General features: G+C 66.6%; 58 protein-coding genes (1 of these 58 cut by a window edge). 32 read left to right on the forward strand and 26 right to left on the reverse strand.

Annotated features, from left to right (window positions below):
• Window positions 1-679 precede the first annotated feature (679 nt).
• Window positions 680-2,701, forward strand: coding sequence for a peptidoglycan DD-metalloendopeptidase family protein (locus AC1DE3_RS26465; RefSeq protein ID WP_476852935.1), 2,022 nt, complete (start codon window positions 680-682; stop codon window positions 2,699-2,701).
• 114 nt (window positions 2,702-2,815) lie between these two features.
• The gene (locus AC1DE3_RS26470; RefSeq protein ID WP_476781023.1) at window positions 2,816-3,733 is read left to right on the forward strand and encodes an AEC family transporter; all 918 of its coding nucleotides are present in this window, start codon (window positions 2,816-2,818) and stop codon (window positions 3,731-3,733) included.
• Between the two features lie 3 nt (window positions 3,734-3,736).
• On the opposite strand, the gene gluQRS is transcribed toward AC1DE3_RS26470, so the two are convergent.
• Window positions 3,737-4,633: a tRNA glutamyl-Q(34) synthetase GluQRS gene (gene gluQRS / locus AC1DE3_RS26475; RefSeq protein ID WP_476781024.1), complete on the reverse strand. Its 897-nt coding sequence runs from the start codon at window positions 4,631-4,633 to the stop codon at window positions 3,737-3,739.
• A gap of 90 nt (window positions 4,634-4,723) precedes the next feature.
• On the opposite strand from gluQRS, the gene AC1DE3_RS26480 reads away from it, so the two are divergent.
• Complete coding sequence (locus AC1DE3_RS26480; protein ID WP_476781051.1) at window positions 4,724-5,368, forward strand: DNA-3-methyladenine glycosylase family protein; 645 nt, start codon at window positions 4,724-4,726, stop codon at window positions 5,366-5,368.
• A gap of 99 nt (window positions 5,369-5,467) precedes the next feature.
• Here the strand turns inward: AC1DE3_RS26480 and AC1DE3_RS26485 are convergent, their stop codons facing one another.
• The gene (locus tag AC1DE3_RS26485; protein WP_441514302.1) at window positions 5,468-6,247 is read right to left on the reverse strand and encodes an HpcH/HpaI aldolase family protein; all 780 of its coding nucleotides are present in this window, start codon (window positions 6,245-6,247) and stop codon (window positions 5,468-5,470) included.
• 133 nt (window positions 6,248-6,380) lie between these two features.
• Window positions 6,381-6,704: a DUF1476 domain-containing protein gene (locus AC1DE3_RS26490; RefSeq protein WP_441514301.1), complete on the reverse strand. Its 324-nt coding sequence runs from the start codon at window positions 6,702-6,704 to the stop codon at window positions 6,381-6,383.
• 318 nt (window positions 6,705-7,022) lie between these two features.
• On the opposite strand from AC1DE3_RS26490, the gene purC reads away from it, so the two are divergent.
• The 4 genes from purC (at window position 7,023) to purQ (ending at window position 9,578) form a co-directional block, all read left to right on the forward strand.
• Window positions 7,023-7,817 carry a phosphoribosylaminoimidazolesuccinocarboxamide synthase gene (gene purC, locus AC1DE3_RS26495; RefSeq protein WP_265056972.1) on the forward strand — a complete coding sequence of 265 codons (795 nt, stop codon included), beginning with the start codon at window positions 7,023-7,025 and terminating at the stop codon, window positions 7,815-7,817.
• Between the two features lie 41 nt (window positions 7,818-7,858).
• A complete protein-coding gene (locus AC1DE3_RS26500; protein ID WP_441514300.1) occupies window positions 7,859-8,443 on the forward strand; it encodes a hypothetical protein in 585 nt (194 codons plus the stop codon).
• Between the two features lie 193 nt (window positions 8,444-8,636).
• The gene (purS, locus tag AC1DE3_RS26505) at window positions 8,637-8,879 is read left to right on the forward strand and encodes a phosphoribosylformylglycinamidine synthase subunit PurS (RefSeq protein WP_441514299.1); all 243 of its coding nucleotides are present in this window, start codon (window positions 8,637-8,639) and stop codon (window positions 8,877-8,879) included.
• A gap of 3 nt (window positions 8,880-8,882) precedes the next feature.
• On the forward strand, window positions 8,883-9,578 hold the full coding sequence (purQ, locus tag AC1DE3_RS26510; protein WP_476781025.1) for a phosphoribosylformylglycinamidine synthase subunit PurQ: 696 nt from the start codon (window positions 8,883-8,885) through the stop codon (window positions 9,576-9,578).
• An 85-nt stretch (window positions 9,579-9,663) separates the two neighbouring features.
• Here the strand turns inward: purQ and AC1DE3_RS26515 are convergent, their stop codons facing one another.
• Genes AC1DE3_RS26515 through AC1DE3_RS26525 form a run of 3 tightly spaced genes read right to left on the reverse strand, consistent with a single transcriptional unit; the run spans window position 9,664 to window position 11,194 of the window.
• Window positions 9,664-10,257, reverse strand: a complete 594-nt coding sequence (locus AC1DE3_RS26515; RefSeq protein WP_441514297.1) for a DsbE family thiol:disulfide interchange protein — start codon at window positions 10,255-10,257, stop codon at window positions 9,664-9,666.
• Window positions 10,254-10,439 carry a heme exporter protein CcmD gene (ccmD, locus tag AC1DE3_RS26520; protein WP_441514296.1) on the reverse strand — a complete coding sequence of 62 codons (186 nt, stop codon included), beginning with the start codon at window positions 10,437-10,439 and terminating at the stop codon, window positions 10,254-10,256. The genes AC1DE3_RS26515 and ccmD overlap by 4 nt, the downstream gene beginning before the upstream one ends.
• Window positions 10,436-11,194 (reverse strand): heme ABC transporter permease, encoded by a 759-nt coding sequence (locus AC1DE3_RS26525; protein ID WP_441514295.1) that lies wholly within the window; start codon window positions 11,192-11,194, stop codon window positions 10,436-10,438. Before AC1DE3_RS26525 ends, ccmD begins: the two co-directional genes overlap by 4 nt.
• Window positions 11,195-11,500: 306 nt before the next feature.
• Here AC1DE3_RS26525 and AC1DE3_RS26530 point away from each other — a divergent pair, with 306 nt between their 5' ends.
• Window positions 11,501-11,743, forward strand: a complete 243-nt coding sequence (locus AC1DE3_RS26530; RefSeq protein WP_441514294.1) for a hypothetical protein — start codon at window positions 11,501-11,503, stop codon at window positions 11,741-11,743.
• Here AC1DE3_RS26530 and ccmB read toward each other — a convergent pair.
• Together ccmB and ccmA are read right to left on the reverse strand one after the other, a co-directional pair.
• Window positions 11,731-12,399, reverse strand: a complete 669-nt coding sequence (gene ccmB, locus AC1DE3_RS26535; protein ID WP_476781026.1) for a heme exporter protein CcmB — start codon at window positions 12,397-12,399, stop codon at window positions 11,731-11,733. The two genes, AC1DE3_RS26530 and ccmB, sit on opposite strands and share 13 nt — an antisense overlap.
• Entirely contained in the window at window positions 12,396-13,019 is a 624-nt protein-coding gene (gene ccmA / locus AC1DE3_RS26540; protein ID WP_476852936.1) for a heme ABC exporter ATP-binding protein CcmA, read from the reverse strand. The genes ccmB and ccmA overlap by 4 nt, the downstream gene beginning before the upstream one ends.
• 236 nt (window positions 13,020-13,255) lie before the next feature.
• Between ccmA and acnA the strand changes: the two genes are divergently transcribed.
• The 11 genes from acnA (at window position 13,256) to AC1DE3_RS26595 (ending at window position 23,896) form a co-directional block, all read left to right on the forward strand.
• Complete coding sequence (gene acnA / locus AC1DE3_RS26545) at window positions 13,256-15,955, forward strand: aconitate hydratase AcnA (protein ID WP_476781028.1); 2,700 nt, start codon at window positions 13,256-13,258, stop codon at window positions 15,953-15,955.
• Between the two features lie 204 nt (window positions 15,956-16,159).
• Window positions 16,160-16,441 carry an acyl carrier protein gene (locus AC1DE3_RS26550; RefSeq protein ID WP_047580420.1) on the forward strand — a complete coding sequence of 94 codons (282 nt, stop codon included), beginning with the start codon at window positions 16,160-16,162 and terminating at the stop codon, window positions 16,439-16,441.
• A 153-nt stretch (window positions 16,442-16,594) separates the two neighbouring features.
• A complete protein-coding gene (locus tag AC1DE3_RS26555) occupies window positions 16,595-17,059 on the forward strand; it encodes a 3-hydroxyacyl-ACP dehydratase FabZ family protein (RefSeq protein ID WP_441514310.1) in 465 nt (154 codons plus the stop codon).
• Window positions 17,056-18,189: a beta-ketoacyl-ACP synthase gene (locus AC1DE3_RS26560; protein ID WP_476781030.1), complete on the forward strand. Its 1,134-nt coding sequence runs from the start codon at window positions 17,056-17,058 to the stop codon at window positions 18,187-18,189. Before AC1DE3_RS26555 ends, AC1DE3_RS26560 begins: the two co-directional genes overlap by 4 nt.
• Before the next feature lie 12 nt (window positions 18,190-18,201).
• Complete coding sequence (locus AC1DE3_RS26565) at window positions 18,202-19,482, forward strand: beta-ketoacyl-ACP synthase (RefSeq protein ID WP_476781031.1); 1,281 nt, start codon at window positions 18,202-18,204, stop codon at window positions 19,480-19,482.
• A 13-nt stretch (window positions 19,483-19,495) separates the two neighbouring features.
• Window positions 19,496-20,242, forward strand: coding sequence for an SDR family oxidoreductase (locus tag AC1DE3_RS26570; protein ID WP_476781032.1), 747 nt, complete (start codon window positions 19,496-19,498; stop codon window positions 20,240-20,242).
• Between the two features lie 55 nt (window positions 20,243-20,297).
• Window positions 20,298-20,549: a CopG family ribbon-helix-helix protein gene (locus AC1DE3_RS26575; protein WP_441514287.1), complete on the forward strand. Its 252-nt coding sequence runs from the start codon at window positions 20,298-20,300 to the stop codon at window positions 20,547-20,549.
• Window positions 20,546-20,830, forward strand: coding sequence for a type II toxin-antitoxin system RelE/ParE family toxin (locus AC1DE3_RS26580; RefSeq protein WP_441514286.1), 285 nt, complete (start codon window positions 20,546-20,548; stop codon window positions 20,828-20,830). Before AC1DE3_RS26575 ends, AC1DE3_RS26580 begins: the two co-directional genes overlap by 4 nt.
• A gap of 13 nt (window positions 20,831-20,843) precedes the next feature.
• Window positions 20,844-21,866, forward strand: coding sequence for a zinc-binding dehydrogenase (locus tag AC1DE3_RS26585; RefSeq protein WP_476781033.1), 1,023 nt, complete (start codon window positions 20,844-20,846; stop codon window positions 21,864-21,866).
• A 258-nt stretch (window positions 21,867-22,124) separates the two neighbouring features.
• Window positions 22,125-23,060, forward strand: a complete 936-nt coding sequence (locus AC1DE3_RS26590; protein ID WP_476781052.1) for a lipid A biosynthesis lauroyl acyltransferase — start codon at window positions 22,125-22,127, stop codon at window positions 23,058-23,060.
• A 95-nt stretch (window positions 23,061-23,155) separates the two neighbouring features.
• The gene (locus AC1DE3_RS26595; protein ID WP_476781034.1) at window positions 23,156-23,896 is read left to right on the forward strand and encodes a DUF1223 domain-containing protein; all 741 of its coding nucleotides are present in this window, start codon (window positions 23,156-23,158) and stop codon (window positions 23,894-23,896) included.
• 21 nt (window positions 23,897-23,917) lie between these two features.
• Here AC1DE3_RS26595 and AC1DE3_RS26600 read toward each other — a convergent pair whose 3' ends face one another.
• The 3 genes from AC1DE3_RS26600 to AC1DE3_RS26610 all read right to left on the reverse strand — a co-directional run bounded on the left by AC1DE3_RS26600 (window position 23,918) and on the right by AC1DE3_RS26610 (window position 26,029).
• A complete protein-coding gene (locus AC1DE3_RS26600) occupies window positions 23,918-24,523 on the reverse strand; it encodes a TPM domain-containing protein (RefSeq protein ID WP_476781035.1) in 606 nt (201 codons plus the stop codon).
• A complete protein-coding gene (locus AC1DE3_RS26605) occupies window positions 24,523-25,320 on the reverse strand; it encodes a TPM domain-containing protein (RefSeq protein ID WP_476781036.1) in 798 nt (265 codons plus the stop codon). Before AC1DE3_RS26605 ends, AC1DE3_RS26600 begins: the two co-directional genes overlap by 1 nt.
• Before the next feature lie 106 nt (window positions 25,321-25,426).
• A complete protein-coding gene (locus AC1DE3_RS26610) occupies window positions 25,427-26,029 on the reverse strand; it encodes a LemA family protein (RefSeq protein ID WP_441514281.1) in 603 nt (200 codons plus the stop codon).
• Window positions 26,030-26,156: 127 nt separating this feature from the next.
• On the opposite strand from AC1DE3_RS26610, the gene ggt reads away from it, so the two are divergent.
• Both ggt and AC1DE3_RS26620 read left to right on the forward strand, forming a co-directional pair.
• On the forward strand, window positions 26,157-27,893 hold the full coding sequence (gene ggt, locus AC1DE3_RS26615) for a gamma-glutamyltransferase (protein WP_476781037.1): 1,737 nt from the start codon (window positions 26,157-26,159) through the stop codon (window positions 27,891-27,893).
• Window positions 27,894-27,959: 66 nt separating this feature from the next.
• The gene (locus AC1DE3_RS26620; protein WP_476781038.1) at window positions 27,960-28,652 is read left to right on the forward strand and encodes an acid phosphatase; all 693 of its coding nucleotides are present in this window, start codon (window positions 27,960-27,962) and stop codon (window positions 28,650-28,652) included.
• Window positions 28,653-28,659: 7 nt separating this feature from the next.
• Here the strand turns inward: AC1DE3_RS26620 and AC1DE3_RS26625 are convergent, their stop codons facing one another.
• The 3 genes from AC1DE3_RS26625 to AC1DE3_RS26635 all read right to left on the reverse strand — a co-directional run bounded on the left by AC1DE3_RS26625 (window position 28,660) and on the right by AC1DE3_RS26635 (window position 31,220).
• The gene (locus tag AC1DE3_RS26625; protein ID WP_441514278.1) at window positions 28,660-29,151 is read right to left on the reverse strand and encodes a hypothetical protein; all 492 of its coding nucleotides are present in this window, start codon (window positions 29,149-29,151) and stop codon (window positions 28,660-28,662) included.
• A 3-nt stretch (window positions 29,152-29,154) separates the two neighbouring features.
• Window positions 29,155-30,384 (reverse strand): dual-specificity RNA methyltransferase RlmN, encoded by a 1,230-nt coding sequence (rlmN, locus tag AC1DE3_RS26630; protein ID WP_441514277.1) that lies wholly within the window; start codon window positions 30,382-30,384, stop codon window positions 29,155-29,157.
• Window positions 30,385-30,608: 224 nt separating this feature from the next.
• A complete protein-coding gene (locus AC1DE3_RS26635) occupies window positions 30,609-31,220 on the reverse strand; it encodes an invasion associated locus B family protein (RefSeq protein WP_441514276.1) in 612 nt (203 codons plus the stop codon).
• 188 nt (window positions 31,221-31,408) lie between these two features.
• On the opposite strand from AC1DE3_RS26635, the gene AC1DE3_RS26640 reads away from it, so the two are divergent.
• The gene (locus tag AC1DE3_RS26640; RefSeq protein WP_476852940.1) at window positions 31,409-32,383 is read left to right on the forward strand and encodes an NADPH:quinone oxidoreductase family protein; all 975 of its coding nucleotides are present in this window, start codon (window positions 31,409-31,411) and stop codon (window positions 32,381-32,383) included.
• 111 nt (window positions 32,384-32,494) lie between these two features.
• Here AC1DE3_RS26640 and AC1DE3_RS26645 read toward each other — a convergent pair whose 3' ends face one another.
• Window positions 32,495-32,830 (reverse strand): YkvA family protein, encoded by a 336-nt coding sequence (locus AC1DE3_RS26645; RefSeq protein ID WP_441514275.1) that lies wholly within the window; start codon window positions 32,828-32,830, stop codon window positions 32,495-32,497.
• Between the two features lie 218 nt (window positions 32,831-33,048).
• On the opposite strand from AC1DE3_RS26645, the gene AC1DE3_RS26650 reads away from it, so the two are divergent.
• Both AC1DE3_RS26650 and AC1DE3_RS26655 read left to right on the forward strand, forming a co-directional pair.
• Window positions 33,049-33,834 carry an SDR family NAD(P)-dependent oxidoreductase gene (locus tag AC1DE3_RS26650; protein WP_476781039.1) on the forward strand — a complete coding sequence of 262 codons (786 nt, stop codon included), beginning with the start codon at window positions 33,049-33,051 and terminating at the stop codon, window positions 33,832-33,834.
• Between the two features lie 44 nt (window positions 33,835-33,878).
• A complete protein-coding gene (locus tag AC1DE3_RS26655) occupies window positions 33,879-34,103 on the forward strand; it encodes a toxin-antitoxin system YwqK family antitoxin (RefSeq protein ID WP_476781040.1) in 225 nt (74 codons plus the stop codon).
• A gap of 19 nt (window positions 34,104-34,122) precedes the next feature.
• On the opposite strand, the gene AC1DE3_RS26660 is transcribed toward AC1DE3_RS26655, so the two are convergent.
• Genes AC1DE3_RS26660 through ftsY form a run of 4 tightly spaced genes read right to left on the reverse strand, consistent with a single transcriptional unit; the run spans window position 34,123 to window position 37,216 of the window.
• Entirely contained in the window at window positions 34,123-34,839 is a 717-nt protein-coding gene (locus AC1DE3_RS26660; protein WP_476781053.1) for an RES family NAD+ phosphorylase, read from the reverse strand.
• Entirely contained in the window at window positions 34,833-35,246 is a 414-nt protein-coding gene (locus AC1DE3_RS26665; RefSeq protein ID WP_476781041.1) for an MbcA/ParS/Xre antitoxin family protein, read from the reverse strand. Before AC1DE3_RS26665 ends, AC1DE3_RS26660 begins: the two co-directional genes overlap by 7 nt.
• A gap of 57 nt (window positions 35,247-35,303) precedes the next feature.
• Window positions 35,304-35,918, reverse strand: a complete 615-nt coding sequence (locus AC1DE3_RS26670; protein WP_476781054.1) for a septation protein A — start codon at window positions 35,916-35,918, stop codon at window positions 35,304-35,306.
• 29 nt (window positions 35,919-35,947) lie between these two features.
• Window positions 35,948-37,216, reverse strand: coding sequence for a signal recognition particle-docking protein FtsY (gene ftsY / locus AC1DE3_RS26675; protein ID WP_441514270.1), 1,269 nt, complete (start codon window positions 37,214-37,216; stop codon window positions 35,948-35,950).
• A 70-nt stretch (window positions 37,217-37,286) separates the two neighbouring features.
• Between ftsY and AC1DE3_RS26680 the strand changes: the two genes are divergently transcribed.
• On the forward strand, window positions 37,287-38,042 hold the full coding sequence (locus AC1DE3_RS26680; RefSeq protein ID WP_476781042.1) for an RluA family pseudouridine synthase: 756 nt from the start codon (window positions 37,287-37,289) through the stop codon (window positions 38,040-38,042).
• A gap of 6 nt (window positions 38,043-38,048) precedes the next feature.
• On the opposite strand, the gene AC1DE3_RS26685 is transcribed toward AC1DE3_RS26680, so the two are convergent.
• The 4 genes from AC1DE3_RS26685 to AC1DE3_RS26700 form a co-directional block, all read right to left on the reverse strand.
• Window positions 38,049-38,345, reverse strand: a complete 297-nt coding sequence (locus tag AC1DE3_RS26685) for a 4a-hydroxytetrahydrobiopterin dehydratase (RefSeq protein ID WP_441514268.1) — start codon at window positions 38,343-38,345, stop codon at window positions 38,049-38,051.
• Entirely contained in the window at window positions 38,342-38,914 is a 573-nt protein-coding gene (gene thpR, locus AC1DE3_RS26690; RefSeq protein ID WP_441514267.1) for an RNA 2',3'-cyclic phosphodiesterase, read from the reverse strand. Before thpR ends, AC1DE3_RS26685 begins: the two co-directional genes overlap by 4 nt.
• A 184-nt stretch (window positions 38,915-39,098) precedes the next feature.
• Window positions 39,099-40,154 (reverse strand): aldo/keto reductase, encoded by a 1,056-nt coding sequence (locus tag AC1DE3_RS26695; RefSeq protein ID WP_476781043.1) that lies wholly within the window; start codon window positions 40,152-40,154, stop codon window positions 39,099-39,101.
• Window positions 40,155-40,233: 79 nt separating this feature from the next.
• On the reverse strand, window positions 40,234-40,842 hold the full coding sequence (locus AC1DE3_RS26700; protein ID WP_441514265.1) for an arylesterase: 609 nt from the start codon (window positions 40,840-40,842) through the stop codon (window positions 40,234-40,236).
• 180 nt (window positions 40,843-41,022) lie between these two features.
• Here AC1DE3_RS26700 and AC1DE3_RS26705 point away from each other — a divergent pair, with 180 nt between their 5' ends.
• The 4 genes from AC1DE3_RS26705 (at window position 41,023) to AC1DE3_RS26720 (ending at window position 45,933) form a co-directional block, all read left to right on the forward strand.
• Window positions 41,023-41,724, forward strand: a complete 702-nt coding sequence (locus tag AC1DE3_RS26705) for an ABC transporter ATP-binding protein (RefSeq protein ID WP_476852937.1) — start codon at window positions 41,023-41,025, stop codon at window positions 41,722-41,724.
• A gap of 2 nt (window positions 41,725-41,726) precedes the next feature.
• Complete coding sequence (locus tag AC1DE3_RS26710; RefSeq protein ID WP_476852938.1) at window positions 41,727-44,312, forward strand: ABC transporter permease; 2,586 nt, start codon at window positions 41,727-41,729, stop codon at window positions 44,310-44,312.
• Window positions 44,313-44,531: 219 nt separating this feature from the next.
• Window positions 44,532-45,305 carry a Bax inhibitor-1/YccA family protein gene (locus tag AC1DE3_RS26715; RefSeq protein WP_441514262.1) on the forward strand — a complete coding sequence of 258 codons (774 nt, stop codon included), beginning with the start codon at window positions 44,532-44,534 and terminating at the stop codon, window positions 45,303-45,305.
• 91 nt (window positions 45,306-45,396) lie between these two features.
• Window positions 45,397-45,933, forward strand: a complete 537-nt coding sequence (locus AC1DE3_RS26720) for an N-acetyltransferase family protein (RefSeq protein ID WP_476781045.1) — start codon at window positions 45,397-45,399, stop codon at window positions 45,931-45,933.
• 20 nt (window positions 45,934-45,953) lie between these two features.
• On the opposite strand, the gene AC1DE3_RS26725 is transcribed toward AC1DE3_RS26720, so the two are convergent.
• Entirely contained in the window at window positions 45,954-46,322 is a 369-nt protein-coding gene (locus AC1DE3_RS26725) for a DUF2794 domain-containing protein (RefSeq protein ID WP_441514260.1), read from the reverse strand.
• 355 nt (window positions 46,323-46,677) lie between these two features.
• A complete protein-coding gene (locus tag AC1DE3_RS26730) occupies window positions 46,678-47,226 on the reverse strand; it encodes a peroxidase-related enzyme (RefSeq protein WP_476781055.1) in 549 nt (182 codons plus the stop codon).
• A 192-nt stretch (window positions 47,227-47,418) separates the two neighbouring features.
• On the opposite strand from AC1DE3_RS26730, the gene AC1DE3_RS26735 reads away from it, so the two are divergent.
• Both AC1DE3_RS26735 and AC1DE3_RS26740 read left to right on the forward strand, forming a co-directional pair.
• Window positions 47,419-52,242 (forward strand): NAD-glutamate dehydrogenase, encoded by a 4,824-nt coding sequence (locus tag AC1DE3_RS26735; RefSeq protein ID WP_476781046.1) that lies wholly within the window; start codon window positions 47,419-47,421, stop codon window positions 52,240-52,242.
• A gap of 14 nt (window positions 52,243-52,256) precedes the next feature.
• Complete coding sequence (locus AC1DE3_RS26740) at window positions 52,257-52,451, forward strand: Trm112 family protein (protein ID WP_441514258.1); 195 nt, start codon at window positions 52,257-52,259, stop codon at window positions 52,449-52,451.
• A gap of 106 nt (window positions 52,452-52,557) precedes the next feature.
• Here AC1DE3_RS26740 and AC1DE3_RS26745 read toward each other — a convergent pair whose 3' ends face one another.
• Entirely contained in the window at window positions 52,558-53,805 is a 1,248-nt protein-coding gene (locus AC1DE3_RS26745) for a ubiquinone biosynthesis hydroxylase (RefSeq protein ID WP_476781047.1), read from the reverse strand.
• 122 nt (window positions 53,806-53,927) lie between these two features.
• Here AC1DE3_RS26745 and tesB point away from each other — a divergent pair, with 122 nt between their 5' ends.
• Window positions 53,928-54,406, forward strand: the 5' portion of a protein-coding gene (gene tesB / locus AC1DE3_RS26750; protein WP_476781048.1) for an acyl-CoA thioesterase II. It continues 388 nt past the right edge of the window; 479 of the gene's 867 nt are visible here — the first part of the coding sequence; the start codon lies at window positions 53,928-53,930; the stop codon falls past the right edge of the window.

A 54,406-nucleotide genomic window follows, 5' to 3' on the forward strand; every position in this document is an offset into this window, starting at 1 on the left:
CTCTTTCTGTCTTCAATTTTCAATTCAAACAGCAGGGCTTCAACAAAACCGACAGAACTTCACCCGGCGAACCGGCCTCAGCCCCAGCGTCCTTAGGAAGCGCAGAAGAGGCGCCGCTCAGCGGCGGCGCCGTCTCGATGGGTGGCTTATAGGCCACCCCCAGAACGCATGTCAACACGCTCATGAAGTTTTTTTGACGGAGCGCATTTCTTTTTCCGAGCCCGCAAGACGAACCATTTTCGCGGCCTTTCGGACACCTGGCCGGGGCTCGCCACCGTGCCCTGTTTCGGTGTCGCGAGCATCGGGCTTTCGGCCTCGGTCCGGATCGACAACGAGAGCGCCTCCCGCCGCCAGGTGAAAGTCGGACCGGCCCATGCGGCCACAACCAGCAGGCGTGTCCTGAGGCCGCCTATCGTGACAAGGCATCGCGAATGCGCTTGCTTGCGCTCACGCGCGAGCTGTGTCGCACCATATTCGCTGCGCTTCCCAAAACAGCCGCAATCTCTCCGCACAGGAGGCAGCCCATGGCTGGACGGATTGATTCCCGCTTCCGGCACGGGCATGGTCTTGCGCGCTTTCGTCAGATTGCGCTCAAGGCTTCTTCGCCGCGGCGGAGCACGCCACCGAGGTATCCAGCACCCCGCACGCAGAACCGCCCGCAAGAAGCAGCCCGCACGATATGAACGCCCATCCCGAGTTCGCTCAGCCAGTCGAACCGCTTGCCCCCGAGGCTGCGGCTCTGCTGGTCGATCTCGGGATCGAGCCGCCGATCCAGCCCGCCGAATCCCGTCAGCAGCCGCTCGATCGGCGCGGTGTCTCGCTGCGATGGCTTTTCGCCTGCGCGCTCGTCGGCTCTTGCGGCGCGGCGCTGCTTGGTGCCGCGATACTCGTCGCGATGCGTGGCGACACCAGCTACCCGGAGCAGCCCGAAACCGTGGCCGTGCGTAGCTCGTCGGCCGCGGGTGAAGGCGGCGGGGCCCGCAAGGCCGACAAGCTCGTCGCCGACCAGCCGATCATGTCGGCGCGCCATACGCTGAGGGCGCCGATGTCGCAGAAGGTCGGGAACCGCGAAGTCATCCGCGTCCGCCCCTTCGTGCGGCTGGCATCCGACCTCTCCCTCACCACCGGCGTCTACGCGAGCAATATCCCGCCCTTCAATCCGCTGCGGCTTTTCGCGGAAGGCGGCCAGCCGGAAGAGCGCTATGCCGAGCCGGCCCAGGACATGCCTGACGCCGACGTCACCATCGTCAAACGCGACCTCGGCGACATCGTCACCCCCGCCGGCAAGCCGCAGCTGAGCGACAACGACATCATCTCCCAGGTCGAAGAGGAGCGTGCCAATCTGGCAAACTCCGGCCGCCAGCGCGCCCTGCCGATTCCGCCACAGCTGATGCTCAGCCGCACCCTGACCGGCGCGACCGCCGGCAGCGGCGACATCCTTGCCTATGCGCCGGCAACAGATACGCGCTTCTCCGGCATCGAGGTTCGCGTCGTCCCGGAGAACGTGACCAACGCACCGAAGACGCCGATCCCTGCCTCCCGCGAGCCGCTTGTCGAGGACAAGCTGGTGATGGCCAAGCGCGGCGAGAATTTCGAGCAGGCACTGCGCGGCGCCGGCGCGACGCCAGATCAGGTCCGGGCGATGATGACGGCCTTTGGCGGCAAGGTTCGGACGACAGCCCTTCCCGACGGCCAGGTTCTGCAGGTGCTCTACGCACCAGGCCCCCGTCCGGGCGACGGCCGCCAGATCATGCGAGTCTCGCTGCTGAGCAACGGACAGCCGGACGGCACGATCGCGATGAACGACAAGGGCGCCTACGTCACGGTCGATCTGCCCCGTCAGAATCTTGCCCTCCAGCGGCCGCAACGGCAGGAGACGGAGGAGGAGGACGAAGATGAGGGCACCGGCGGCGCCCGCCTCTATGAAAGCCTCTACGAGACCGGGGCGCGGCACGACCTGCCGCGCCCGCTGATCGACGAGCTCGTGCGGATTTTCTCTTATGATCTCGACTTCCAGCAGCGCGTCCATGCCGGCGACAATCTGGAAGTGATCTTCACTGAGGATGACGAGGGCGAGCGCGGCGAGATTCTCTCCGCAACCCTGACCGTGAACGGTGAAAGCCGCCGGGTCTTCCGCTACCAGTCCCCCGAAGATGGGCTGATCGAATATTTTGACGAAGAAGGGAAGTCGCTGAAGAAGTTCCTGCTGCGCAAGCCGATTGCCGACGGCGAGCTGCGCTCCGGCTTCGGCATGCGCTACCACCCGATCATGCGCTATTCGAAGATGCATACCGGCATCGACTGGGCCAATCGGATCGGCACCCCGATCCTTGCCGCCGGCAATGGCGTCGTCACCAAGGCCGGCTGGTCTTCCGGCTACGGCAAGCACACCGAGATCCAGCACGCCAACGGATACGTCACCACCTATTCGCACCAATCGAACTTCGCTTCCGGCATTGTACCGGGCGCCAAGGTCCGCCAGGGCCAGGTCATCGGTTATCTCGGCTCGACCGGCCTCTCCACAGGACCGCATTTGCACTACGAGGTGCTGGTCAACGGAAACTTCGTCAATCCGTTGAAGATTCGCGTGCCGCGCGGGCGCGAATTGCAGGGGCCGATGCTCGCCGAATTCAAACGTCAGCGCGATGAAATTCGCGGGCTGATCGAGAAGGCGGGCGGAGCGATCGCTCAATTGCGCTGAACGCATGACGGCTCGGCGATTGGGGCGCCGATAGGCATCTGACGCTTGACAGAGCTGCCCCGAGGCGACACCGCCTGAACAGGCGCTTTCTCTCGTCACGCGGGTCCCCGGCCGATGCTCGCCTCTTTCCTCGTCGTCCTGCCCGTCTTCGGGCTGATCGGCCTCGGCTATTTCGCGCGCTGGTCGAGGCTGCTGCGTGAGACGACCGGCGAAGGCCTGTCGGATTTCGTCTTCGTGCTGGCGGTTCCCTGCCTGCTGTTCCGCACGCTCGCCAAGGCCGACATCCCCGCGACCCAGCCCTGGGGCTACTGGATCGCCTATTTCGCGGGGCTCGCCGTGGTCTGGGCCTTGGCCATGCTCATCGCGAGCAAGTTCTTCGCCCGGAAAGGGCCGGAGCTGGTGGTTTCAGGCTTCGCCGCCGCCCAGTCGAACACGGTCTTCGTCGGCGTACCGATGATCCTGAAGGCTTACGGCGACGCCGGCGCCGTTCCGCTGGGTCTGCTGCTCGCCATTCACCTGCCCGTCACGATGACCGTGGCGACGCTCCTGGCCGAAGGCCGTTCCGCCTCGATTCCGCAATTGATCAAGCGGCTCTTCACCCATCCGATCATCGTCGGCATCCTGCTCGGCTCGGCCGTGCGCCCCTTCGTCTGCCAGATTCCGGAGCCGGCCTGGACACTGGTCGATCTGCTCGCCGGTGCTGCCGTACCCTGCGCGTTGATCAGCCTCGGCATCGCCATGCGTCGCTACGGGCTGGAATCGGGGCTTGCCCTGCCGACCGTGCTGAGCGGATTGAAGCTCGGGCTGCACCCGCTCCTGGTCTACTGGCTCGCGACGAAAATCTTCGACATGCCCCCCCATTGGTCGGGCGTCGCGGTGCTGTTTGCGGCGTGCCCCTGCGGGATCAATGCCTATCTCTTCGCCGAACGCTACCGGCAGGGCGTGGCCGACGCCTCGAGCGCAATCACGCTCTCGACCTTGCTCTCGCTGTTCACGACCGCTGCCTGGTTGACGTTCCTCGGCGTTGGCTAGGGCTCAAGCGAAGCCCAGTTGCCGGCGAATATCGGCCGGGCGGGCCCCCTTCGCCCTGAGTTCCGCCAGGCTCTCCGAGAGCCGGCTCTTGGCGAGCTTGCGTCCGTCCTCGTCGAGCACCAGGCGATGGAAATGATAGAGCGGCGTCGGCAGCCCGAGCAGGTGCTGGAGCACGACATGGATATCGGTCGCTGCTTCGAGGTCGTGGCCGCGCACGACATGCGTCACGTCCTGCAAGGCATCGTCGACGACAACGGCGAGATGATAGCTCGTCGGCACGTCCTTGCGGGCAAGCACGACGTCGCCCCAGCGTTCGGGCCGGGCCGAGACGATCCGGATACCGCCTTCGCCGTCGAAAACCGTATAGCTCAGCTCGTTGCCGGTGATCGCCAGAGCCTTGGCCATATCGAGACGCAGCACATGCGGCTCGCCGGCCGTGATGCGCCGCGTCGCCTCATCCGGTTCAAGCGTCCTGCAGTGACCGGGATAGAGCGGTGCCCCATCGGGATCCACTGGCCAGGGCCGCCCCGTTTCGACCTCGCGCTGAGCCACCTCGGCGCGAATGTCCTGCCGCGAGCAGAAGCAGGGATAGACCAGCCCGCGTTCCTGCAAGGCACCGAGAGCCGCCGCGTAATCGTTGAAATGCTCGGACTGCCTGCGGATATCCGGTTCGAACGGGATTCCGAGCCAATCGAGATCCGCGACGATCCCCGTGACGAACTCCGGCCGCGAGCGGGTGAGGTCGATATCCTCGATCCGCAGAAGAAGGCGCCCACCGATCCTTTCGGCCAGTGACTCGTTGGCCAAGGCCGAGAGCGCATGGCCGAGATGCAGCCGCCCGTTCGGACTTGGCGCGAAACGGAAGACCGGCTTGCGGGAATCGGGTGGTATGAACGCCATCGTTCTTGTCTAGGAGGCCTGGTGCTGCCCGCCAAGCAGCAAGCACTGCTGCTGACGCAGGCGGGCTCCTGCTTCATCAATGCTCATGCGATGACCGAACGAATCACCTGCGACAGCGATCTCGAAGAAGGTATGGCTGCGCTGGCTGCCCTGCATCCGCATTGGCAAGCCATCGTCGAGCGCACCGGACTGCCGCCACTGAGGCTGCGCGAAGGCGGTTTCGTTGGCCTCGCCTCGATCATCGTCTCACAGCAATTGTCGGTCGCCAGCGCGCGCGCGGTCTGGAATCGCTTCGAGAGCGTCTTCGTCCCGCTGACGCCGGAGCGCATGCTCGCCGCCACCGACGACGACATGCGCCTTTCCGGTCTATCGCGGCCGAAGCAGCGCACCTTGCTGGCGCTTTCCGCGGCGCTCGTCGAGAAACGTTTCGTTTTCGAGGCCCTCGAACAGGCGACGCCTGAGGGGGTCCACACGCAGATGACCGCGATCTCCGGCATCGGCCCCTGGACGGCCGATGTCTATCTGCTGTTCTGCCTTGGCCATCGCGACGGCTTCGCCGCCGGCGATCTCGCGATCCAGGAAGCCGCCCGGCACGCTTTCGGCCTCACCGAGCGGCCGAAAGCGGCAGAGCTGCAGGTTATGGCCGAGGCTTGGCGGCCATGGCGCGGCGTCGCCGCGCGGCTGCTCTGGGCCTACTACGCCATCCTGAAGCGCCGCGAGGGCATCAACGCCTGAACTGGCCAAGAAGCCGTTTGGCAGCTCCGCGAGCCCCATCCTTCGAGACGGCCCTCGCGGGCCTCCTCAGCATGAGGGCCGGGAGCTTTCAGACGGGCTCTAGCTGCGCACGATCTTGAGCGCCGTCTGCGCCGCCGCCCGCAGCAGCGTCGAATCGCTCATCACCGTCACCATGCGCGCGCCCATGGCGAGACCTTGCCTGGCCCGCTCGGCCGTCGCCGCATAGAGCGCGACCGGCTTGTTCACGGCGGAAGCGCGCGCCACGACATGCTTCAGCGCCTCGTCGACTTCGCGGGCGGTGGCATCGACCTGCGCGCCGCCGGACAGCGCGATCGACAGGTCGGAGGGACCGACGAACAGCGCATCGATGCCGTCCAGCGCCAGGATATCGTCGACGATCGCCATCGCCTCACGCGTCTCGATCATCGCGAATGTCAGTGAGAACCCGTTGGCGGCCTTGAGATAGCTGTTCTGGTCGAGACCGGAGGCGCCGAGGCCGCCATAGCTGCCCCAGCTGCGCTCGCCCATCGGCGGATATTTGGCGTAGGCCGCAAAGCGCCGCGCGTCTTCCATGGTGTTGATCATCGGCGCGATGACGCCGGAGACGCCGGAATCGAACAGCTTCGAGACGTTCTGGAATTCGCCGACCGGAATGCGCGCGATCGCCGGCTTGCCCGCGGCATTGATCAGCGGGATCGCGCGGATGACCTCGCCCAGCGTGATCGGCCCATGCTGCATGTCGAGCGTGATCGCGTCGAAATCCTCCTGCGCCAGAATCGCCGAAATCGAGGGATCGGGCAGCCCGCACCAGGCCGAGACGATGCTGTCGCCCTTGGCGAAACGATCGGCGAGGGAGGAGAGGACGGTGGGCTTGGCCATGGTGCGTTCATCCGTTTCAAGGCCCGCACTTTGGACGGCGCGAGGCTTCCGCACGTTGGACCCGGCCGGCCCGGAAATGCAAACGGGCGCCCATGCGCCCGTTTCAGAGACGTCCTGCGTCTGCCGGGATGCGTCAGCGCCCGGCCTGGATATCCTCGGCGGCCTTCAGGAACAGCTCGGTCATCACGCGGCGGATCTCGGCGTCGGACGCATTGATGTTGGCGAGCGCGAAATCGTTCTTGACCTTGCGAACCACATCCTCGTCGCCGGCTTCCTCGAAATCGGCGACGACGACGGACTTGGCATAGGCCTCGGCGTCCGCGCCGCTCTTGCCGAGCTTCTCCGCCGCCCAGAACCCGAGCAGCTTGTTGCGCCGGGCAGTTGCCTTGAAGCGCAGCTCCTCGTCATGGGCGAACTTGTTCTCGAAGGCGTCCTTGCGCTGATCGAAGGTCGTCATGCGGCGTCCATGTCCTCTCGCGGGCGGGAATTAGCACTGCTGGATCATATAGGATGTCGGGGCGCCGAGAGCCAGCCTGATCGCTCCGATTCAGCCTCGCTTAAGCCTTCTTGCGCGGCCGAAAGGCGTTTTGTTGCGTTTACGGCCGGGAGGCTCCATATAGCAGGCGCATGGGTGCCCTCGGGCATCCCGTGCACTACTGGCGCCTGCGCCGGCTCGAAGATCGATCCCGACCGGATCGCCGGGCTGTGGCAGGACCGACAAGATCAGGGGCCAAGATCCCGCCGCGACCTCATCGCGTCCAGAGAAGGGCAACCTTTGGATTTCCTCAAGCCACGGTACATCCCCATGAATCGCCGCCGTCGCATTTACGAAGGCAAGGCGAAGGTCCTCTATGAAGGACCCGAGCCCGGTACGCTCATCCAGCATTTCAAGGACGACGCCACCGCCTTCAATGCCAAGAAGCATGAAGTGATCGACGGCAAGGGCGTGCTCAACAACCGTATTTCCGAGCACATCTTCTCCAACCTGAACGACATCGGCGTGCCCACGCATTTCATCCGCCGGCTGAACATGCGCGAGCAGCTGATCCGCGAGGTCGAGATCATCCCGCTCGAAGTCGTCGTGCGCAATATCGCCGCCGGCTCGCTCGCGACCCGCCTGGGTCTCGAGGAAGGCACGCAGCTGCCGCGCTCGATCATCGAGTTCTATTACAAGAACGATGCGCTCAGTGACCCGATGGTCTCCGAAGAGCACATCACCGCCTTCGGCTGGGCGACTCCGCAGGAGATCGACGACATCATGGCGCTGGCCATCCGCGTCAATGACTTCCTCTCCGGCCTCTTCCTCGGCGCCGGCATCCGCCTCGTCGATTTCAAGATGGAGACCGGCCGCCTCTGGGAAGGCGAGATGATGCGCATCGTCGTCGCCGACGAGATCAGCCCGGATTCCTGCCGGCTCTGGGACATCAAGTCCAAGGACAAGATGGACAAGGACCGCTTCCGCCGTGACATGGGCGGCCTGATCGAGGCCTATTCGGAGGTCGCCCGCCGCCTCGGCATTTTGGGCGAGAACGAGAATCCCGGCCCGACCGGCCCGCGCCTGGTGCAGTGAGCGCCATCGCTCCGCCATTATCGCCTACGAAACGGGAGCGCATGCGCTCCCGTTTTCATGTCACGGCCCTTTTCGCCGCCGGCGCTCTCCTGCTCGCCGGCTGTGCAAACCAGTTCGGCGCCGGGATCGCCGAGCTGCCCGCATCGGCGGGCTGGCACCGGCTGCCGATCGGCTCCTGGGTGCTGAACGAGGGCCTCGAAGCCCGCGCCATGGTCTTCTGTCCGCGCGAATCCTGCGTCCAGCAGGGTTTTGCCGCGGTCATTGCGCTGGAAGGTGAGCAGGCCCGCGACATGGAACGGGCTCTCTCTGAAAGCCCCGCACGCCTCGGAGAAGCTTTCGCCCGGCAGGCGGCGGCGAAGGCCGCCGAACGCCGCAAGGCACAGCGGAACCCGAAAAAGAATGCCGAGCCGAAGGCGCCCCGCAGCGCGACCGATGTCGCACGTTTCGATTCGGCCGAGGCACGCGGCATCCTCGTCACGATCCGCTCGCTGGATACGCCGGGGCGCCAGGCCGTCACCGCCATTCTCTACGGCCGGGAAGCGAACCGACTCGTGGTGGCCCTTGGCGTCAGCGACACGGCCGAAGCCGCGCGGCGGGACGCCGAGGCCGCCTGGCGCAGCCGCTGATTCACGTGAAACGGCGGGAAATGGTTGAGCCGGCCGCGATTCTTCCGCGCGCTTTCCGTTCGGCTGGTATCAGCCGAACGAAGGCAATTCGCGCAAAACCAATAGGCTGAGCATGTCCTGATCGCAAAAGTGGTTTCCACTTTTGCGGAACATGCTCTAAGGCACCCGCAACAAATCTCGTCCGGAGAACCTCATGAAAGCCCGCGTCACCGTCACCCTGAAGAACGGCGTGCTCGATCCGCAGGGCAAGGCGATCGAAGGCGCCCTGAAGTCGCTCGGCATCGACGGCGTCGGCTCCGTGCGCCAGGGCAAGGTTTTCGACATCGAGCTCGCCGGCTCCGACAAGGCGGCGGCCGAAGCGTCGCTCAAAGCCGCCTGCGAGAAGCTGCTCGCCAATACGGTGATCGAGAACTACCGCGTCGAGATCGGAGCCTGACCCATGAAGGCCGCCGTCATCACCTTTCCGGGCTCCAACCGTGACGGCGACGTCGCCAAGGCGCTGAAGCAGGCCGGCGCCGAAGTCACCCATGTCTGGCATGGCGATACCGAGCTGCCTGAGGGTATCGATCTCGTCGTGCTGCCGGGCGGCTTCTCCTATGGTGACTATCTGCGCACCGGCGCCATCGCCGGCCGCGCCCACATCATGGACGCAACTCGCGCGCATGCCGCCCGCGGCGGCTATGTCCTCGGCATCTGCAACGGCTTCCAGATCGCCTGCGAAGCCGGGCTCCTGCCCGGCATCCTCGTGCGCAACGCCAATCTGAAGTTCGTCTGCAAGCGCCAGCACCTCAAGGTCGAGCGCAGCGACACGCCCTACACTCGCGCCTATGCGCAGGGGCAGGCGATCGACGTCTGCATTGCTCATGGCGAGGGCAACTATATCGCCGACGCGCAGACGCTGGCCCGCCTCGAAGGCGAAGGCCTCGTCGCCTTCCGCTATGCGGATGCGCAGGGAAATGTCACGCCCGAAGCCAATCCGAACGGCTCGCTCAACAACATCGCGGGCATCTATTCGCCCGGCTTCAACGTTCTCGGCCTGATGCCGCATCCGGAGAACCTGATCGATTCGCTGGTCGGCGGCACCGATGGACGCGGCCTGTTCGAAAGCCTCGTCGGTTCCAAGCGCGCGGCCTGAAGCGCGTCATTCTCGGGCGAAGCGCAGCGCAGACCCGAGAATCTCTTTCAGGATAGAACGCCCTTGTCGGCAGCAGACGCTCGGGTCACCGCGCCTTCAGCGCCCGCTGCAGCAGCTTGGCTGCGGCCTGCTGATCGAGCGGGCCGACATGTTTCTCAAGGATGTGCCCGTCCGGCCCGATGACGAAGGTCTCGGGCACGCCATAGACGCCCCACTCGATCGCCGACCGACCGGCGCGATCGACACCGACGGCGGAGAACGGATTGCCGAGCGCGCCGAGGAACCGGCGAGCATTCTCGGCCTCGTCCTTGTAGTTCATCCCGACCAGCGCGACCTTGCCCTGCTTCACCGCATCGGTCTCGGCAAGGCCCATCAGCACGGGATGCTCGACCCGGCAGGGCGCACACCAGCTCGCAAAGACATTGACCAGCGTCGTCCGTCCGCCAGCGAGATCGGCATTGCCGAAAGCCGGAACCGGCTGGCCGTCGCGCTGCAGCCCTTCCAGCGGCGCGAGCGTGATCGCCGGCGCGAGGCGGCCTATCAGCGCCGACGGCACCTTGCTCGTATCGCCCGAAAACAGCCCGATGCCGAAGATGATGGCGAGCGCGCCAAAGATCATCAGCGGCACCAGGAAAAGCAGCGGTGAACGCCGCCGCGGCGCGGTTTCGATCTGGCTCATGACGTCTCCCGGCCAGAGCGGCGGCCGGCGCCGCGACGCTCCAGCGCATCGAGCGCCTGCTTCTGGGCGCGGTGATCGCGCAGGGTCGCGAGCGTCAGCCCGATCAGGATGAGCGCAGCCGCCGCGTAAGCGGCGAGGATGAAGCCGGCATGCGGGCCGATGCTTTCGACAAGCACGTTCATGCCGGCAATCCCTGCACCGCGAGTCTGTCGAGCCGCTCTGCTTCCAGGATCGTCAGCGTCCGCACCCGCCGGCGCATGATCTCGGCCCGCATCGCCAGCATATGTAGCGCGAGGGCGAAGAGCGTGAATCCAACGGCCAGGATCAGCAGCGGCCAGAGCATGGATGGGTGGATCGTCGGCCCCCCCATGCGGAGCACCGAAGCCGGTTGGTGCAGCGTGTTCCACCAGTCGACCGAGAACTTGATGATCGGCACGTTGACGAAGCCGACGAGGGTGAGGATCGCCACGGCACGCGCCGCCCGCGACGGCTCGTCCAGCACGCGCCAGAGCGCGATGATGCCGAGATAGATCAGCAGCAGCACCAGCACCGAGGTCAGCCGCGCGTCCCACACCCAGTAGGTGCCCCACATCGGCTTGCCCCAGAGCGCGCCGGTGATCAGGCAGACCAGCGCGAAGCAGGCCCCGACCGGTGCCGCCGCCTTCTGGGCGACATCGGCCAGAGGATGGCGCCAGACCAATGTGCCAAGCGCCGAGAGCGCCATCATCGAGTAGAACATCATGGCGAGCCAGGCGGCCGGGACATGGATGAACATGATCCGGATCGTCTCGCCTTGCTGGTAATCTGCCGGTGCCTGCCAGGCGAGATAGAGGCCGGCGACGATGAGCAGCGCGGCCGCGGCCGCCAGCCAGGGCAGCAGCACGGCCGAAAAGCGCATGAAGCGCGTCGGATTGGCGAGGTCGATCAGGCTGGCCATCGTTCTGGCGGGGTCATCCGGGGCGCAGGTGCCATGATCGGAGCTTTTAGCAATCTCGACCCGTTCCAAGCAATGCGCCCGAGCCCGGCTGCGACATCACGAAGCTGCGCGTGTGAGCGGTGGCGCCCCTCGATCCAAACCCTTGTCGAACCGGCGGAATTCCGATCGTGCCCAGAATTGTGCCTTGAGAGGTGCCCGTTGACCGATGCCGGCTAATAGTTATCGCATTGAAGCGGTTGCAGTTTTTGCCCTCGCTGCTTGCAAGCCCCAGACCGATCCTCTAGCCTGCCTTTCTGGATGCGGGGGATGAAGATGCGGCTTCAGCTATCCGACGAGGTCCAGCGCGAAGTCGAGCAGGCGATCCGCTCGAAAGCCAGCCAGTCCCTCGTCATCGATCTATACGCCACAGCCGAAGAGATTCGCAGCCGGCACGACACCGGCGAGGTCGATCTCGACGCTATTGTCGCCACGGTCGCGCGCCTCGCCGCGCAATGCGGCTGTGCGGTCGAGCTCGGCGGAGCCAGAGGCGGCAGCATTCAATCGGCCTGACGCAGGGCCGCGGCCGCGGCGATCGTCCCCACGACGATGGCTGCCAGCGAGATCGCACACAGAATCAGGAACGGTGTCAGGAACGGCACCGTGCCGCCAACGGCCGCATTGGCGGCCGAAACCCCGAAAATCAACACCGGCACCGTCAGCGGCGCGACCAGCACCGGCACGATCAGCCCACCGCGCTTGATGCTCGCCGCCAGAGCCGCTCCGCCCGCCCCGATAAAGCTGAGCGCCGGCGTGCCGACCAGCAGCGTCGCGACCAGTGGCAGCACGCCCTCGCCCGGCAACGCCACCAGCAGGCCGAGCAGCGGCGAAACCAGCGCCAGCGGCAGGCCGGTCGTCAGCCAATGCGCCAGCCCCTTGGCCAGCACGGCGAGTTCGAGCGGCAGGCGCGAAGCCCGGATCAGATCGAGCGAGCCGTCCTCCTCATCGCTCTGGAACAACCGGTCGAGCCCTATCAGCACCGAAAGGAGCGCGCCGAGCCACAGGATTGCGGGGCCGATCCGCGAGAGCAGGTTGAGATCCGGCCCGAGCGCGAACGGCACGAGCACGACGAGCGTGAGGAAGAAGACGAGCGCCAATTCTCCTCCGCCACCGGCGCGCGACGCCAGGGCGAGATCCCGCTTCAGGATCGCGATGAAAGCCCGGCTCATGGCCCGATCCTGAGTTCGCGTGCCCCACCGAGACCGAGAGGGCCATGCGTCGCAGCGAGGATCGCGCCGCCCGCCACTAGATGATCGCGCATCAGCCCGGCGAGCATGGCCTGGGAGGCGGTATCGAGCGCCGACATCGGCTCGTCGAGCAGCCAATAGGGACGGCGCGAAACCAGGAGGCGCGCCAGCGCCACCCGCCGCCTCTGCCCGGCCGAGAGGTAGCCCACCGGCAGTTCCGCTGCATGGGCAAGCCCGACCACAGCCAGCGCGCCTTCCGGTGAGAGAGCGGCATCACCGAGGATGGACTGCGCAAAGGTAAGATTTTCCCGCGCTGTCAGCGCCGTCTTCAGCCCGTCGCGATGACCGACCAGATGCGAAACCTCGGCAAGATGGGCGTCATCCTCGCCCCCTCCGAGCCGGATCACGCCGCCATCCGGCTGCAGCCGGCCGCACAGCATGGCGAGGAGGCTCGACTTGCCGGCGCCGTTGCGACCGGTCAGGGCGATCGCCTCGCCGGATCCGAGGTCGAAGCTCAGCGCTTCGAAGATCAGCCTGCCACCGCGGCGGCAGGCGAGATTCTCGGCGAAGAGGCGCGTCGGCGGGAATGAAATTTGAGTCAAGGCAGCGCTGCCGACGATAGGTTCGACCACATCTCGTTCATCTAGCGCGCTTCTTGGAATTGCTCTATAGAACCCGCGGCTACGCCGCACGCCGATCCGGCGCGGGGCTCGGGCACTCCCGAGGCGGCGCGCGCGTCATGCGCATTAGGCCTTCGAACGGCGCCGTCCGCAAGGGCAGAAACCCTTGAAGACTTGCCGGTCGTGACCGCAACCCCTTGATCAGGATCAAGCCCGACATGGCCTCGCTCGACTCCTTCAAAGCCCGCAAGACGCTCACCGCCGGCGGCAAGACCTACACCTATTATTCCCTCCCCGATGCCGAGAAAAACGGCCTGCCCGGCATTTCGAAGCTGCCCTTCTCGATGAAGGTGCTGCTCGAGAACCTGCTGCGCTTCGAGGACGGCCGCTCGGTCACCAAGACCGACATCGAGAATTTCGTCGGCTGGCTCGACGACAAGGGCAAGGCCGGCAAGGAGATCGGCTTCCGCCCGGCCCGCGTGCTGATGCAGGACTTCACCGGCGTTCCGGCGGTCGTCGACCTCGCCGCGATGCGCGATGGCGTCAAGGCGCTCGGCGGCGATGCGCAGAAGATCAATCCGCTGGTTCCGGTCGATCTGGTCATCGACCACTCCGTCATCGTCGACGAGTTCGGTTCGCCCAAGGCCTTCGCCAAGAACGTCGAGCTGGAATATGAGCGCAACGCCGAGCGCTACAAGTTCCTGAAATGGGGCCAGGGCGCCTTCGACAATTTCCGCGTCGTGCCGCCYGGCACCGGCATCTGCCACCAGGTCAATCTCGAATACCTCGCCCAGACCGTCTGGACCTGTAACGAGACGATCGACGGCGTCGAGGTCGAGGTCGCCTATCCCGACACGCTCGTCGGCACCGATTCGCACACCACCATGGTCAACGGCCTCGCCGTGCTCGGCTGGGGCGTCGGCGGCATCGAGGCGGAAGCCGCGATGCTCGGCCAGCCGCAGTCGATGCTGCTGCCGGAGGTGATCGGCTTCAAGCTGACCGGCGCACTCAAGGAAGGCATCACCGCCACCGACCTCGTGCTGACCGTCACCCAGATGCTGCGCAAGAAGGGCGTCGTCGGCAAGTTCGTCGAGTTCTTCGGCCCCGGCCTCTACAACCTGACGCTGGCCGACCGCGCGACCATCGCGAATATGGGCCCGGAATATGGCGCGACCTGCGGCTTCTTCCCGGTCGATGCAGAGACGCTGGACTATCTCACCACCACCGGCCGCAAGTCGGAGCGCATCGCGCTGGTCGAGGCCTACAGCAAGGCGCAAGGCCTCTTCGCTACCCGCGAAACCGCCGATCCGGTCTTCACCGACACGCTCGAGCTCGATCTTTCGACGGTCCAGCCCTCGATGGCCGGTCCGAAGCGCCCCGAAGGGCGCGTCGATCTCTCCGCCGTCAAGGCCGGCTTCGCCGCCGCGATGGAGACCGACTACAAGAAGGGCGGCGAACTCTCGCGCCGCGTCGAGGTCGAGGGTGAGGACTTCGATCTCGGCCATGGCGACGTCGTCATCGCAGCCATCACCTCCTGCACCAACACCTCGAACCCCTCGGTGCTGATGGCGGCCGGCCTGCTCGCCCGCAATGCGGTCGCCAAGGGCCTCAAGGTCAAGCCCTGGGTGAAGACCTCGCTGGCGCCGGGATCGCAGGTCGTGGCGGAGTATCTGGCCAAGGCCGGCCTGCAAGGCGATCTCGACGCGCTCGGCTTCAATCTGGTCGGCTTCGGCTGCACCACCTGCATCGGCAATTCCGGCCCGCTGCCGGCGCCGATCTCCAAGACGATCAACGAGAAGGGCCTGATTGCCGGCGCCGTCATCTCCGGCAACCGCAACTTTGAGGGCCGCGTCTCGCCGGACGTGCAGGCGAACTACCTGGCATCGCCGCCGCTGGTCGTCGCCTACGCGCTCGCCGGTTCGGTCCAGATGGACCTGACGACGCAGCCGCTGGGACAGGGCTCGGACGGCAAGGACGTCTATCTGAAGGACATCTGGCCCTCCAACAAGGAGATCCAGGACTTCATCCAGCAGAACGTCACCCGCGCGATCTTCGAGGCCAAATACGCCGACGTCTTCAAGGGCGATGCCCATTGGCAGGCGGTCGACGCGCCCAAGAGCGAGACCTATGCCTGGGACGATGATTCGACCTATGTGCAGAACCCGCCCTATTTCCAGGGCATGCACCAGAAGCCGGACCCCGTCACCGACATCGCCGGTGCCCGCATACTCGGCCTGTTCGGCGACAAGATCACCACCGACCACATCTCCCCGGCCGGTTCGATCAAGGCTGCTTCGCCCGCCGGTCAGTATCTGACGGAGAACGGCGTCGCGGTCGCCGACTTCAACCAGTACGGCACGCGCCGCGGCAACCATGAGGTGATGATGCGGGGCACCTTCGCCAACATCCGCATCCGCAACCACATGCTCGGCCCGAACGGCCGCGAGGGCGGCTACACCATCCACTACCCGTCGAAGGAAGAGCTGCCGATCTATGACGCGGCAATGAAGTACAAGCAGGAGAACGTCCCGCTCGTCATCTTCGCCGGCGTCGAATACGGCAACGGCTCCTCGCGCGACTGGGCCGCGAAGGGCACGAACCTGCTCGGCGTCAAGGCGGTGATCGCCCAGAGCTTCGAGCGCATCCACCGCTCGAATCTGGTCGGCATGGGCGTCGTGCCCTTCACACTGGCGGAAGGCACCAGCTGGGCCTCGCTCGACCTCAAGGGCGATGAGCTCGTCAGCATCAAGGGCCTGGCCAACGTCAAGCCGCGCCAGATGATGGAAGCCGAGATCACCTATGCCGACGGCACGGTGAAGAAGGTGCCGATCCTCTGCCGCATCGATACGCTGGACGAGATCGACTACTTCAAGAACGCCGGCATCCTGCACTACGTCCTGCGCGGCCTCGCCGCCTGAGCTGGATAGCAGCACCGAAGCAGGTCATGGCCGGCGCAAGCCGGCCATGATGCATTGAGGGCCGGCCCCGGTTGTCCTCGCGCCCGCCGCAGTGTAAGGGGGCATTTCAGTCATCCTCGGTGGCGACTAGGGGCAAGCGCAGGCGACAATCCCGCGCTCGGATGTCGTCCGCCATCACCGACAACAGACGGGAGCACCCGCAGCATGTCCGCCACGTTCGAGACGGTCGCCGGCATCATTTCCGAAACCTGCGATATTCCGCGCGAGAAGATTACACCGCAGAGCCACGCGATCGAAGACCTCGGCATCGATTCCCTCGCCTTCCTCGACATCGCCTTCGCGATCGACAAGGCGTTCGGCATCAAACTGCCGCTCGAACAGTGGACGCAGGAAGTCAACGAGGGCAAAGCCCCGGCCGAGCAGTATTTCGTGCTGGAGAACCTCTGCAAGCGCATCGACGACCTCGTCGCCGCCAAGAAGGCGTGACGACGAAAGCGTGAAAGCCTCGGTCGGAGCCAGCAGGCTTGCCGGGCTTGAGCCGAAGCGTCGCTCCCGATAGAGCATAGGGGCCGTCGCGCGGATCAGCTGATCCGTGCTGCGGCCTTGCGCCGTTCTGGCGCCCAGCAGACCAAGGATCGCATGCGCCTCGAATATTTCGACATGATCGACCGGGTCGTGACCTTCGATCCGTCGCAGAAGCGCATCGTCACGCGCTCCACCGTCCCCGCGGAAAGCCCGGTCTTCGAGGGCCACTTTCCGGGCCACCCGCTGGTGCCCGGCGTCCTGCTGACGGAAACCATGGCGCAGGCCTCGGGCTATCTGCTGCTTGGCCTCAACGGGCTCAGCCAGATGCCGTTCCTGATGACGGTCGACAAGGCGCGCTTCCGCACCTTCGTCGAGCCGAACACGGAGCTGGAAGCCAGCGCCGAACTCATCATCGAAGGCTCGGGCTATGCGGCAACCAAAGCGAAGCTGACCAGCGGCGGCAAGCCGATCTGCGATGCCGAGCTCCGCTTCCGCCTGATGCCCTTTCCCGCCGATATGCGCACGCTGATGCTTAGCCGCATCGAAGCCATCGGCCTGACGCCGGAGCCTGCCCCATGAACCGCCGCGACGTGGTCATCACCGGCATCGGCATCGCCTCCAGCCTGGGCGAAGGCGTCGAAGCTCATGCTGCAGCGCTCGCAGCCGGCGGTCCGCCGGTCGTCGACACCGAGACTTTCAAACCTTATCCGGTCCACCCGCTGATGGCGCTGGAGCTGGACAAGCAGATCCCGAAGAAATCCGACCAGCGCCAGATGGAGCCCTGGCAGCGCCTCGGCGTCTATGCCGCCGGGCTCGCCCTCGACTCGGCGGGGCTGAAGGAGGATGCCGAGGCCAAGAGCGCCCTGCAGGTCATCGTCGCGGCCGGCGGCGGCGAGCGCGACCACGCCGTCGATTCCGCCATCCTCAGCGGTCTGCGCGGCGCGAACGAGCCGGGCGCCTATCTCAACGAGCACCTGATGAGCGATCTCAGGCCCACGCTCTTCCTGGCCCAGCTCTCCAACCTGCTCGCCGGCAACATCGGCATCGTCCATGGCATCACCGGTCCGTCGCGCACGTTCATGGGCGAGGAACAGGCCGGCGTCGACGCGATCCGCACGGCGCATGCCCGCATCGCCTCCGGCCAGTCCGACCTGATGCTCGTCGGCGGCGCCTACAATGCCGAGCGCCGTGACATGCTGCTGCTCTTCGAACTCGGTGGCTATCTCCGCCGCAACAACTTCGCGCCCGTGTTCGAGCGCGAGGAGGCGCCGGGCCTGATCACCGGCAGCGCCGGCGCCTTCCTCGTGCTGGAATCGGCCGAGCGCGCCGCCGCGCGGGACGCCAAGATACACGCCCGGCTCGGCCATGCCGGCGCCGCCCGCAGCCGCCGCGCGCCGGGCACCGTCGAATCCGCCTTGACGAAGCTCGTAAGTGCCTTCGGCGCGATCGGCCCGGACAGCCTCGCCATCTCCGCCGCGACCGGCTGCGCCGGCATCACCGCCGAGGAGGCCGCTGCCTTGCAGGCGGCCGCCCCTTCCGCCAAGCGCATCGCCGTCGGCGATCTCGTCGGCCATGGCGTCGAGGCCGCCTTCCCTGTTTCCGTGGCGTTGGCGGCAATCGCCCTGTCGGCGGGGCAGGCGAAAGAGGCGATCGTCACCGGCGCCGGCCACTGGCGTGGCGAAGGCGCCGCGCATCTGGTCCAAGCGTGAGAGATTGAAGCCATGACCACGCATCGTGATGCCAAGGGCCGCCCGCTCGTCGCCGTCACCGGCCTCGGTGTCGTGACGTCACTGGGCCAGGGCAAGGACGCCAACTGGCAGGCTCTGACCGCCGGCAAATCCGGCATCCACCGCATCGAGCGCTTCCCGACCGAAGGGCTGCGCACCACCATCGGCGGCACCGTCGATTTCCTGTTCGACGGTCCCTTCACCGCGCCGCAACTCTCCGAGAAGCTTGCGACGCTGGCTGCCGAGGAAGCTGTCGGCCAGAGCGGCCTCGGCCAGGACGGCGAATTTCCCGGCGAGCTGTTCATGGCGGTCCCACCCGTCGAGATGGAATGGCCGCAGAAGCAGGAACTCGCCGAGACCGTCGATGGCGAGGTCGACTATGACGCCCTGCTGCGTGCTGCCGCGACCCGCAAATTCGCGCCCATGCACGAACTCTTCGTCTTCGGTGGTGTCGCCGACCATATCGCCGACCGCTTCGGCACCAAGGGTTCGCCGATCTCGCTCTCGACGGCCTGCTCCTCTGGGGCGACCGCGATTCAGATGGGCGTCGAGGCCATCCGCCGCGGCGAGACTGAAACTGCGCTCTGCATCGGCACCGACGGCTCGATCCATGCGGAAGCGCTGATCCGCTTCTCGCTGCTCTCGGCCCTTTCGACCCAGAATGACCCGCCGGAAGGCGCCGCCAAGCCCTTCTCGAAGAACCGCGACGGCTTCGTCATGGGCGAGGGCGCCGGTGCACTGGTGCTGGAGGATTACGACCATGCTCTGGCGCGCGGCGCCACCATCCTCGGCATCGTCGCCGGTTGCGGCGAGCGCGGCGACGGCTTCCATCGCACCCGCTCCAGCCCGGACGGCAAGCCCGCCATCCTCGCCATGCGGGATGCGCTGGCCGATGCCGGGCTGACGCCCGATGACGTCGATTACATCAACGCCCACGGCACCTCGACGCCCGAAAACGACAAGATGGAGGCGATGAGCTGCGCCGCCGTCTTCGGCGAGCGCATGGCCGAGCTGCCGATCTCCTCGAACAAGTCCATGATCGGCCACACGCTGACGGCGGCTGGCGCGGTCGAGGCGGTGATCTCGTTCCTGACCATCGCCAATGGCACGATCCCGCCGACGATCAACTACGCGAACCCCGACCCCGCCATCGCGCTGGATGTCGTGCCCAACGAGGCCCGCAAGGCCAAGGTGAAGACGGTTCTCTCCAACTCCTTCGGCTTCGGCGGCCAGAACACCTGCCTCGTGCTTACGGCGCCTCCGGAGGCGGCATGACCCAGGCTCTCTCATGACAAAAGTTCTCGTCACCGGCGGCGCCAAGGGCGTCGGCGCCGCGATCGTGCGCGCGCTCGCCGCGGCCGGCCACGATGTCGATTTCACCTTCCGCTCCTCGGCCGAGCAGGCGAAGGCGCTGGCGGAGGAGATCGCCGCCGCCCATCCCGGCCGAGCCGTGAAGGCGCTGCCGCTCGACCTCTCCGACAAGGCCGCACTCGACGCGTTCTGTGAAGCGCGCGAGGGCGAGAGCTATTTCGGCCTCGTCCACAACGCCGGCCAGCCCTATGATTCCCTCGCCGCGATGATGGCGCAGGACAAGGCGGAAGCGGCGATGCAGGTCAATTTCTGGGCCTTCACCCGCATCGCCAAGAGCCTGATGCGCAACATGATCCGCGCGAGGGCGGGCCGCATCGTCGCCATCGGCTCGGTAGCGGCGCTGCGTGGCAATCCGGGCAACGCAGCCTATGCTGCCTCCAAGGGTGCGTTGATTTCTTACGCCAAGACCCTGGCGGTGGAGACCGGCAAGCGCGGCGTCACCGTCAACATCATCGCGCCGGGCTTCGTCGACACCGACATGATGGCGCCCTACGCCGCCTATCGCGACAAGATGCAGGCGCAGATCCCGGCCGGGCGCTTCGCCAAGCCCGAAGAGGTTGCGGGCCTCGCCGCCTTCCTGATGAGCGAGCCCGCCGCCTATATCAGCGGCACGGTGCTGCCGATCGACGGCGGACTGACCGCCCAGCTTGGCGTTCATCGCTGAATCGACCGAAACGGCATCTCATGATAGGGTTCACTTCGAACCGGAGTGAACCGACATGACGGCTGCCTTCACCATTCGCCTCGACGACGAGACCTTGGCCAAGCTCGACGCGCTCGCCGCCGACACCGACCGCTCGCGGAGCTGGCTCGCGACCAAGGCGATCGAGGACTATGTCGCGCTGAACGCGTGGCAGATCGCGAGAATCAAGGAAGGGATCGCCGAAGCGGATCGCGGCGAGTTCGCGACCGAGGAAGAGCTCGACGCGATCGAAGCCAAACTGCAAGCCATGATCGATGCCGGGCGATGAGAGTCATCTGGACGGCCCGAGCGCGGGTCGAGCTTGATGAAATCGCCGACTATGTCGCGCCGATCAGCGCCTCCGCCGCTTTGGCCCTGGTGCGCCGCCTCAGGAGGGCGGGTAACCAGCTCGGCGAGCAGCCTCACATGGGCAGGTCGGGGCGCGTCGATGAGAGCCGCGAACTTGTTGTGACCGGCACGCCCTACATTCTTCCTTACCGCGTACGCGACGGCCGGGTCGAAATCCTCGCTGTCATGCACACCTCCCGGCAATGGCCGGATCAGATCTGAAAGAGTTCGCCTCATGCGCTCCCTCCAGCTCCATGGTGATCGTGACCTCCGCCTCGAGGAGATCGAGCCGCCACCGCCGCCCGCTCCGGGCGAGGTCCAGATCCGCATCAAGGCGGTCGGGCTGAACTATCTCGACCTCTGGGGCTTCCGCGGCATGGCCTTCGCCAAGCGCAAGATGCCGCAGGCGGCGGGCGTCGAGGCGGCCGGCGAGATCGTCTGCGTCGGCGAGGGCGTCACCGGCTTCGCGCCGGGCGACGTCGTGACGGCTTATGGCGCCGACACCTGCGGTCAGTGCAAGGCCTGCCGCGAGGGCCGCGACAATCTCTGCGAGAACGTCGCCGGCATTATGGGTTTCCATATCGACGGCTTCGCCCGTGAGTTGCTCAATCGTCCGGCTCGCCTGACGATCAAGGCGCCGAAGGGCGTCTCCTTCGAGGATGCCGCATGCGCGCCGATCGGCTTCGGCACCGTGCAACACATGCTGTTCGACAATGCGAAACTGGAGCCGGGCGAGTCGGTGCTCGTCCATGCCGGCGGTTCCGGCATCGGCACCGCGGCGATCCTGATGGCCAAGGCGATCGGCTGCACGGTCTACACGACCGTCGGCGACGACGAGAAGGGCGCCAAGGCCAAGGCACTCGGCGCCGACCACGTCATCAACTACCGCGAGGACCGCTTCGAGGGCGTCGTGCGCAAGCTCACCGGCCGCAAGGGCGTGGACGTCGTCTTCGAGCATGTCGGCGCCGACACCTGGAACGGCTCGCTGCTCTGCCTCAAGCGCGGTGGCAGGCTCGTCACCTGCGGCGCGACTTCCGGCCCCTCGGCGACGATCAATCTGATGCAGCTCTTCCAGCAGCAATACCGGATCACCGGCTCCTTCGGCTGCCGCATCGAGAACATCGCGCAGTCCTTGCAGAAGATGGCCGGCGGCATGAAGCCGGTGATCGATTCGGTCTTCCCCCTCGCCGAATTCGAGAAAGGTCTCGCCCGCATCGAGGGCCGTAAGGTCTTCGGCAAGGTCGTCATCGCCTTCTGAGCGGAGCGGCCTGCCTGCCGCAAGACTTGACGCCAGCGCATTCCTGCCCCAGATCGCGCCTTTCAGGCCCGGTCTTGCTCTCGGCACGGGCGAGTTAGAGCATTTTCGAGCGAAGTGGATACCGGTTCGCGTGAAGAAAATGCGACAAAACAAAAGGACAGGGCCTGTCCGCGTTGCGAAGAAGCGCGGACATGCTCTGGGGCTGGACCGACCTTGAGACGATTGAAAGCAATCGCCGCGCGCATCGGCGCGGCGATCATGATTGGCGTGATCCGCGCGCTGTTCGGGTTCCTGCGGCTGCTCGGGCCGGATCGCGCCAGCGACCTCGGCGGCTGGCTGCTGCGGACCGTGAGCCCGCTGATCCCGGTCAACCGCGTCGCGCTAGCCAATATCCGCGCAGCTTTTCCTGAAAAGGACGAGGCGGAGGTGAAGCGCATCGCACGCGGAGCCTGGGAGAATCTCGGCCGCGTCGCCGGCGAATACGCTCATCTGAAGACGCTCTTCGACTACGACTACGATAATCCGGACAAGCCTTCGCGCATCGAGGTCGAGGGGATCGAGCACTTCGTTGCGCTCAGGGAGGATGGCAAGCCCGGCCTGATCTTCTCGACCCATCTGGCGAATTGGGAATTGCCGGCGATCTGCGCCGCCGCTTACGATCTCGATACGACCGCCGTCTTTCGCGCGCCCAACGACCCCGCCATCGCCGCTGTCGTGCACGAAATCCGCTCCGGCGCGATGGGCGGCCTCGCCGCCGCCAAGCAGGGAGCAGCCTTCGCCATGCAGGGCGTCCTCGAGAAGGGCGGGCATCTCGGCATGCTGATCGACCAGCATTTCACCCGGGGCGTCGTCGTACCGTTCTTCGGACGCCCGGCATTGACCAATCCGATCATGGGCAAGTTCGCGCGACGCTTCGAGTGCCCGGTGCATGGCGTCCGCGTCATCCGCTTGCCGAACCACCGCTTCCGGCTGGAGTTGACACCGCCGCTCGACCTGCCGCGCGACGCCGCGGGCGAGATCGATGTGCGGGGCGCCATGGCCATGATGACGGCGGTGGTCGAAGGCTGGGTGCGCGAGCACCCCGAGCAATGGCTCTGGATGCACCGCCGCTGGCGGCCCAAGATGATCACGGCTGCCGCCTTGGCCGAGTTCGATCACGCCCGCGCGACCATGCCCGTTTTCAAGGCAACGTGATTTCCCTCTGCGATGAATTGCTGGCTTTGGTAACCTTCGGAAAATAAGTCATCTTCAAAGTCGAGATCATGGTCCCTGTCCTGCGCCGATCCACCGTGGCTGCTGCCGTCCTTGTATTGGGCATGACGGCGGCCCTCGCGCAGACGGGGACGAAGGTGCCGCGGGCGGTGCTCGAGCTCTTTACCAGCCAGGGCTGCTCATCCTGCCCACCCGCCGATGCGCTGGTCCTCGAGCTGGCCAAGGACCCGACGCTGATCGCGCTGACGATGCCGGTGACGTATTGGGACTATCTCGGCTGGAAGGACACGCTCGGCAAGGACTCCTTCGCGAAGCGCCAGAAGCTCTATGCCAAGGCCCGTGGCGATGGGCAGGTCTACACGCCGCAAATCGTCATCAGCGGCTCCTCCCATGCGGTAGGCTCGGAGAAAGCGGAGATCGAGAAGGCGGTGAACCAGTTCGCCGTCACCGGCTTCGCCGCGAAGCTTGCGCTCAAGGAGGAGAACGGCAACCTCCAGATCAAGATCGCGCCGACCGGCGCCGCGAGCGACGAGGTCTCCGGTGTCTGGGTTCTACCCATCTCGCATCAGGCGACGGTGCCCATCACGCGCGGTGAAAACCAGGGCAAGACGCTGACCTACGCCAATGTGGTGCGCGGCATGGTGCGTGTCGGTGACTGGAACGGGCAGGAGGCGACCATCACCGCCCCGTTGGCCGCCACGCAGGCGCCCGAAGCCGATGGCTATGTCGTCGTCATCCAGGCCGACCGGCCGGGCAAGCACGGCTATGTGATGCCGGGCGCGATTCTGGCCGCCGCCAAGGGCCCGGCGACACGCTGAACTTGCCGCCGCGGCAGAGTCTCAGAGCAGGATGACCTTGTTCGACAGCTCGTCGACGTCGCCGGGAACCGGCGGGACATGCTGTGCGAGAACTGCACCGACACCATCGACCGCCTTGATCAGCCCCTCGGTCAGCCTATCCTCGCGCGCCGCCGCCAACAGCGGCTCGATGATGCCGCTCCAGGTGCCCTGGTCCACGAGCCCGTCGATCCCGATATCGGCGAGAATCTCGGCGTAGCGCTCCTGCAGCGCGATATAGAGCAGCACGCCGGTGCGCCCCCTCGTCCGCGTCATGCCACGCGCCGTGAACTCCCGCAGTGCCGCTTCGTGCGCCCGCCGGCGCTTGACGAAGCCCGGCACAAAACGCCCGCCGCGCCCGTACCAGAGGAGCCCTGCCAGAAGCAGGGCTGCGCAGAAGAGTTGAATCATGAAGATTCGCTGCGCGCTCATCGCCGTCAGCGACAGCAGCGGCCATGGCACGAACAGCGCGAGCGTGAGTGCCATGACCACCGGCACGTTGCGGTAGCTCGAAGCCGCCCGGTCGATCACCACCACGATCTCGCCTGCCGTCAGCAATTCGGCCCGGCGCACGGCCTCCGCGATCGCATCCCTGTCAGCGGTATCCATCACCAATCTCCCGAAGCCCCGCCGCCGCCAGAGGAGCCTCCGCCGCCCGAAAAGCCGCCGCCCGAGCTCCAGCCGCCTCCGCCGCCACCCCAGCCGGAACCGCCGCTCCAGCCTGATCCTGAGCCCGTGCTCGGAGGCAGGATCACCCATTGCCCGTTGCGCAGCCGGTGGCGCCGCGCTCCGCCGTTCTGCTGGCTGATCCCCCGCAGGAAAGCGACGATGAACAGGAAGATGAAGATCATCGCGATGATGACGGCGATGTCCTCGCCCAATGAGCTCTCGTCCGAGCGAACCTCGGCGCGCCGCTGCCATTCCTCGGCATCCCCAGCCAGAATGGTCAGGATGGCATCGACCCCGGCATCGATCCCTCCGGCGAAATCGCCGCTCTTGAATTTCGGCGCGATGGCGGTCGTGATGATGACCTTGGAGAGCGCGTCGGTCAGCGCCCCTTCCAGGCCGTAGCCGACTTCGATTCGGACCTTGCGCTCCTTCGGCGCGACGATCAGCAGCACGCCGTTGTTCTTGGCTTTCTCGCCGAGCTTCCAATGCCGGAAGAGCCCGTTGGCGAAATCCTCGATCGGTACGTCCTGAAGCGACGGCACCGTCGCGACGACGACCTGATCGGAGGTCTTGTCTTCATGCGCCTTGAGCTTGTCCTCGATGCGCTGCCGGACATCGGGCGCAAGCAGATTGGCGCCGTCGACGACCCGGCCCGTAAGCGCCGGGTAGTTCGGATCCGCGGCGAATACGAGGCTGCACCAGAGCAACAAAACCAGGGCCGCAGCGGCGCGCAGCATTGTCATTCCCGGGCGATGCGAAGCGCAGACCCCAGAATCTCCGGAAAGAGATGCTCGGGCCGAGCCCGAGCATGACATACCGCTCTGCCGCACGAAGCTGGTTACCTCAGAACTTCACCGCGGGCGGCCGCTCGGCGCCCGCCGTGGCCGTGAAGGTCTCCATCGGCTTGGCGCCCCAGAACAGCTTCGCCCAGATCACGCCCGGGAAGGTACGAATCTCGGTGTTGAAGGCCTGCACCGCCTGAATGTAATCGCGCCGCGCCACCGCAACCCGGTTCTCGGTGCCTTCGAGCTGCGACTGCAAGGCGAGGAAGTTCTGGTTCGACTTCAGCTCCGGATAGCGCTCGACCGTAACGAGCAGGCGACCGAGCGCGCCGGTGAGCTGGTTCTGCGCGTCCTGGAATTCCTTGAACTTGACCGGGTCGTTGATCGTCGAAGCATCGACCTTGACCTGCGTCGCCTTGGCGCGGGCCTCGATCACAGCAGTCAGCACGTCGCGCTCCTGCGCGGCGTAGCCCTTCACCGTCTCGACGAGATTCGGAATCAGATCGGCCCGGCGCTGATACTGGTTCTGCACCTCGGACCACGCGGCCTTCGCCTTCTCCTCCAGCGTCGGCACGTTGTTATAGCCGCAGCCGGCAAGCGCGATGCCGACAAGGCCGAGCACGAGCCACGCGAGTGGACGGCGAAGATGGGTGGAAAACGACATGCCGAAAACCCCTTTTGGCAGCGTCACAACGGTCTCGATTCGGAACTCTACCTGTCGCGGCGCGCTGGTCCAAGCTGGCAGGCCGCGACGAATGGCCTATTCTGCCCGCAATCCTCGGAGTCGAGCCATGCGCCTACCCCTCCTTCTGCCCCTGACCGCGGCCCTGCTGACCACTCAGGTCGCGATCGCTCAGCCGCTCGCTCCTGCGCCCGAGGCGGGCACGGGGCGCAGTATCAAGACACTCGGCACGGCCCAGCGCTTCATGGCCGCCGCCGCAAATCCGCTCGCTGCCGCGGCCGGGCGCGACATTCTGCGCGCCGGCGGCAGCGCGGCAGACGCCGCTATCGCCACCCAGTTCGTGCTCAACCTGGTCGAGCCGCAGAGCTCCGGCATCGGCGGCGGAGCGTTCTTCGTCTATTGGGACGAGACCGCTCGCAAGGTGACGACACTCGATGGCCGCGAGACGGCCCCCGCTGCCGCCAGGCCGGACCGCTTCATCAAGGACGGCAGGCCGATGCGGTTCGTGGATGCCGTCATCGGTGGCCGCTCGGTCGGCGTGCCCGGCACGCTGAAGCTGTTGGAGGAGGCGCATCGCCGCTGGGGCAAGCTGCCTTGGGCCGATCTGGTGGCCCCCGCCCTGAAACTGGCGGAGGAGGGTTTCACCATCTCTCCCCGCCTCAACGGCCTGCTCGCCGGCGAAGCCAACCTGCCGAAAAACGCCCTCGCCGCAGCCTATTTCTACGAGCCCGACGGCAAGCCCAAGGCCGTCGGCACCGTCCTGAAGAACCCGGCCTTTGCGGCGACGCTGCGAGCCATCGCCGCGCAGGGCGCAAAAGCGCTCTATGAGGGGCCGATCGCTGAGGACATCGTTGCGACCGTCACAGGTCACCCGACCAATCCCGGCGACATGGCGCTGGCCGATCTCGCCGCCTACAAGGTCCAGGAGCGCGAGCCGGTTTGCGGCAGCTATCGCATCTGGCGCCTCTGCGGCATGGGGCCTCCGAGTTCGGGCGCCATCGCCATCCAGCAGATTCTCGGCGTGCTGGAAGGGCAAGATCTGCGCCGGATCGGTCCGGGCGCTGAGGCCGCCCACTGGTTCAGCGAAGCCGGCCGCCTCGCCTTCGCCGATCGCGCGCTTTATCTTGCGGATCCCGCCTTCATCAGCGTGCCCGTGCGCGGCCTGATCGACCGCAGCTATATCCGCTCCCGCGCCAGCCTGGTCAGCCCGGAACGGTCGATGGGCAAGGCCAAGCCGGGCGATCCTCCGAACAAGAGAGCGCAGCAGTTCGCCCCCTCCGATGGCATCGAGAACGGCACCAGCCACATCTCGGTGGTCGACGCGGCCGGCAATGCCGTCGCCATGACCACCACGATCGAGGACGGCTTCGGCTCGCGCCTGATGACGCAAAGCGGCTTCCTGCTCAACAACGAGCTGACCGATTTCAACTTCGCACCGGAGGAGGATGGAAAGCCCGTCGCCAACCGTGTCGAGCCCGGCAAGCGGCCGCGTTCCTCGATGGCGCCGACCTTGGTCTTCGACGCTTTCGGTCGGCTCTATGCCGTCGTCGGCTCGCCTGGCGGCAGCCAGATCATCGGCTATGTCGCCAAGACCCTCGTCGCGCTGCTCGATTGGAAGATGGACCCGCAGCAGGCTGTTGATTTCGGCAATTTCGGCAGCCGGAACGGGCCGACTGAGCTGGAGAGTGGGACGGAAGCCGAGGCCTGGAAGCCTGCGCTGGAAGCGAAGGGCCATGAGGTGCGCCTGCTGGAGATGACCTCCGGCACCCAGGCCATCGTGAAGACGCCTGAGGGCTTCCTGGGCGGCGCCGACGGCCGGCGGGAAGGGGTCGCGATCGGGGACTGAGCCTGCGTCATGACGCTGTCATCTTGCGGGCGCGTGGCTCCGCGCGCCCCACAGAGGACCGCTCCCATGCGCACCATCGCCCTCGCCTTTCTGACCCTGCTCGCCCTCGCCGCCGCTCCGCTGCGGGCCGAAGACGCAAAACCCTTCGCCACCGCCGCCTCGATCGATCTGCGCACCGTCCTCAAGCCGCCGCCGACCCAGGACTCCGCTCAGACCAAGGCCGAGATCGGCGAAGTCCTCACCATCCAGGTCACGCGCTCGCCCGAGATGGAAGCACAGGCCCAGGCCGATGCGGGCGAGGACATCTGGCGCTTCGCCAATGTCATGGGCCCGGCCTTCAAGGCCGACTCATTGCCGGTCTTCTCCGCCTTCTTCGATCGCGTCGTCGCGACCGAAGGCGCCGTGGTCGATCCGGCCAAGGACAGCTGGAAGCGCCCGCGCCCGCATCAGGCAAGCCCGCTGGTGAAGCCGGTGGTGAAGATCTCCAATTCCGGCGCCTATCCGTCCGGCCATACCACCGTCGGGACGCTCATGGGCATCGTGCTCTCCAACATGGTGCCGGAGAAGCGCACCGAGATCATGGACAGGGCCTGGGCCTATGGCTGGAACCGCGTGATCGGCGGCATCCACTACCGCTCGGATATCGAGGCCGGCCGCATCGCCGGCTCGGTCATCGCCGCCCGGATCATGGAGCAGCCCGAATTCCAGACCGAGTTCGCTGCCGCCAAGGCCGAACTGCGGAAGGTGCTCGGGCTCTGAGCGACGCTCAGTTACGCGGTGCGGTGGGTGCGTTGCGCTCCCCGCCCGCGCCGCGTCCGGCGATCAACCAGTAGACGAAGCCCGTTGCGGCGCCGACCACGAAGAGCCCGGAGATGATCTGGATCTCCGCATGGCTCGGCGCCCGCGACAACCTCAGCATGGCGAGAGGCAGCAGCGCCGCGAGGGCGCCGGTCAGACCGCTCTGGATGAGGCCGCTGCGCAACCGGAACAGCTCACTGCCGACCGCGACCAGCACCACCGGCGCCACGATGATCGCCATCCCCAGCCGCCCGATCAAGGCGAAGGCCGCTTGCGCCGCCGGCGCCGGATCGACGCCGCTCTCGGCCAACCCGAACAGAACGTCGATGAGCCGCTCAATGCCGCCGCCGATCAGCAGCGCCACGGCGGGCGAGGCGACACTCGCCATGGCGAGGAAGAACAGCCCCGCCCCCATCGCGACGAGGCAGGCGAAAGGGATCAGCAGAATCCAGCGTAGCAAGGCTTACTCCGCCGCAACGGCCGGCGCAGCCTGCGCCTCTTCCTGCTCCAACATCAGCCGGGCGCGGGCCGAGAGCTTCTCGGTCTCGCTCTTGAGCTGGCCGCAGGCTGCGAGAATGTCGCGCCCGCGCGGGGTGCGCACCGGCGAGGCATAGCCGGCGCGGAAGACGATCTCGGAGAAGCGCTCGATCCGGTCCCAGTCCGAGCACTCGTACTTGGTGCCGGGCCAGGGGTTGAACGGGATCAGGTTGATCTTGGCCGGGATGCCCTTGAGCAGACGGACGAGCTCGCGCGCCTCGGCGTCGGAGTCGTTCACGCCCTTGAGCATGACGTATTCAAAGGTGATCCGCTTCGCATTCGACAGGCCCGGATAGTTCCGGCAGGCGTCGAGTAGATCCTTGATCGGGTATTTCTTGTTGAGCGGCACCAATTCGTTGCGCAGATCGTCGCGCACCGCATGCAGCGAGATCGCCAGCATCGTGCCCATCTCCTCGCCGAGCGGGCCGATCTGCGGCACCACGCCAGAGGTCGAGACGGTGATGCGACGGCGCCCGAGCGACAGCCCCTGATCATCGGTGATCACGCCGATCGCATCGCGCACGCCGTCGAAATTGTAGAGCGGCTCGCCCATGCCCATGAAGACGATGTTCGTGACAAAGCGCCCGCCATCATTCGGGACGAAGGCGCCTTCCGGCGGCTTGCGGTTGGGGAAATCGCCGAGGCGGTCGCGCGCCACCATCACCTGCGCGACGATCTCCTCGGTCTTGAGATTGCGCACCAGGCGCTGCGTGCCGGTGTGGCAGAAGGTGCAGGTCAGCGTGCAGCCGACCTGGCTGGAGACGCACAGGGTGCCGCGGTCGACTTCGGGGATGTAGACGCATTCGATCTCGGCGCCGCGGTCATGCGCGCCGGTCGAAGGCATCCGCATCAACCATTTGCGCGTGCCGTCGGTCGAGACCTGCTCGGCCGTGACCTCCGGAAGATCGAGCGAGAAACGCTCGGCAAGCTGCCCGCGCAGCCCCTTGCCGATCGTCGTCATCGCGTCGAAATCGCGGACGCCATAATGATAGATCCAGTTCCAGAGCTGGCCGACGCGCATGCGCCGCTCCTTCTCGGAAACGCCGATCTCGGCGAGCGCCTCAACGAGGCCGGCGCGGGTACGCCCTACCAGCGAGGGGCGTCGCAAAACGGTTTCAGCCGCCGGAGCGGCAGGTGCGGAAACGGACACTGTCATCGGAGCTCTGTCGTCGCCCATCAGGAAAGGCGCGGGATTTGCCGCTCCCTAGCACAATTGCGGGAAAACCGGAAATCCGGCCCCAGCGTCATTCGCGGGCGGAGCCCTCGGGTCCGAACTGTGGCCCGAGGATAAACGCCGCGTAGACCCGAGAATCACCTGGCACAGATGCTGGGGCATGCCCGAGCATGACGGGCCTCGGTCTCAAGGCTTCGCCATGCGCCCTACTTGCAGGCGTCTTCGGCGCGCTTCACGATCTGGCTGATGCCCGCGAGCGAGTACTTGTCGGCGGTGGCGTTGCCGCGCTTCGAGGTCGCCTTGATCTCCAGCCCGGAACCGCGGCGCATCGCGTCGAGCATGCGCTGCTCCTCGGCCGGGTTCTTCAGCCACATGTTCTGGCCCTTGGCGACCAGCGCGAAGCGGTCATTGCCGATCAAGGCCTGATGTTCGACGCCTTCCTTGACGTCGAAGTTCATCACGAAGCTGATCTCGTTGCGCACGCCTTCCCCCGGCCGGCTGGAGACGAAGAGCATACCCTCGACATCCTTGAGATTCGCCGGCATGCGGCTCTCCGGCTTGGCGAGCGCGTAGCAGACCTTGGAACGGCCCTGCTGCGAGGAGAAGGCCTGCCATTTGCCGGCCGTCTCCAGCAGCATCGCCTGCCCCTGTCCGGGGCTGGCGGCAGGCGTGGCAGCGGCGGTCGCGGCGGGCTTCGGCTTGGCCGGCGCAGCCTCAGCCGGCAGACCGGCCAGGGCCAGCAATCCAGCCGTCAGGCCGAGCGCGGCGGCGATGCGGAAAAATGCGGCGTCGCGGGTGCGGAAGAAGGACTTGATCATGGACCGCCATCAGTCACTAAAAAACTTAATACCGCGTTTACCACCTGTTGAGGAGCGGACCGCGCGGGACGGCGGCATAGAGTGTCACGATCCTGGCGAAAATGCGAACGGCACCATTGCCGGCCGGTTCCCCGTTCCGAGCGGCCGTGGCAGAGTTCCGCGCCGAGGATGGCAACGGTGAAGTGGCGATGAAAGCCTTGCTCTGCGAACATCACGGACCGGCGGAGGAACTCGTCATCCGCGACCTGCCCGAGCCGCTGCCGGGCCGCGGCGAGGTCGTCATTGACGTAAAGGCTGCCGCTCTCAACTTCTTCGACACGCTGATCATCAAGGGCCGCTACCAGACCAAGCCGGCCTTCCCCTTTTCTCCCTCGGCCGAATGCGCCGGCACCATCGCCGCCCTGGGCGAAGGCGTCGCCGGCTGGCGCGTCGGTGAGCGCGTTGGAGCCTGGATGGGCTATGGCGCTGCGCGCGAGAAGGTCGCGGTGTCCGCCGACGCACTGGTTCGCGTCCCCGACAAGCTCGACGACGCGCAGGCCGCGAGCCTGTTCGTCACCTATGGCACTGCGATGCACGGGCTGATCCAGCGCGCGCATCTGAAGGCGGGCGAGACGCTGGCGATCCTCGGCGCTTCCGGCGGAGCGGGGCTCGCCGCCGTCGAGATCGGCGCGCTGCTCGGCGCCCATGTCATCGCCTGCGCCTCCTCGCCCGACAAGCTCGCGCTCGCCCGCGAGCACGGGGCGCAGGAGGAGGTCGACTATGCGCAGCACGACATTCGCACCGCGCTGAAGAAGCTCACCGGCGGGCGCGGCGTCGATGTCCTCTACGACACGGTCGGCGGCGAGCTCGCCGAGCCCGCCCTGCGTTCGATGGCCTGGGAAGGGCGCTACCTCGTCGTCGGCTTCGCCGGCGGCGAGATCCCGAAGATTCCGCTCAACCTGCTGCTGCTCAAGGGGTGTGACCTGCGCGGCGTCTTCTGGGGCGAGTTCGTCGTCCGCGAGCCGGCCGCGCATCGGCGCAACATGGAACGCCTGCTGGAATGGGCAGCAGGCGGCCATATCCGCGCCCATGTCCATGCGACCTTCCCGCTGGAGTGCTGGACGGAAGCCTACGCGCTGATTGGCGACCGCAAGGCCAAGGGCAAGATCGTCCTGACGCTGTAGATCGGTCCCGCGTCATCCTCGGGCGAAGCAAAGCTTCGACCCGAGAATCTCACGACAAGAAGGCGCCGGTTTCCGGGATGCTGGGTCCAGCCCGAACATGACGCCGCCGGATCAAAGCTCCGCCAGCTTCGCCTTCGCCCGCTCGCGATGCTCCGGCGTGATCGAGCCGGCGACGGCCGCGATCGCCGCAGCAATCACCGCCGCATCGTCGGTGAAGCCAATGAGCGGCATGAAGTCGGGAATCGCGTCCACCGGCAGCACGAAATAGCCGAGCGCGGCGAGCAGCGTCAGCCGCACACGGCGCGGCGTCGCCGGATCGCGCGCACAGAACCACGCGGCCAGCAGATCCTCGGCAAACGGAATGCGTTTCGCGACGCGCTTGAGCCGGGCCATGAAATCGGCACCGAACTTCGCTTCGTCGCGCAGGCTCTTGCGGATCGCCTCCATCTCCTCGCGGCTGAAGCTTGCGCTGAACCCCTGGCTCATCCCGGTCTTGCTCCTTTGCGTCCGATGACGCCGATGATCGCGCGCTCGAGACCGGCGCGCCATGTCGAAAGATGGCCCCGTCGCAATCCTGCACAAGAGGCCGGCCGGAAAACCCGCTTGGAGCGACATGAAACGCGCTCTAAACCGGCTTTAGAACCAAAAAGCACGGGAAACGTACCATGAAGCTCGATTCCTCCCTCGCCGCCATCGTCACCGGTGGCGCCTCCGGCCTCGGCGAGGCAACCGCCCGCATGCTCGCCAGCCAGGGCGTCAAGGTGGCGCTGCTCGACCTCAATGCCGAGCGCGGCGAAGCGATCGCGCAGGAGATCGGCGGCATCTTCTGCGCCTGCGACGTCACCAGCGAAACCTCCGTCGACGAAGCCTTGGCCAGGGCCCGCGCCGCCCATGGCGTCGCCCGCATCATCGTCAACTGCGCCGGCATCGCGCCGGGCCGCCGCGTCGTCTCCAAGAAGCGCGACACCGGCGAGCTCGTCGCCCATGATCTCGCCACCTTCGAGAAGGCTGTCGCGATCAACCTCGTCGGCACCTTCCGCGTCATCGCCAAATCGGCGACGGCACTGGCAAGCCTCGAACCGATCACGGCCGATGGCGGGCGCGGCGTCATCATCTGCACAGCCTCGGTCGCAGCCGAGGACGGGCAGATCGGCCAAGCCGCCTATGCCGCCTCCAAGGCCGGCGTCGCCGGCATGACGCTGCCGATCGCACGCGATCTGGCCGGGCTCGGCATCCGCATCGTCACGATCATGCCCGGCCTGTTCGAGACGCCGATGTTCGCCGGCCTTCCCGAGGATGCGAAAGCCTCGCTCGCCGTCTCGGTGCCGCACCCGTCGCGCCTCGGCAGACCCACGGAATACGCGGCGCTGGCCCGCAGCATCATCGAGAACGACATGCTGAACGGCACCGCGATCCGTCTTGACGGCGCGATCCGCCTCGCGCCGAAATAGCGGCCTCCGCCTGCCCCGGGCTGGGTCCACCACAGGAGGCGATGGTGAAACCCGTTCCTTTCGAGAAGCGCCACAAGGACGGCAGCCCATGGGCACGAGGCCAGACCCTGGATGGCCTGCCCACCGGCTACTGGGAGTGGTTCCGCAAGGACGGCACCCGGTTGCCCTCCGGCCATTTCGACAAGGGCGAGCAGGTCGGGGAATGGACAACCTATGATGCGGTCGGTCAGGTGTACAAGGTGACGCGAATGCGTCGCTCCGACGACTGAGGCGCTCGCGCCACCGCGGTCACAGAATGCGGTAGACCTCGCCGGCGCTGCGGTCCCGGTAGAGATCCACGCGCTCGCCGTTCCAATGATAGTCGAGATGCCGACCCTGCACCGGGTGACCGGCCCCGTCGGGATAGAACAGGCCGACGCATTCTCCGCCGGGGCAGCGCACGCTGGGATAGACGACGCCTGCCGAGCCAAGCGCCCGCAACCCGGCGCCAAGCGCCTGGCTGCCGGCATAGTCGGCCGGGTCGAGCAGCGGGGCAGCTTCGGCCCCGAGCGCCCGGACATCGTGCAGGGTCGCGTCGATCTCCAGGACGATCTCGCGGAACTGCGAGGTCCAGCCCGGCGGCTGCGCCGTCGCCAGCATGAACCGGGCGTGATGGTGGATCGTCTCGAGCAGCGCCACCTCGAAACGGTCCCCGGCATAGAGCACGCCGAAGCCACCGTCGCTGAAGCGGCTCGGCCGGTCCGGGCTGACATGCGTGAAGGGGGCCATCAGCCAGCTCGCACCCTGGCCCGATACGCGTCTGCCGGGCGGCACGAGATCGAGATTGCCGATCGTCTCCATCAGCCGCGGATTGGTCTTCTGCTCGGCGGCGATCAGCAGCGGCCAGTCCGCGGGGTCGGCGATATCCTCGAACAGGTCGATCGGCGGGAAGATGCTGCGGATGATCCGCACCGCCCCCTGCCATTCGACCTCTGCGACCGGCAGGCTCTGCGGCTCGATCACCAGCCGCCCCGCTCGGCATCGAGCAGGCGGCGCACCCGCATTAGATCGGTTAGCTCGCCGCCGAGCATGATATCCAGCGCCGATTTGCCCCCGAAGTCGCTGTTCGGCCGCTTGATCCAATCATAACCGCGCTGCGGCTCGGTGAAGATCAATCGCAGAGCCTTGTGGATGCCCATCAGGTTCGACAGCCGCGCCTTGCCGTCACGCGAGATGCGGCCGGTTTCGCCGGCTTTCCAGCGCCGATAGCTCCGAACCGGCAGGTCGATCAGCACCGCCGCCTCCTCGTCGGTGACGCGCCAGAGCCGGAACAGGTTCACGGCAGCGCGAAACATGGCGGCCGCCTCCTCGTCCGTGATCGGATCGGGAGCGAAGTCGCGCTGGCCTGTTTCGATGCGCAGCAGGGCCGCCATGGCAGATCCTCCATTTGGCATAAAATGGAGACAACTCTGCCAAATGGCAAGATGCCGCTATTCCTCGATCTTCGTCGGCTTGATCTCGTGCTTGAGGATCAGCGGTGTCTGGGCCAGGGCGAACGCCATGGTCAGCGGCATCACGCCCCAGACCTTGAAGGCGACCCAGAAATCCTGGGTCTGTGTGCGCCAGACCACCTCGTTGAGCGCCGCCAGCACGAAGAAGAACAGTCCCCAGCGGAAGGTGAGCTTGCGCCAGCCTTCCGCGTCGAGCTGCAGCACCGTCTCCAGCACCAGCGAGAGCAGCGAACGGCCGAAGAAAAGCCCGCCGAGCAGCACCGAGCCGAACAGCGCATTCACGATGGTCGGCTTGACCTTGATGAAGAAGGCATCGTCCAGCGCCAGCGTGAGCCCGCCGAAGACGGTGACGACGATGGCGTTCACGATCGCCATGCGCGGCAGATAGCCCATCAGCACCCGCGACAGCGCCAGCGCCACGAGCGAGGCCGCGATGAAGATGCCGGTCGCGACGAAGATGCGTCGGTCCTCGGCGACGTGGAACAGCCGGTCGCCATAGGAATTCGCGAAGAAGAAGATCGCGAGCGGCCCAAATTCCAGCGCCAGCTTGAGCAGGGGGCTTATCGCCCTGCCTTTCGCGGCCTCGGCCGGAATCTGCCGTGTCGTCTCGCTTGCGCCGTCGCTCACGCCGCCTCTCCCAATCCCGCCACGGCACGCGCGAAGTCGCGCGCCGAGAACGGCTCCAGATCCTCGACGCTCTCGCCGACGCCGATGAAATGCACGGGCAGGCCGAACTGCGCCGCCAGCGCCACCAGGATGCCGCCGCGCGCCGTGCCGTCGAGCTTTGTCATTACCAGCCCGGTCACGCCCGCCGTCTCGCGGAAGGCCTCGACCTGGCTGATCGCGTTCTGGCCGACGGTGGCGTCGAGCACGAGCAGCGCCGCATGCGGCGCGCTCGGATCCTGCTTACGGATGACGCGGACCACCTTGGCGAGTTCGTCCATCAGCCCCTGCTTGTTCTGCAGCCGCCCGGCGGTGTCGACGAGCAGCACGTCGGTACCGTCAGCCTTGGCTTTCTCCAGCGCCTCGAAAGCGAGGCCCGCCGCATCGGCCCCCTGCTGGCCGAAGACGACCTTGGCGCCGGTGCGCTCGCCCCAGACGCGCAGTTGCTCGATCGCGGCGGCGCGGAAGGTATCGCCAGCGGCCAGCATCACGGATTTGCCCTCGGCGCGGAATTTCGCAGCGAGCTTGCCGATCGTCGTGGTCTTGCCGGAGCCATTGACCCCGACCATCAGCAGCACGAACGGCTTTTTCGTGGCGTCGATCACCAGCGGCTGCGCCACGGGAACGAGAATCGTCTCGACCTCGCGCGCCAGTATCGTCTTCACCTCGGCCGGCTCGATCTGCTTGTCGTAGCGCCCGTCGCCGACGGCCTTGGCGATCCTGGCCGAGGTCGCGAGACCGAGATCGGCCTGGATCAGGATGTCCTCGAGATCCTCAAGCGTGCCCGCGTCGAGCTTGCGCTTGGTGAAAAGGTCGGTGATCCCCGTCGTCAGCGCCGAGGAGGTGCGCGAGAGCCCATCCGTCAGGCGCCTCCACCAGCTCCGCTTCGGCTGCGGGGCGGGGGTGGGAGCGGGTTCAGGAGCAGCAACGGGTTCAGGCTGCGGTGCGACGGCAACCTCGGGTTTCGGTTCCGGTTCCGCCGGCAGCGCAATGCTTTCGACCGGAGCGGGCGACACAACGGGCTCGGCAGCGTGAACTTCAACAGCGGGAACTTCCGCCTCGGCAACCGACGGCGCAACGACCTCTTCTGCTTCCGGCTTCAGGTCCTCGAGGGACTCGGCCGCCTGCTCGGTTGCCGCCTCGGGCGCCGGTGCCGGTTTGGCCGGCTCCTCGTCGCGCCCGAACAGCTTCGAAAAGAAGCCGCGTTTCTTCGGTTCGGTCTCGCTCATCGCCATCCTGTCTTCGGTTCGGCGGGCATCTTCAGTTGCGCCGCCGTGCCGGCTTCGCTAGCGCAATGCCATGGCTCAGCCGGATCAACCAGACAATTCGCAGCCGCAGAGGCAAATCGACGCCGAGCTGCCGGTGCCGCTGCTCTATCGCGACGCCATGATGCTCGTCATCGACAAGCCCGCCGGTCTGCCTTCGCATCGCGGCCCGCAGGCGAAGCGCCGCGTCATTCCCGTTCTGACCGATTATCTCGACCAGCTCCGCTTCGGCCTGCCGCGCCGGCCGGAAGCCGCGCATCGTCTCGACAAGGATACCTCCGGCTGTCTCATTCTCGGCCGCCATCCCCGCGCAATGGCCGAGCTCAACCAGATGTTTCGCGACGGGCGGATCGACAAGACTTATTGGGCGGTCGTGCAGGGCGATCCGGCAGAGGACGAGGGGCTGATCGATCTGCCGCTGGCCCGGCGCTCGCCGGAGCGCGGCTGGTGGATGAAGGTCGATCCCGCCGGCCTGCCCTCGCAGACCCGCTATCGCGTGCTCGGGCGAGGCCGGGACGAGACTGGCCCGCTCGCCTGGCTCGCCATGGAGCCGCTGACCGGGCGCACCCATCAACTGCGCGTGCATTGCCAGGCATCCGGCTGGCCGATGCTCGGCGACGAAATCTACGGCAACGCCCCGCGCGAAGACGGCCCCGGTCTCCAGCTCCACGCCCGCGGCATCACCGTGCCGCTTTACCGCAAGCGCGAGCCGATCCATGTCGAGGCGCCGCCTCCGCCGCATATGTTGGCAGCCTTGAAGGCCTGCGGATGGAGCGCCGCCTCGGGCTGAAGCTGCTTAGCTCGCCAGCGCGTCGATCGCCCGGGCGAGCTTGACGTCGAGTTCGGTCAGCCCGCCGGCATCATGGGTGGCGAGCGTCACTTCGACCGTCCGATAGACGTTCGACCACTCGGGGTGGTGATTCATCGCCTCGGCGAGCAGCGCGACCCGCGTCATCCAGCCGAAGGCCTCGCTGAAGTCGCGGAAGACAAAGCGCCGCGTGATCGCCTCGCGTCCCTGGACCAGCTTCCAGCCGGTCAGCGTCGCCAGCGCTTCGGCCTGAGCCTCCGGGGAAAGCCGCTTCGGTCTTGTCATCGGCGCATCTCCCGCGGCAGTCGATTCGGATAGGACGGGCCGAGCGGATAAGCGGCTTCCAACACATAGGGGCCACCGCCGATCGAGTCGCGCGACGACATCAGCGCGACGCGGCGCACCGTGAAGGTGATCGGCGGCACGATTGGGTGCAGGCCGAGATAATGCGCGACCTCGGTCGGCATGGTGTCGCGCAGCCGCGCCAAGGTGACATGCGGCACGAATTTGCGCCCCTCCGCCGGCAGGCCGATGCGACGCATCTGCCGCTCGATATCCCCCTGCAGATCGGTCAGCGCCTTCACCGGCGTCGCGCGGGCAAAGACGGCGCGCGGCTTGTCGCCGCCGAAGCTGCCGAGTGAATCGAGGGTTACCTCGAAGGGATAGGCGCTGAGATCGGAGAGCATGTGGTCGACGTCGTTCGCCATCCGCCGGTCGACATCGCCCAGAAAGCGCAGGGTGATGTGGTAATCGGCCGGTTCGATCCAGCGTGCTCCCGACAGGCCCCCGCGATGCAGCGTCAGCTGGCTTGCAACCTCGGCGGGAATTTCCAGAGCGATGAACAGCCTCGGCATGAGTGAATCCCTTGCCAAGCAATTGTGACTCTGGAGAGACGGTAAGCGCGCAGCCGGCTCATGGGAACCGTTTTTCCCCTGCGCGATGCTCGGCGCGCTCCGTCATGCTCGGGCTCAACGTGAGCATCTCATCGACGAGATTCCCGGGTCGCCGCTGTGCGGCGCCCGAGAACGACGCATTTCTTCACGGGCAGGGATTGCCGACGAGCTGATGGATCGCGTCGATTTTCGCCTCGACCTCAGGCGACAGCTTGACGTCGATCGAGGCGATATCGGTCTTGAGCTGCTCCATCGAGGTCGCGCCGATGATGTTGGCGGTCACGAAGCAGCGGCTGTTGACGAAGGCCAGCGCCATCTGCGCCGGATCGAGGCCGGCCTCCCGAGCAAGCGCGATGTAGCGCTTGATCGCATCCTCGGCACCGCCGCCCTCATAGCGCTGGCCGCGATCGAACAGCGTCGTGCGGGCGCCGGCCGGGCGGGCACCGTCGAGATATTTGCCAGTGAGATAGCCCTGCGCCAGCGGCGAATAGGCGAGCAGGCCGACATCCTCGCGCAGCGCGACCTCGGCAAGCGCCGTCTCGAAGGTGCGGTTGAGCAGATTATAGGCGTTCTGGACCGACTGCACGCGCGGCGTGCCGCGCGCCTCCGAATCCGTCACGAAGCGCATCGTGCCCCAGGCGCTCTCATTGGAGAGGCCGAGATGGCGGATCTTGCCGGCTTTCACCAGCTCGCCGAAAGCGTCGAGCTGCTCGGGGATCGAGGTCTCGTCGGCCGGCTTCTCATAGGCAGCCCGTGAAAAGCGCGTGGGGTTCGAGCCCCACGGCATCGGCCGTTCGGGAAAATGCAGCTGGTAGAGATCGATATAGTCGGTCTGCAGGCGATTCAGGCTCTTGTCGACCGCTTCGAAGATCTGCTTGCGCGTCAGCCGCGTCGGGCTCTTGTCGTCGCGGAACCAGGTGTTGCCGCCACGGCCGCAAACCTTCGATGCCAGGATGATCTTGTCGCGGTTGCCGCGGGCCTTGAACCAGTTACCGATGATCCGCTCGGTCGAGCCTTGCGTCTCCGGCTTGGGCGGTATCGCGTAGAGCTCGGCGGTATCGAAGAAATTGATGCCCTGCTCGATCGCATAATCCATCTGGGCATGGCCTTCGGCCTCGGTGTTCTGTTCCCCCCAGGTCATGGTTCCCAAGCAGATCACCGAGACCTTGAGATCGGTGCGCCCGAGGCGACGGTATTCCATGGCGAAGCAACTCCGGAAACAGGCCGGCGGGCGGCGATACGAGAATCGGGGATCGCCGCGCGGAAAGCCCGCGGACGGATCAGGACCTGGCGGGCAAGGTGGCGATGAAGCGCTCGACCGTCGGCAGGATGTTGCGGACGATGACGGTGACGCCCTCGGCCGTGGGGTGGAGCCCATCCGCCTGGTTCAGAGCGCGGTCGCCCGCGATGCCATCCAGGAAGAAGGGGTAAAGCACCAGCCCGTACTTCTCCGCAAGCTCGCGATAGATCGCGTCGAAACGTTTCGCATAATCCTCCCCGAGATTGCGCGGGGCGTACATGCCGGCGATCATTACCGGAATCTTCCGCTCCTTCAGCCGCGCGATCATCATGTCCAGCGCCTGGCGTGTCTGCGCCGGGTCGACTCCGCGCAGCGCATCGTTCGCGCCGAGTTCGAGGATCACGCCATCGGTCCCATCAGGCACCGACCAGTCGAGCCGTTCCAGCCCCCCTTGCGTCGTATCGCCGGACACGCCGGCGTTCACGATTTCGACAGCGACGCCCTTCCGGCGCAGAGCCTGCTCCAGGACGGCGGGAAAAGCCGCGCTGCCCGGCAGATTGTAACCCGCAGACAGCGAATCGCCGAAGGCGACGAGCTTCAGCGGCCTCGCGGCGGTTGGGTTGGTGCTGGCGGTCTGGGAGCTGGCCATGTCGCTGGAACCGATGAAAAGCAGCAGGAGAATAACGAAAAACGCCGCAGCCGATTGGAGAAGCGCGAAACCGCGCCCATATGGCCGCAGACCGCGCCGCGCCGCGTTTCCGCCCCGCTCCGGGCGTGATCTGGCGCCAGCGGGGATGGCGATGGATAGCGAAGTCAGGATCATGGCGTGATGAGCGAGAAGGCCGCCCCGGCGATCGAGTTGCAGGATGTCCACCTAAGTTTGGGGCGTGGCGCCGCCCGCGTCCATATCCTCAAGAGCGTCTCGGTGTCGCTGACAAATGGCGAGGCGACCGGGCTTGTCGGCCCCTCCGGCTCCGGCAAATCGACCCTGCTGATGATCATGGCCGGACTGGAACGCCCTGATTCAGGCCTCGTGCATGTGGCCGGGCAGGATCTCGGCGCCCTCGACGAGGATGGGCTCGCCGTCTTCCGCGGCAGGCAGATCGGCATCGTCTTCCAGTCCTTCCATCTCGTCCCAACGATGACGGCGCGCGAGAACGTGGCGCTGCCGCTGGAGCTCGCCGGCCATCCCGACGCCTTCGCCCGCGCCGAAGCCGAGCTGCGCAATGTCGGCCTCGGCCACCGCATGGACCATTATCCGGCCCAGCTCTCCGGCGGCGAGCAGCAGCGTGTCGCCATCGCACGGGCCGTCGCTCCCGATCCCGCGATCCTCGTCGCCGACGAGCCGACCGGCAATCTCGATGAAGCGACCGGCCGCTCGATCGTCGACCTCATCTTCGCCCTCAAGCGCGAGCGCGGCGCGACGCTGGTGCTCGTCACCCACGACCTCTCGCTCGCCGCCTTGTGCGAGCGCACCGTCCGCCTGCGCTCCGGCGTGATCGAGGCCGAGCACGAGACGGCGGTCGCCTGACGATGCACGCCCCCGTCAAGCCACCACACGGCCCGGCCTCCCGCTCCCTCGGCATCGGCCTCATCCTTCGCCTCGCCATCCGAGACCTGCGTGCCGGCCTGCGTGGCTTCGGCATCTTCATCGCCTGCCTCGCGCTCGGCGTCATGACCATCGCTGCCGTCGCCTCCGCCTCGCGCGGCCTGACCGAAGGCCTTGCCCGGGAAGGACGACGCATCCTCGGCGGCGACGCCGCCTTCAGCCTGATCCACCGCGAGGCAACGCCCGAAGAACTCGCCTTCCTGACCGCGCGCGGCACGGTCTCCAGCATCGCGACCATGCGCGGCATGGCCAATGCGGGAGACAAGGGCGCAGCACTCGTCGAGATCAAGGCGGTGGATTCCAGCTATCCGGGCATCGGGGCGGTCGAGACCGACCCGCAAGCTCCGCTGCCCGGGCTGCTGGAACAACGCGACGGCGTTTTCGGCGCCGCCGCCGATCCCGTCCTGTTCGGCCGGCTCGATCTCAGGCCCGGCGACATCGTCACGGTCGGCAGCGCAAAAATCCAGCTGCGCGCCAATCTGATGTCCGAGCCTGACAAGATCGCCGCCGGCGTCGGCTTCGGCCCGCGCCTCCTGATCTCGCAGGAAGCCCTTCGCGCCACCGGCCTGATCCAGCCGGGCAGCCTCATCCGCTGGACCTATCGCCTTCAGCTTCCGCCGACTGCCTCCAGCGACGCCGATCTCGAACGGCTTGTCGCCGATGTCGGCACCCAGCAGCGCGACGCCGGCTGGGAGATCCGCTCCCGCGCCAATGCCGCGCCGAGCTTCCAGCGCAATCTCGAACGCTTCACCCAGTTCCTGACGCTGGTCGGTCTCACCGCCCTGCTGGTCGGCGGCGTCGGCGTCGCCAATGCCGTGCGCCGCTTCGTCGAGGCCAAGAAGCTCGATTTCGCCACGATGAAGGCGGTCGGCGCCAGCGGCGGCCGCGTCGTCGCGATCCACCTGACCGAGGTGATGCTCGTCGCCGCTATCGGCACGGCGATCGGCCTAGTACTCGGCGCCGCCGCCCCCTTTGGCCTGGGCGCCGTCGTCCAGAGCATCCTGCCGGTTCCCTTCGAGCCGACATTGGCGCCGGGCGAACTCGCCATCGCCGCGCTCTACGGGCTGCTGACGGCGTTCGTCTTCGCGGTCATTCCGCTCGGCCGGGCGCACGATATCCCGGTGTCGGCCCTTTTCCGCGATCGCATCGAGCCCGATCCGCGACGTCCGCGCGCGATCTACCTCGCCCTCTGCGCACTGGCGCTGGCCGGGCTCGCCGGCGTCGCCATCGGCTTCGCCTATGACCGCCGGATCGCGCTGATCTATATCGGCGTGATGTTCGGCGTCTTCGTGCTGCTGCGGGTCGTCTCGCTTGGCCTGATGGCGCTCGCACGCCGCATCCCGCGCCCGCGCCGTCCGGCCCTGCGGATGGCGCTCGCCAACAGCCACCGGCCGGGTGCACTGACGCCCTCGCTCGTGCTCTCCCTCGGGCTGGGCGTCGCGCTGCTTTCGGCGCTCTCCTTCATCGATGTCAGCCTGACCCGGCAGCTCACCGGCGCGCTGCCCGACAAGGCGCCGAGCTTCTTCTTCCTCGATGTGCCCAGCCGCGATTCCGGGCGTTTCGACGCCTTCCTCGCCGAGCAACGCCCGGGCGCGAAGACCGAGCGCGTGCCGATGATGCGCGGCCGCATCGTCGCCGTGAACGAGACCCGCGCCGAAGACATCAAGGCGAGCGAGCAATCCGCCTGGGTGCTCGACGGCGACCGCGGCATCACCTATGCGGCGGCAATTCCGGAGGGCTCGCGCGTCTCCGCCGGCGCATGGTGGCCGCCGGATTACCGCGGCGAGCCACTAGTCTCCTTCGATGCCCAGAACGCCGCCGGCATCGGCCTGAAGATCGGCGACCGGCTCACCGTCAACGTGCTCGGCCGCAACATCACCGCCCGCGTCGCCAATCTCCGCACGGTCGACTGGCGCTCCTTCGGCATCAACTTCGTCATGGTGTTCTCGCCCAACACCTTCGCCGGCGCGCCGCACACCAACCTCGCGACCATCGCGGCGAGCCCGGACGGCCAGGGAGCGACCGACGCGGTGCTGATGCGCCGCCTCGCGCTCGATTTCCCCGCCGTCACGGCCGTGCGCGTCAAGGACGCGCTCGAAGCGGTCAACACCATCGTCTCCCAGCTCGCCATGGCTATCCGCGGCGCCTCCGGCCTCGCCATCGCGGCGAGCCTTCTCGTTCTGGGCGGCGCCCTCGCCGCCGGACAGAGGGCGCGTCTCTATGACGCGATGATCCTGAAGACCCTCGGCGCCACCCGCCGCTTCATACTTTCGTCGTACGCCCTTGAATACGCCGCCATCGGCCTCGTCGCGGCCGTCTTCGGCGTTGTTGCGGGTACAGCGGCGGGCTGGGGCATCGTCACGCAAGTGATGCGAATCGAATTCGTCAGTGATCCGACCGGCGCGATGCTGGCCGCGACTGCGGCAGTTGGTGTTACCGTCCTGTTCGGGCTCGTCGGTACGATAAAAATACTCGCAAAAGCCCCCGCTTCTCATCTCAGGAATTTATGATGACTATCTGGGAACGACTCTCGATAGACATTAAGATCCTGTAATTCTGCCTTTGTGCAGCGCCGAATTTCTATAGCCCAGCCGGGCTTAACCATGGCCGGCCCTTGTAAGGAAGGCAAAAGCCCCTCATATTCCACTCACCGCGCCGATCATGCGCGAGGACGGCTGGCATTCGCGTGCCTTCCGTCGTCCGAAACTACGTCAGGGGAAACTCTCTTAATGAGCAACTTCGACCGCAATGCTCCAGTCTGGGGTGCCGGCCGCGCACAGCAGACCAGCGCCGTCGAGATGGATCAGGGCCTGCGCTCGTTCATGCTCGGCGTCTACAACAACATGGCAATCGGCCTCGGCATTACCGGCCTCGCCGCGCTCGGCATCTCGATGCTGGCGATTGCCGGCTTCACGCCCGACGGCAAGATCACCGGCCTGACCGCGCTCGGCCAGGCGATTTATCTCAGCCCGCTGAAATGGGTCGTGATGTTGGCCCCGCTCGCCTTCATCATGCTCTTCTCGTTCAAGGCCGAAAGCATGAGCGCCTCTTCGGCGCGCACCATGTTCTTCGCCTTCGCGGCGGTCATGGGCATCTCGATGTCGTCCATCCTCGTCGTCTTCACCGGCGCTTCGGTGACGCGCGTCTTCTTCATCACGGCCGCCGCCTTCGGAGCGTTGAGCCTCGTCGGCTACACCACGAAGAAGTCGCTGTCGGGCATGGGCTCCTTCCTGATCATGGGCCTGATCGGCTTGATCATCGCCTCGGTGGTCAATCTGTTCCTGGCGTCGAGCGCGCTGTCCTTCGGCATCTCGGTGATCGGCGTCCTGATCTTCGCCGGCCTGACCGCCTGGGACACCCAGCGCCTGAAGGAGATGTATCTCTCTTCGGATCTGGATCCGGAATCGGCTGCGAAGATCTCGGTGAACGGCGCGCTGTCGCTCTACCTGAACTTCATCAACATGTTCCAGATGCTGATCAGCCTGCTCGGCGACCGCCGCTGAGCCGACCTTCAGCGGGCGTCATGCCCGGAGCAAGCCCCGGCCTCCCGGCCGGGGCTTTTCTTTTGGCACGGGCATTGCTCATTCTGCAGCGATGACGACGCCCGCGATCCGACCCGCTTGCCCGGCTGACATCGCCGCCATCCGCGCGATCTACGCCCATGCCGTCCTGCATGGGACCGCATCCTGGGAACTGGAGCCACCAGCCGAGACGGAGATGCTCCGCCGCTTCGAGACCATTCTGGCAGGCGGCTACCCCTATCTCGTCGCCGAAGGCGAAGGCGAACTGCTGGGCTATGCCTATGCCGGCGCCTACCGCCCGCGCCCCGCCTATCGCGCCACGGTCGAGAATTCGATCTACGTTGCTCCCACAGCCCAGGGACGCGGCGTCGGYGGCCTCCTGCTCGACGCATTGATCAACGCCTGCGCCGAATGCGGCTTCCGCCAGATGATCGCGGTGATCGGGGACGGCACGGGCGCCTCGGTGGGCTCGCGCCGCCTGCATGAGAAGGCCGGCTTCCGTCTGATCGGCGTGGCCGAGAAGGTCGGCTTCAAGCAGGGCCGCTGGCTCGACCAGATGCTGATGCAGAAGGAGCTGGGCGAAGGCGACCGCTCGCGACCGGCCTTCTGAAGCGACACCTCCGTTGATGGTCAGTTCACGATGCTGAGCTTGCGGTCTAGCACTTGCAGGACGCGTGACAGTTCCGAGCCGCGCTTGAGAATCAGCCCCGTCGCGGCGACGACCGAATAGGCGCCCTGCCGGCGGGCCAGCGCCGGATCCTTGACGATTCGGTAGAGGGGCATCTCCGACGAACGCCGGAACACCGAGAACTGCGCCTTGTCCTTCAGGAAATCGATGGCGTAGTCGCGCCATTCACCAGCCGCGACCATGCGGCCATAGAGATTGAGCAATTCGTTGAGTTCGCGCCGGTCGAAGGTGACTGTCGCCGGCCGGGCCGGCGACGGAAAATGGACGACCGCGCCAGCCGGTTGCGATTGCGGCGTTTCGCTTTCGCTCATGGCGCCTCCCTGAGCGGAGCCTCTCGAAGTGACCGGGCGATGATGCGCCCACACTGCTGCGCTGGCAAGCGATCGCGCTCGTCCGCGTTGGCGCGCTGGGTAAGCATTCGTCGCAAATGCCGCATTTTCGCCGCGAACGCGCCCAGCGACCGCCAAGTTACACCGCTCAACTCCCCTCGTTGCCTCGACGGCCCGGTTTCGCTGAACGCCGGTTTGTCAGCCCCCCAGCCCCCCGGAGTTCCGGTGGAGCCGGGCCACCGAGTCGAGGCCAACTAGCGGCTGGCATTGCGCCGGCCGTTTTCTTTTTGAGGGTCGGGCCTCGCTTCGCGAGGCCGCGATGACCGACGAAAGCGAGCTAGCGCGCCTGGCCGTGATACTCCGCGTTGGGCCTCATATCGACGGCCGAGGCCATCCGGTTCGACATGTTGTAGAAGGACGCGACCGCGCCGATGTCCCAGATGTCGCGCTCGCCAAAGCCAGCCTTGCGCAGGGCTTCCCGGTCATTCTCGCCGATCAGATGCGGCGTTTCAGTCAGCTTCACGGCGAAATCCAGCATGGCACGATGCCGCACCGACAGCTCCGCCGCACGGTAGTTCATCACCAGCATCTCGCCCAGCACCGGATCGCCGGAGAGTTGGCGCACGGCCGCGCCATGGGCCGCGAGGCAGTAATAGCAGCGATTCACGCTGGACACCGCGACCGCGATCATCTCGCGCTCCAGCTTGGACAGGCCGGAGGGCGCCAGCATCAGGTCGTTGTAGAAGGCGGCGAAGGCCGAGAGCTTGGCGTCATCATGGGCGTAGGACGTCAGCACATTCGGCACGAATCCGAGCTTCTCCCGGCACTTCTCGAAATAGGCGTCATTCTCCGGCGAAAGCTGTCCCGGCTTCAACGCCAACGCCATCACCCGCGGCGGCGCATCCTGCCGCGCCGGCTCTTCGCCTACCTTTGGTTTGTCATGCTTCGTCGCCATGGTGCATCCTGTTAGATCCTGAGCGGCAATTTTGCCGCTTTTTCAGGCAAGGCAAAGTTGAAAGCCTGAGCAGCCTATGCCATCGCTGCTGCAAAACAACTGGGGTGACACATGGGCAAACGGGTGACGAACGCGACCGCCGGAGCGATCGCAGCCATCGAAGCCGCGGCGACGGGCCTGAAGAGCGCGATGCCGGCCGAATTCCCCCGCCTTCTCTACGGTCGTTCTGTCGCCGAGGACCTCGAAGCCCTGCCGCCGGATATGCTCGCTCAGACCGCGGCCGCCGCCTACGAGCACCTGGCCGAGCCTCGCAAGCCCGAGACGATCAACCTGCGCTTCCGCGACGACGCGTTCGGCGAGGGTGACCGCCAGCGCCAGGTCACCATCCTGGAAGTCGTCAACGACAACAAACCGTTCCTGCTCGATTCGACGCTCGCGGAGCTGCAGGATCAGGGCTACGAGCCGCGCCTCGTCGCGCATCCGATCCTGGCGGTGGCGCGCGATGCCGAGGGCAAGTTCGTCTCGCTCGCCGGCGAAGCGACCGGCCGCGCGCCGGAAGGCACGCGGCGGGAAAGCCTGCTGCATATCCATATCCCGCGCATCGACACGCCCGCAGCGCGCGAAAAGCTGCGCGCCGGCCTGGAGCATGTCTATGCCGATGTCGCGCTCGCGGTCGACGACTGGGCCGCGATGCGCGGCCGTATCACCGAAGTGATACAGGCCTATCGCGCCAACCCGCCGCCGCTGCCGGAGGACGAGATCACCGAGGCGCTGCAATTCCTCGAATGGATCGCCGGCGACAACTTCACCCTGCTCGGCATCCGCGCCTACCGGTTCCCTGGCGGCGACGTCGCGGCCGACCCGATCGAGGGCTCGGGCCTCGGCATCCTGCGCGACCCCTCCGTCAAGGTGCTGCGCAAGGGCCGCGAGCTGGTGACGACCACGCCGGAGGTGCGTTCCTTCCTGGCCAAGCCCCAGGCGCTCATCATCACCAAGGCCAATGTCAAGAGCCTGGTCCACCGTCGCGTCCATCTCGACTATGTCGGCGTCAAGCTGTTCACGCCGGACGGCCGGCTCGACGGCGAGCTGCGCATCGTCGGCCTCCTGACCTCGAACGCCTATACCGGCTCGGCTCGCGCCATCCCCTATCTCAGGCTGAAGGTCGCGCGCGTCGCCAAGAACATCGGCTTCGATCCGGCGAGCTATTCCGGCCGCGCGCTGATGAACGTGCTCGACGCCTATCCGCGCGACGAGCTCTTCCAGATCGATGTGACGACCCTGGAGCAGTTCGCACTCGACATCCTGCAGCTCACCGAGCGCCCGCGCATCCGGGCGCTTGCCCGCGTCGACGAGTTCGACCGTTTCGTCTCGATCCTCGTCTTCATCCCGAAGGATCGCTACGACACCACGGTCCGTCAGCGCGTCGGCGAATTCCTGGCGCGGATCTATAACGGCCGCATCTCGGCCGCCTATCCGGCCTATCCGGAAGGCCCGCTCTCGCGCACCCACTACATCATCGGCCGCGACGAGGGCAAAACGCCGCGCATCGACCGCGCCACGCTCGAGGCCGGCATCAGCGCCATCGTCCGCACCTGGGGCGACGGCCTCAAGGACGTGCTCGATCAGGAGAAGGCCGGGCCGGCCGCTCGCGCACTGGCCGAACGCTACGCCGAGGCCTTCGGCGCCGCTTATCGCGAACGCTTCTCTGCCGCCGATGCGCTTGTCGACATCGAGATGCTGCAGCAGCTGACGCCGGAGCGCGGCCGGGCCGTCAACCTCTACCGGCGCGAGGGCGACGACGCCAAGCGCGCCAATCTCAAGGTCTTCTCGCGCGGAGCGCCGATCTCGCTGTCCGCCCGCGTGCCAGTGCTCGAGAACATGGGCTTCCGCGTCGTCAACGAGCGGACTTACAACGTCATGCCACAGGGCACCGGCGAGAACGCCCGCGTCTGGCTGCATGACATGTCGCTGGAGCGCGCCGACGACGGCGAGATCGACATCGAGCATCTCGATCCGACGATCGAGGCCGCCCTGATGGCGCAGTTCCGCGGCCTCGCCGAATCCGACCGCTTCGACCAGCTCGTCCTCGCCGCCGGCCTTGCCTGGCGCGAGGCCGCTTTGCTGCGCGCCTTCGGCCGCTATCTCCGCCAGGCCGGCGCGCCCTATGCGCAGGGCTATATCGCCGATGCGCTGACCCGCCACGCCGACATCGCCTCGGGCCTGATCGCCTATTTCAATGCCAAGTTCGACCCGCGCGTTCCGGCCGGCGAGCGCGAGCAGCGCATGGCCCAGAAGCGCGCCGAGATCGAGGAGGCGCTCGACGCCGTCACCAGCCTCGACGAAGACCGCATCCTGCGTCGCCTGATCAATCTGGTCGACGCTGCGCTGCGCACCAATTTCTTCCAGACCGGCCCGGACGGCCATCCGCGTCAGACCATCACCTTCAAATTCGATTGCGCGAAGGTGGACGGCCTGCCGCTGCCGCGCCCGCTCTACGAGATCTTCGTCTATTCGCCACGTGTCGAGGGCGTCCATATGCGCTTCGGCAAGGTCGCCCGCGGCGGCCTGCGCTGGTCGGACCGGCCGCAGGACTTCCGCACCGAGGTGCTGGGCCTGGTCAAGGCGCAGCAGGTCAAGAACGCCGTGATCGTGCCGGTCGGCGCCAAGGGCGGCTTCGTTCCGAAGCAGCTGCCTCCGGCCTCCGACCGTGCCGCTTGGCTGGCCGAGGGCACCGAGAGCTACCGCATCTTCATCCGCAACCTGCTAGAGCTCACCGACAATCTCGATGGCGAGACGATCGTGCCGCCGCCGGATACGGTGCGCCATGACGGCGACGATCCCTATCTCGTCGTCGCCGCCGACAAGGGCACTGCGACCTTCTCCGACACCGCCAACGCGATCTCGCTGGAGAAGCACCACTGGCTCGGCGACGCCTTCGCCTCCGGCGGCTCGCAGGGCTACGACCACAAGGGCATGGGCATCACGGCCCGCGGCGGCTGGGAGGCGGTGAAACGCCACTTCCGCGAGGTCGATATCGACATCCAGACGACGCCCTTCACGGTCGCCGGCGTCGGCGACATGTCCGGCGACGTCTTCGGCAACGGCATGCTGCTCTCGCCGGCGATCAAGCTCGTTGCGGCCTTCGACCACCGCGACATCTTCCTCGATCCGAATCCGGACCCTGCCGCCTCGCTGGCCGAGCGCCAGCGCCTCTTCGCACTGCCGCGCTCGTCTTGGGCTGACTACGACAAGACGCTGATCTCGAAGGGCGGCGGCATCTTCTCGCGCCAGGCCAAGAGCATCCCGCTCTCCGCGGAGGTCCGTGCCCTGCTCGACCTCGACAAGGCCGAAGTCTCACCGCCCGAGCTGATGACGGCGATCCTCAAGGCGCGCGTCGATCTGCTTTGGTTCGGCGGAATCGGCACCTATATCCGCGCCAGCGACGAGACCGACGCACAGGTCGGCGACCGCGCCAATGACGCGATCCGCATCACCGGCAACGATCTCAGGTCGCGGGTCATCGGGGAAGGCGCCAATCTCGGCGTGACCCAGCGCGGCCGCATCGAGGCTGCCCGCAAGGGCGTCAAGCTCAACACCGACGCGATCGACAACTCGGCCGGCGTCAACACCTCGGACGTCGAGGTCAACATCAAGATCGCGCTCGCCGGCCCGGTGAAGGACGGCCGCCTCCAGGAAGACAAGCGCAACGAATTGCTGGCGGCGATGACCGACGAGGTCGGCGATCTCGTCCTGCGCAACAACTATCTGCAGACGCTCGCCCTCTCGCTCACCGAGGCGCAGGGCGCCGCGGCGACGCCCGGCCTGCGCTTCCTGATGCAGACGCTGGAGCAGGACGGACGGCTCGACCGCTCGGTCGAGTATCTGCCGAGCGACGCCCAGCTCGCCGAGCGCGAGAAGCGTAGCGAAGGCCTGACCCGGCCGGAACTCGCCGTGCTCCTGGCCTATGCCAAGCTCTCGCTGCACGACGCACTGCTCGAATCCTCCGTGCCGGACGATCCCTATCTCGCCAGCGAGCTCGTCCGCTATTTCCCGAAGGCCCTGCGGGACGCCTATCCGGACGCCATCGCCAGCCACAAGCTGCGGCGCGAGATCGTGGCGACGCAGCTCGCCAATGCGATCGTCAACCGCGGCGGCCCGGCTCTGGTCCCGGTCCTGGCCGCGCTAACCCGCTCGGGCGCACCGGCCATCGCCGCCGCCTACGCCATCGCCCGCGACTCCTTCGACCTGATCGCCCTCAACGGTGACATCGACGCGCTCGACGCCAAGATCCCCGGCAAGACCCAGCTCGGTCTCTATGCCGCCGCCCAGGAACTCGTCACCAACCGCATGGGCTGGTTCCTGCGTCGCGGGGTCGCCAAGCCCGGCACCATCGAGCAGACGATCGCCCATTATGCCAGGGGCGTGAAAGAGCTGTCGGCCGAGCTCGGCAGCCTGCTACCCGAGGCCGCCTCGCAGGTCCGCCTCGCCCGCATCGCCGTGCTGACCTCCGAAGGCGTGCCCGAAGCACTGGCCACCCGCGTCGCCAGCCTGCCGGCGATGGCCGAGGCGACGGACATCGTCGACATCGCCGAGCGCAGCAAGCGCGAGATCGGCGATGTCGCCCGTATCCATTTCGGCATCGACGCGCTCTTCGGCCTGTCGAGCTTGAAGACAGCGGCGTCAGCCGTCCCCGCGACTGACGACTACGAGCGCCTTGCCCGCGAGCGCGCGCTCGAAACCCTCGACGACGCCCACTCCAACCTGACCCAGGAGGCTTCCGCATCCGGCAAGGGCGAAGGCACACTGGACAGCTGGCTTGCCGAGCGCGGCGAGGAGGCGGAACGGACCCGCTCGACCGTCAACGCAATCGCGAGTTCCGGCCTCACCTTGCCGAAACTGATGGTGGCCGCCGGCATGCTGGCCGACCTGCCGCGCAAGCGCGGCTGAACAGGACGAACCGAATGACCGAAGCCGACCGCAGCACCCGTATCGACCCCAAGCTGCTCGAAATCCTGGTCTGCCCGCTGACCAAGGCGACGCTCGAATACGATGCCGCGAAGCAGGAGCTGATCAGCCGGGCGGCGAAGCTCGCCTATCCGATCCGTGACGGCATCCCGATCATGCTGCCGGAAGAGGCCCGGCCGCTGGAGGATTGAGACCAGTCGTCATTCTCGGGGCGCCGCATAGCGGCGACCCGAGAATCTCAGGACGAGAAGGCTCTGGTTTCCGAGATGGTCGGGTCAAGCCCGACCATGACGGCCGTCAAAGCAACTCGCCCCTGAGCAGCCGAGGCGGCGCGCCCGCGACACCCGCTGCCTCGCGGATGAAGAACCGCTTCAGTCCCGGAAGCCGGTCGACGACCCCCAGGCCGAAGTCACGCGCCAGCCTGATCGGCGTCGCATCGTTCGAGAACAGCCGGTTCAGCCCGTCAGTGACCGCGCCCATCGCCACGGTGTCGAAGCGGCGGGCCTTCTCATAGCCTTCGAGCACGTCGAGCGAGCCGGGATCGAGCCCGAGCCGGGCCGCATCGACGATGGTCTCGGCCAGCGCCGCGACATCCTTGAGTCCGAGGTTGAGTCCCTGCCCCGCGATGGGGTGGATCAGATGCGCGGCATCCCCGAGCAGCGCGAATCGCTCAGCCACGAAGCGCCGGGCCACACCGAAGCCGAGCGGATGCGCGCTCACAGCGCTTTCGAGCGTGATCTCGCCAAGCTCGAGCCCGAAACGCGTCTCGATCTCGGCCAGCAGGTCGGCAGCATCGAGCGAGAGCAGGGCCGGGACATTCTCCCTCCTCTCGGTCCAGACGATCGAGGAGCGGTGGCCGAGGGTGCCACCATCGGCGAGCGGCAGGATCGCGAAGGGGCCGGACGGCAGGAAATGTTCGACGGCCCGGCCGCCATGCGGACGCTCATGCCCGATCGTCGCGACGATGCCGGACTGGCCATAGCCCCAGCCGACCCAGCCGATGCCGGCCTGCTCGCGCAGCTTCGAGCGCGCGCCGTCGGCAGCGACCAGCAGCGTAGCCTCGCCGCGCGAGCCGTCACCGAAGACGACCCCAACCGCAGCTTCTTCTGCCGTGAAACGGCGCACCCCGGTCGCGCGCAGCTCGACGCCTTCCCGCTCGCAGGCCGCCTTGAGCGCGGCCACCAGCGCTGCGTTCTCCACCATATGGGCGAAGGGCTGGCCGGGCTCGACCTCGCCGTCGAAGGTCAGGAAGACCGGGCGCACCGCATCATTCGTGCGGCTGTCCGAGACGATCATCTCCATCATCGCCTGCGCAGAGCCTGCGACGGCGTCCCAGATGCCCAGCGTCTCCAACATCGCGCGGGCACCGGCCGCCACCGCGTAGGCGCGGTTGTCGGCGCGCGGCGGCGCAGCCAGCGCCGGATCGGCCAGCGTAATCGCGAAATCGTTCCCCAGCGCCTGCTTCAGCGCCAGCGCCAGGGTCAGCCCCGCGATTCCCCCACCCGCGATGACGATGCCCATGTCGGAATCCCGCTCGATGGCCATGCTGCTGCTCCTTCGGCAAGCGTCTTGACGGCACGGGACGCCTCGTTGCTGATGCGAGACGAACCGGCTGTTCCTGTGGGGGCCGCCAGCCGCTCCGTCAACTGACCGCGATGCCCGCCGCCATGTCCCAGATCAGCGCCTCCCTGACGGCGATTCTCGACCTCGAGCCGCTCGAGCGCAACCTGTTCCGCGGTCGCAGCCCCAAGTCGAACTGGCCGCGCGTCTTCGGCGGGCAGGTCATCGCGCAGTCGCTTTATGCCGCCTGCAAGACGGTGGAGGGCCGGCAGCCGCATTCGCTGCATGCCTATTTCCTGCTGCCTGGCGACCCGGAGATTCCGATCGTCTATGAAGTCGACCGGCTGCGCGACGGCCGGTCCTTCACGACGCGGCGCGTGCTCGCCATCCAGAAGGGCGAGGCGATCTTCGCCATGTCCGCTTCCTTCCAGGTCGACGAGCCCGGCTTCGAGCACCAGATGCCGATGCCGAGCGTGCCGATGCCGGAAGAGCTGCCGGATCGGGAGGAGATGGCCAAGAGCGTCCTGCCGCATATGCCGGATGCCATACAGGCCTATTATCAGCGCAAGCGGCCGATCGAGATCCG

The organism is Allobosea sp. 10L417, from assembly GCF_056395485.1.

Bases quoted from the DNA above. Each gene is read 5' to 3' on its own strand.
- AC1DE3_RS26480 (WP_476781051.1), top strand. From the start codon at position 4,724: ATGACCGAACGAATCACCTGCGACAGCGATCTCGAAGAAGGTATGGCT.
- purQ (WP_476781025.1), top strand. From the start codon at position 8,883: ATGAAGGCCGCCGTCATCACCTTTCCGGGCTCCAACCGTGACGGCGAC.
- AC1DE3_RS26700 (WP_441514265.1), bottom strand. From the start codon at position 40,842: ATGGCCAGCTCCCAGACCGCCAGCACCAACCCAACCGCCGCGAGGCCG.
- AC1DE3_RS26640 (WP_476852940.1), top strand. From the start codon at position 31,409: ATGAAAGCCTTGCTCTGCGAACATCACGGACCGGCGGAGGAACTCGTC.
- AC1DE3_RS26515 (WP_441514297.1), bottom strand. From the start codon at position 10,257: ATGAGCCAGATCGAAACCGCGCCGCGGCGGCGTTCACCGCTGCTTTTC.
- AC1DE3_RS26695 (WP_476781043.1), bottom strand. From the start codon at position 40,154: ATGGAATACCGTCGCCTCGGGCGCACCGATCTCAAGGTCTCGGTGATC.
- AC1DE3_RS26685 (WP_441514268.1), bottom strand. From the start codon at position 38,345: ATGACAAGACCGAAGCGGCTTTCCCCGGAGGCTCAGGCCGAAGCGCTG.
- AC1DE3_RS26580 (WP_441514286.1), top strand. From the start codon at position 20,546: ATGAGAGTCATCTGGACGGCCCGAGCGCGGGTCGAGCTTGATGAAATC.
- AC1DE3_RS26550 (WP_047580420.1), top strand. From the start codon at position 16,160: ATGTCCGCCACGTTCGAGACGGTCGCCGGCATCATTTCCGAAACCTGC.
- AC1DE3_RS26740 (WP_441514258.1), top strand. From the start codon at position 52,257: ATGACCGAAGCCGACCGCAGCACCCGTATCGACCCCAAGCTGCTCGAA.
- ccmB (WP_476781026.1), bottom strand. From the start codon at position 12,399: ATGAGCCGGGCTTTCATCGCGATCCTGAAGCGGGATCTCGCCCTGGCG.
- purS (WP_441514299.1), top strand. From the start codon at position 8,637: ATGAAAGCCCGCGTCACCGTCACCCTGAAGAACGGCGTGCTCGATCCG.
- AC1DE3_RS26465 (WP_476852935.1), top strand. From the start codon at position 680: ATGAACGCCCATCCCGAGTTCGCTCAGCCAGTCGAACCGCTTGCCCCC.
- AC1DE3_RS26560 (WP_476781030.1), top strand. From the start codon at position 17,056: ATGAACCGCCGCGACGTGGTCATCACCGGCATCGGCATCGCCTCCAGC.
- AC1DE3_RS26570 (WP_476781032.1), top strand. From the start codon at position 19,496: ATGACAAAAGTTCTCGTCACCGGCGGCGCCAAGGGCGTCGGCGCCGCG.
- ftsY (WP_441514270.1), bottom strand. From the start codon at position 37,216: ATGAGCGAGACCGAACCGAAGAAACGCGGCTTCTTTTCGAAGCTGTTC.
- AC1DE3_RS26730 (WP_476781055.1), bottom strand. From the start codon at position 47,226: ATGGCGTTGGCGTTGAAGCCGGGACAGCTTTCGCCGGAGAATGACGCC.
- AC1DE3_RS26470 (WP_476781023.1), top strand. From the start codon at position 2,816: ATGCTCGCCTCTTTCCTCGTCGTCCTGCCCGTCTTCGGGCTGATCGGC.
- AC1DE3_RS26645 (WP_441514275.1), bottom strand. From the start codon at position 32,830: ATGGAGGCGATCCGCAAGAGCCTGCGCGACGAAGCGAAGTTCGGTGCC.
- AC1DE3_RS26650 (WP_476781039.1), top strand. From the start codon at position 33,049: ATGAAGCTCGATTCCTCCCTCGCCGCCATCGTCACCGGTGGCGCCTCC.
- AC1DE3_RS26680 (WP_476781042.1), top strand. From the start codon at position 37,287: ATGGCTCAGCCGGATCAACCAGACAATTCGCAGCCGCAGAGGCAAATC.
- AC1DE3_RS26500 (WP_441514300.1), top strand. From the start codon at position 7,859: ATGCGCTCCCGTTTTCATGTCACGGCCCTTTTCGCCGCCGGCGCTCTC.
- AC1DE3_RS26605 (WP_476781036.1), bottom strand. From the start codon at position 25,320: ATGCTGCGCGCCGCTGCGGCCCTGGTTTTGTTGCTCTGGTGCAGCCTC.
- AC1DE3_RS26530 (WP_441514294.1), top strand. From the start codon at position 11,501: ATGAAGATGCGGCTTCAGCTATCCGACGAGGTCCAGCGCGAAGTCGAG.
- AC1DE3_RS26490 (WP_441514301.1), bottom strand. From the start codon at position 6,704: ATGACGACCTTCGATCAGCGCAAGGACGCCTTCGAGAACAAGTTCGCC.
- AC1DE3_RS26585 (WP_476781033.1), top strand. From the start codon at position 20,844: ATGCGCTCCCTCCAGCTCCATGGTGATCGTGACCTCCGCCTCGAGGAG.
- AC1DE3_RS26565 (WP_476781031.1), top strand. From the start codon at position 18,202: ATGACCACGCATCGTGATGCCAAGGGCCGCCCGCTCGTCGCCGTCACC.
- rlmN (WP_441514277.1), bottom strand. From the start codon at position 30,384: ATGACAGTGTCCGTTTCCGCACCTGCCGCTCCGGCGGCTGAAACCGTT.
- AC1DE3_RS26555 (WP_441514310.1), top strand. From the start codon at position 16,595: ATGCGCCTCGAATATTTCGACATGATCGACCGGGTCGTGACCTTCGAT.
- AC1DE3_RS26600 (WP_476781035.1), bottom strand. From the start codon at position 24,523: ATGGATACCGCTGACAGGGATGCGATCGCGGAGGCCGTGCGCCGGGCC.
- AC1DE3_RS26705 (WP_476852937.1), top strand. From the start codon at position 41,023: ATGAGCGAGAAGGCCGCCCCGGCGATCGAGTTGCAGGATGTCCACCTA.
- AC1DE3_RS26745 (WP_476781047.1), bottom strand. From the start codon at position 53,805: ATGGCCATCGAGCGGGATTCCGACATGGGCATCGTCATCGCGGGTGGG.
- AC1DE3_RS26725 (WP_441514260.1), bottom strand. From the start codon at position 46,322: ATGAGCGAAAGCGAAACGCCGCAATCGCAACCGGCTGGCGCGGTCGTC.
- AC1DE3_RS26590 (WP_476781052.1), top strand. From the start codon at position 22,125: ATGATTGGCGTGATCCGCGCGCTGTTCGGGTTCCTGCGGCTGCTCGGG.
- AC1DE3_RS26525 (WP_441514295.1), bottom strand. From the start codon at position 11,194: ATGGCCAGCCTGATCGACCTCGCCAATCCGACGCGCTTCATGCGCTTT.
- ggt (WP_476781037.1), top strand. From the start codon at position 26,157: ATGCGCCTACCCCTCCTTCTGCCCCTGACCGCGGCCCTGCTGACCACT.
- AC1DE3_RS26620 (WP_476781038.1), top strand. From the start codon at position 27,960: ATGCGCACCATCGCCCTCGCCTTTCTGACCCTGCTCGCCCTCGCCGCC.
- AC1DE3_RS26485 (WP_441514302.1), bottom strand. From the start codon at position 6,247: ATGGCCAAGCCCACCGTCCTCTCCTCCCTCGCCGATCGTTTCGCCAAG.
- AC1DE3_RS26710 (WP_476852938.1), top strand. From the start codon at position 41,727: ATGCACGCCCCCGTCAAGCCACCACACGGCCCGGCCTCCCGCTCCCTC.
- AC1DE3_RS26610 (WP_441514281.1), bottom strand. From the start codon at position 26,029: ATGTCGTTTTCCACCCATCTTCGCCGTCCACTCGCGTGGCTCGTGCTC.
- gluQRS (WP_476781024.1), bottom strand. From the start codon at position 4,633: ATGGCGTTCATACCACCCGATTCCCGCAAGCCGGTCTTCCGTTTCGCG.
- thpR (WP_441514267.1), bottom strand. From the start codon at position 38,914: ATGCCGAGGCTGTTCATCGCTCTGGAAATTCCCGCCGAGGTTGCAAGC.
- AC1DE3_RS26715 (WP_441514262.1), top strand. From the start codon at position 44,532: ATGAGCAACTTCGACCGCAATGCTCCAGTCTGGGGTGCCGGCCGCGCA.
- AC1DE3_RS26575 (WP_441514287.1), top strand. From the start codon at position 20,298: ATGACGGCTGCCTTCACCATTCGCCTCGACGACGAGACCTTGGCCAAG.
- AC1DE3_RS26635 (WP_441514276.1), bottom strand. From the start codon at position 31,220: ATGATCAAGTCCTTCTTCCGCACCCGCGACGCCGCATTTTTCCGCATC.
- AC1DE3_RS26665 (WP_476781041.1), bottom strand. From the start codon at position 35,246: ATGGCGGCCCTGCTGCGCATCGAAACAGGCCAGCGCGACTTCGCTCCC.
- ccmD (WP_441514296.1), bottom strand. From the start codon at position 10,439: ATGAACGTGCTTGTCGAAAGCATCGGCCCGCATGCCGGCTTCATCCTC.